This is a genomic window from Streptomyces sp. NPDC104367 (assembly GCF_055583825.1).
Genome location: NZ_JBVJND010000028.1, coordinates 56,882 through 114,087 on the forward strand (window position 1 = coordinate 56,882; position 57,206 = coordinate 114,087).

Sequence of the window (57,206 nt, forward strand, 5' to 3'; positions counted from 1 at the left end):
GACATCACCGACTGGCACGAGGAGCTGAAGCCGTACTACGACCAGGCCCAGCGCATGCTCGGCGTACGGCTCAACCCGACCATGACCCCCTCCGACGTGCACCTGAAGGCGGCGGCGGAGAAGCTCGGCGTCGGCGACTCCTTCCACCTCGCGCCGGTCGGCGTCTTCTTCGGCGACGGCAAGGACGCCGACGGAGACGGAGACGGCGGGGCGAAGGCCGCGCCCGGCGAGCAGGTCGCCGACCCCTACTTCGGCGGCGCGGGCCCGGACCGCAAGGCCTGCACCGAGTGCGGCGAGTGCATGACCGGCTGCCGGCACGGCGCGAAGAACACCCTCAACGAGAACTACCTCCACCTCGCCGAGAAGGCGGGCGCGGAGGTGCACCCGATGACGACGGTCGTCTCCGTCACCGACGACTCGCGGGGCGGCTACGCGGTCGCGACCCTCCCCACCGACGACCGGAAGAAGGGCAAGGGCCGGATCTTCAGGGCCCACCGGGTCGTCGTCGCCGCCGGCACGTACGGCACCCAGACCCTGCTGCACCGCATGAAGGCCGGCGGCCAGCTGCCGTACCTCTCGGACCGGCTGGGCGACCTCACCCGCACCAACTCGGAGGCCCTGGTCGGCGCCCAGACCGACGACCGCCGCTACCGCAAGGCGCACGGCACCCCGAGGGCCGACTTCACCAAGGGCGTCGCGATCACGTCCTCCATCCACCCGGACGAGAACACCCACATCGAGCCGGTCCGCTACGGCAAGGGCTCGAACGCGATGGGCAGCCTGTCCATCCTCCAGGTGCCGTACGCGGAGGGCTCCTCCCGCGTCCTCGGCTGGCTGGCGAACGCGGCCCGCCACCCTCTGCTCGTACTGCGCTCGCTCTCCAGCCGGCGCTGGTCGGAGCGGACCATCATCGGCCTGGTGATGCAGTCGCTGGACAACTCCCTGACGACGTACCTGAAACCGGACGGCGTCGGCAAGGGCCTGCTCACCGCCCGGCAGGGCCACGGCGCGCCCAACCCCAAGCAGATCAAGGCCGCCTCCGAGGCCGCCACCGTGCTCGCCGCCGAGATCAACGGCTTCCCCGGCAGCAACGTCGGCGAGCTGATGGGCACCCCGCTCACCGCGCACTTCCTCGGCGGCTGCCCGATCGGCGGCTCACGCGAGAGCGGCGTCATCGACCCCTACCACCGGCTGTACGGCCACCCCGGGATATCGGTCGTCGACGGTGCCGCCGTCTCCGCGAACCTCGGTGTGAACCCGTCCCTGACCATCACCGCCCAGGCCGAGCGCGCGATGTCGTACTGGCCGAACAAGGGCGAGCCGGACCCGCGTCCCGCGCAGGGGGCGGCCTACGAACGCCTGAAGGCGGTCGAGCCCCGCGACCCGGTCGTCCCGCCGGACGCCTTCGGCGCGCTGCGGCTGCCGTTCCTCGGCGTCCCGGCGGTCCCCCCGAAGAAGTAGCCGCGCAGCGAAGAGGGACCTGTGCCCCCCTCCGAGCCCAGGTCCCTCTTCATCGGTGCGCGGCCACCGTTGGCACGGCGGCCGCGCGACCTTGTCTACGCGTCCGCCGAGGCCTTCCGGCGGCGTACGGCGATCACCGCGCCCGCGCCGGCCACCACGGCGACCCCGCCGACGAGGCCGATGACCGGGAGCGCCGAGCTGGAGCCGGTGTCGGCCAGGTTGCCGGTCGGCAGGTCGGAGACGTCGCCCTGCGGCTTCTTCACCGAGTCCTTGCCGCCGTTGTCGCTCGGGGTGGCCTCGCCCGGGGCGGGGTTGGACGAGCCGGCCTCAAGGACCGTGAAGTCGTACTGGGCCCAGCCCTCGGCGATGCAGTCCTGGCCGTCGACCTGGTCGAGGTAGGCGCCCGAGCCGAAGGAGTAGGCGTCGCCGGCGGGGGCCGCGGCGTCGATGGAGACGCGCAGGTCGATGGACTTGCCGGCGCCCGCCTTGAGCTTCGGCACGTAGAAGAAGTAGTCGCCGGCCCAGTCGTCGCTGCCGATCCGGTCCCAGGAACCGCTGTCGGGGTTCTTGAACTCCAGGTCGACGTGGGGGCTCAGGTACTTCGACTCGTCGAGCTCGTAGTTCTCGATCTCGGCGTAGAAGGCGACGCCTTCGATGTCGGCCTTGGACTCGTTGGTCACGACCAGCTCGAAGTCGTGGAAGCCGTCGCCCGCGACGATCTTGCCGGGCAGGCCCTTGATGTCCGCGGACACCTTGGCCTGGCCGTACTGCTCGTCGAGGTCCTCGCAGTAGGGGACGTCCGGGTCGGACGGGTCCTCGCTGGGCTCGGCCGACTCGGACGGCTCGGCGGACGCGGACGCCGAGGCACTTGCGCTCGCGCTGTCGCCGGGCGACGCGGATGCCGACGCCGACGCGGACTCGCTCGCGCTGTCGCTCGGCGAGGCGGTGGCGGAGTCGTCGTCGGACGGTGAGGCCGCGGCCGTCTCGCTGGGTATCTCGCTCGGCACGCTCTCGGACGCGGTCGGCGTCGCCGACTCCTCCGCGAAGGCGGCCGGTGCGGACAGCAGGGCGAGCGGCGCGATGGCAGCCGTGGCGGCTGCCGCGGCCATGGCGCGGCGAAGCTTCATGAGGACCCCCGTGACTCAGACGCGGTCGATGGATGTGACCGCTGGTTCCGCTGATGTGACCGGTGAATCCTGTGAATGGTTGCCTCCGCATTCACCGGATTCTCATGTGAGGTAGGTCACTTGGTCACTGGGGCGTCCCGCGGCGGGCCCGATCCCGGGGCTGGGCATGGACACAGCGGATTCCAAGGTTATTCTCGCCCCCGTCGAACGGCCGAACGAGAGAGTGTCATGTCTGACAGACGGTCCGAGCGGTCGTCGGGGGACGACCCGTCGTCCTCCTCCATACCCGACGAGGTGTGGGAGCGGTTCATCCACGACAGCGAGCGGGACATCCGCGAGTCCGCCCCGAAGGAGCCCTCGGCCCGGGCCCGCGAGGTGGCCCAGCGGCTCAAGGGGCAGGCGGAACCGGAGGGCTGGCGGACCGGGTCGGCCCGGCGGGAGGCGGACGGCCGGGCCGCGCGGCGCCGCAAGGCGTGGGCGGTCATCGGCGTCCCGCTGGCGATCGCCGCGCTGGTCGTGGCGATGCGGCCGTCGCTGATCCCCGGCGACCCCTTCGGCCCGGGGTCCGGCACGGACACCGCGACCGCGCCCCTCCCCGACGAGACCGCCGCCCCGACCGCCCCGCCCTCCGCGGCCGCCGCCGGCACCCCCACCCTCGCCCACCCGTTCGCCGGTTCCCCGGCGGCCCGCTGGGCCGACGGCGCGGCCGGCATCGTGCTGCCCGAGGCCACCGCGCTCGGCGCGATCCCGAAGGACCGCGTCGAACTGGCGCTCCGGCAGACCAGGAAGCTGCTGGTCGATGCCAACCTCAACCCCCGCGTCGTGGCCGGCGCCCGCCCGGAGGCCGCCCTCTCGGTGCTCGACCCCAAGCAGCCCCGGGTGCTCGACGACCTGGAAACCTCGCTGCGCAGCCCCAGCGTGACCCACGACCCGCTGTTCCTCTTCAGCCGCTTCGACCCGAAGGACGTGAAGCTCGCCGGGGAGGTCATCAAGACGCGCGGCCGGATCACCTTCTCCAAGGGCAAGTTCGAGGGGGTGGCCGTGCAGGCCGACTACACCTTCGTCTACCCGGTCGTCCGCGTCGGCGGCTCCACCGAGGTCACCCGCACCATTGTGCGCCGCGTCATCGAGGTCGAACTCCCCGACCCCGTCCGCTACCAGGTCACCGCCGGCCGGCTGACCCTGCTGCGCTACGACGAGAACGCCGGCAACTCGGGCTGCGGCATCGACGACGGCTATCTGCACCCGCAGTTCCCGTCCCAGGCCCCGACCGGTGCGGCCCCGACCGGTCCGTCGGTCGACCCGTACGACCGCAGCCGCGTGCTCGACGACCGGCCGGAGGGGTGCGGCACGGTGAGCCGCACGTAGGACCGGCACACGGCGAAGGGCCCCGCGGGACGGAGCCGCGGGGCCCTTCTTCCGTCAGCACCGACGTCAGGGCAGCGTCGGTGCCGGGGAGCGGCGCCGGGGGGTTGCGCCGCTGGTCTCTGTGTCCTGTGCCACCCGTCGCGCCCTCGGTCGGCGCCCCGGCGCGCTCGGGGCGTACGGCAGGTCTCGACCTGTGACGGACGGTCGGCACACGGCAATACCGTTGCCTGAACTGGGACTTGGGAGCTGTGAAGGCCTCGGAGGCCTTCCTTGCATCGTGCTGGATGTACGCGGCCTCCGCAACCGTTTGGCCCGGCACTGGTGCATTTTTGCAATTTTCCGCCGGTCGGCCCCGGGCGTCCCCGGAGCCGGCCGTCTCTTGGGTGACCGGGCTGCTGTCCCCTGCCGTCCGGTCACTTGACTGGAGCGAGGTCCCACGGCGCACGGCACGTTCCGTACGCCTCATCGCTCCAGTGAGCCACGCGTGGTTCTTTCGGGCCCGCCCCTGGCTGGCACGGACACCCCACCAACGAAGCGTTCCGGGTGCCGGTCACGCGCCGTACGGGTGAGAAGGGACCGAACTCAGATCCGCACGACTCAGATCCGCACGACTCGGATGCGACGGGCCAGGATGCGACGGGCTCAGACGCGACGGGCTCAGATGCCACGGGCTCAGATGCCACGGACTCAGATGCGGCCGCGGCACAGCTCCAGCAGGGTCATGGCGAGGGTGGTGCCCGGCCTGCCGAGCGCCTCGCTGTAGTGGGTGAGGATCTCCATCTCGCGGGACAGGTTCACGCGGCGGCCGCCGGAGGTGATCCGGGCCTCCTGGACGACGGCGGAGACCGCCATCCGTTCCTGGACCAGACCGATGATCCGGTCGTCCAGCGCGTCGATGCGCTCCCGCGCACCGGCGATCACGTCGGCGGCCTCGGGGGTACGGGCACCGGTCACATCGAGGGCGGTCATGTCGGGGCTCCTCATCTGTCGGGGGAGGCCCCCCGGAGCGACAGGACCCGGGGAAACGCCAGGCGCCCCGGACCTTGTCGGCCCGGGGCGCCTGGGGAAGTCGCTTGTCAGTTGCTCAAGCAGCACGACCATGGCAGCCGGGGGGCCGGTCGCCATAGGTAAAGAGGAAGGTCGGGTGCGTGAGCATGGGGGCGAGTATGCCACAGCCCGGCGGCCGCACGCGGCGAGGTGTCCGACCGCCACCCCGTTAGAATCGGTAACCACAGACCCCCGCCCAGACCGCCGGAAGGCACCCCGTGTCATCAGCGACTCCCGCTGCCGCCACCCCCGACACCGTCCTGGTCGTCGACTTCGGCGCGCAGTACGCCCAGCTCATCGCCCGTCGCGTCCGCGAGGCCCGGGTCTACAGCGAGATCGTGCCCAGCACCATGCCGGTCGCCGAGATGCTCGCCAAGAACCCGGCGGCGATCATCCTCTCCGGCGGCCCCTCGTCCGTGTACGAGGAGGGCGCCCCCCGTCTGGACCGCGCGCTCTTCGAGGCCGGCGTCCCCGTCTTCGGCATGTGCTACGGCTTCCAGCTGATGGCGCAGTCCCTCGGCGGTACCGTCGACAACACCGGTGCCCGCGAGTACGGCCGCACCGACCTGCACGTCTGCAAGCCGGCCTCCACCCTCTTCGAGGGCACCCCGGACGAGCAGCACGTGTGGATGTCGCACGGCGACGCCTGCTCCGCCGCCCCCGAGGGCTTCGCCGTGACCGCGTCCACGGACGTCGTCCCGGTCGCCGCCTTCGAGAACGACGAGAAGAAGCTCTACGGCGTCCAGTACCACCCCGAGGTCATGCACTCCACGCACGGCCAGCAGGTGCTGGAGCACTTCCTGTACCGCGGCGCGGGCCTGAAGCCGACCTGGACCACCGGCAACGTGATCGACGAGCAGGTCGCCGCGATCCGTGAGCTGGTCGGTGACCGGCGGGCGATCTGCGGTCTGTCCGGCGGCGTCGACTCCGCGGTGGCCGCGGCCCTCGTCCAGAAGGCCATCGGCTCCCAGCTGACCTGCGTGTACGTCGACCACGGCCTGATGCGCAAGGGCGAGACCGAGCAGGTCGAGAAGGACTTCGTGGCCGCGACCGGCGTCAAGCTGGTCGTCGTCGACGCGGAGGAGCGGTTCCTGACCGCCCTCAAGGGCGTCTCGGACCCCGAGCAGAAGCGGAAGATCATCGGCCGCGAGTTCATCCGGGTCTTCGAGCAGGCCCAGGCCGAGATCGTCGCCGACGCGGGCCCGGCCGTGGAGTTCCTGGTCCAGGGCACCCTCTACCCGGACGTCGTCGAGTCCGGCGGCGGCACCGGCACCGCGAACATCAAGTCGCACCACAACGTCGGCGGCCTCCCCGAGGACCTGGAGTTCAAGCTCATCGAGCCGCTCCGCAAGCTCTTCAAGGACGAGGTCCGGATGGTCGGCCAGGAACTGGGCCTGCCGGAGGAGATCGTCCAGCGCCAGCCGTTCCCGGGTCCCGGCCTCGGCATCCGGATCGTCGGCGAGGTCGACAAGGAGCGCCTCGACCTGCTCCGCGACGCCGACGCCATCGCCCGCGAGGAGCTGACCGCGGCCGGCCTCGACCGCTCCATCTGGCAGTGCCCGGTGGTCCTGCTCGCGGACGTCCGCAGCGTCGGCGTCCAGGGCGACGGCCGCACCTACGGCCACCCGATCGTGCTGCGCCCGGTCTCCTCCGAGGACGCCATGACGGCCGACTGGTCGCGCCTGCCCTACGACGTCCTCGCGAAGATCTCCACCCGGATCACCAACGAGGTCCGTGACGTCAACCGCGTGGTCCTCGACGTCACCTCGAAGCCCCCGGGCACCATCGAGTGGGAGTAGCCGGCGGCTAGCGGGCCTCAGGTGCGCCGGACCGTGCGCACCGGCCCGCCGGGCCGCCAGGCCTGGACGACCAGATACATGTCGTCCTCGACGCAGGTCCGCACGACCTCCGTCAGCTCGGTCCGGAAGAGGTGGAACGGCCCCTCGGGCGGTTCCACCTCTTTCTCGTACGCCCGCTTCACCGCCGGGTCCGTCACCTCGTACGCCCGGCCGCCGATCCGCACGTCCCCGCCGCCGCTCATCGCGGTGCCGTCCCCGGGATTCGCCTGGAGCGCGAACCGCGGGTCGCGGAGCAGGTCCAGCGCCTTCACCGAGGCCGGCATCATGCCGAGCCAGAGCCCGCCGTCCAGGAATCGGACCTCCAGTCCGGAGGTGCGGGGCGAGCCGTCCGCGCGCAGGGTCGCCAGGACGTGGTGGCGGTGGGCGGCGAACCGCTCCGCGACGATGTGGGCGAGGTCGGGCGCCGCGGCGGCGAAGTCCGCCCAGTCGGCACCGGCTGTTCCGGTCGTACGGGTTGCGCGTGTCATGCGAGCCAGTCTGGTGCCGATACCCGACATCTTCTGTCGTGAATTGCTCGCGCGCGTCATCTTTACAGAACAGCTCTGTTTTCCTGCGCTGACCGGCGGTAACTTCCGCCCGTAACACACACCCAGTGCAGGAGGACCTATGCACGGGCCGACTCCGCCCCTGCCACTGCCCACCGACCAGCTCCGGTTCGCGATGCCGCCGATGCACGACTCGCTCGACGACGAGCGCCGGCACCGCAAGGAGCGGCTCGCGGGTGCGCTGCGGATCTTCGGCCGGACCGGACTCGAGGACGGGGTGTCCGGACACATCACCGCCCGCGACCCCGAATACTCGAACTGTTTCTGGGTCAACCCGTTCGGCATGCCGTTCAAGCACGTCACCGTGAGCGACCTCGTCCTCGCCAACCAGGACGGCCAGGTGATCGAGGGCCGCTACCACGTCAACCAGGCCGCCTTCACCGTCCACGCCCAGGTGCACGCGGCCCGCCCGGACGTCGTCGCCGTCGCCCACTGCCACTCCGTGCACGGCCGCGCCCTGTCCGCCCTCGGCGACCTGCTCGACCCGATCAGCCAGGAGAGCTGCGCCTTCTACGAGGACCACGCCCTCTACGACGCCTACACCGGAGTCGCCGTCGACGCCGAGGAAGGCCGCCGCATCGCGACCGCCCTCGGCTCCCGCAAGGCCCTGGTGCTGCGCAACCACGGGCTGCTGACCGTCGGCGACTCGGTGGACGCGGCCGCCTGGTGGTTCCTGTCCATGGAGAAGTCCGCGCAGGTCCAGCTGGCCGCCAAGGCCGCCGGCCGCCCGCTGCTCATCGACCACAAACTGGCCGTCGCCACCCGCGAACAGCTCGGCGGCGACCTGGTGGCCTGGATCAACTACCAGCCCCTGTGGCAGGACATCAGCCGCAGCGAACCGGACCTGCTGAGCTAGAAGCTCCGCAGCACGGCCGCCTTCGTCATCGCGAACTCCTCGTCCGTGAGCACCCCGTCCCGGTGCAGATCGCCCAACTCCCTCAGCCTGCGCAGCAGTACGTCGTGGTGACCGGCCGACTGACGCGGCACGGCCGCCGACGGCCCGTCCCGGCCGTCCCGGTCGTCCCGGCCGTTCCCGTCGCTCCGGCTCGGGGCGTTGCGGTCCAGGGCGTCGCGTTCCGGGGCCGGCCGGGCCGAGGGATGCGGCAGCCGGGCCGTGACCGCCGCCGCGACCAGCGCCGTCAGCAGGTCGCGGCGGACACTGCCCCACAGGTCGAGCGCGTACGGGTCGCGCTCGGCCGGCAGCTTCGAGAACACCGTCTCCCGGGTCACGAACCGCAGGAAGCCGTCCTCGTGACCGGAGTTGGGCAACCACTCCACCCGCACCAGATCGCCGACGCCGATGATCCGCGGCCCGGTCGCCCGCTTCACCCTGTCCGAGGTGTCGGCCCAGTCGATCCGGACCTGCGTACCGTCGAACGACACCGTGCCGTCCGAGGACCGCACCGACACCGGCACCGGCGGCCCCGGCAGCAGATACGACGTCGCGGGCTCCACCGGGACCTGGTCCAGCAGCAGCGACTGCCGGATCTCCCGCACCACGTACTCGGCCACCCCGGACCGGTCCCCGTCCACCGTCAGCCGGTACGGGTCCGCTCCCTCCGGCAGCCGCCCGCCCGTCGCCTGCAACAGAGGATCCGCGCCCTCCCGCAGCCGCATCCGCAGCCGCCCCCGCCTGCGCTCCGGCTCGTACACCACCCCCGACACCGCCTCCAGGGGTACGGCGATCTCCCCGTACGTCCGCCGGAACAGCGGTACGCAGCGGTGGCGCCCCGGCGTGATCCGGACCGTGCTGCCGTCGAACGCCCAGGTCCCGTCCCGCTGGATGATCTCGGCCATGGGGCAATTCTCGCAGTCCGGTCAACTGGTCGGCCGTACCTTCACTCGCCGTGACCAGCCCGCCGCACGCGGACTGCGTGGCGTAGGGCACAATTCGCTCTCGACACAGGGGAGTTGCACGGCATGATCCGGTCCCGGGCGGGCCGCACACCGTCGTGCCTCGGGCGTGGGGAAGGCAGGCGTCGGGCGTGGCGGTGCAGGAGGCGAGGCAGGGCACCGGTCCGGGTGCCCACGGAGGCGGCTGCGCGTGCGGGGACTGCCCGCACGGGGCGCGCGAGGGGCACCGCCGGGCGGTCGCCGAATTCCTCCTCAAACGCGACGAGTTCGCGGCCGGACACGGAGTGCCCGCGGCGGTGGCCCACTCGGCCTCCGCCTCCCGCCAGTGGGTCTCCGAGGAGCTGACCCAGTCCGCCGAGACCGTCGCCGAACGCGGCCGCGCCGAGGGCGGGGCCTGGCTCTCCCGCCTCTGGCTGCGCACCGCGTGCACCGTCTGGGCCGCCGTCGTGATCATGCTCCTCACCCAGTCCCTCACCGCGATCGGCACGGGCTGGACCAGCGCCCGCACCGCCGGCCTGCTCGCCGCCCTGATCGTGGCCCTGGCCCTCACCACGGCCTCCTGGTTCCACCGCGCCCGCGGGGGCGTGCTCGCCCCCGTGATCGGCGAGGACAACCGCATGTCCACCTCCCGCACCGTCGCCGCCTCCTGGGTCCTCTTCGTCGCCTACGCCGTCCTCGTCCTGGCCGGCCGGCTGGCCGCCGCCTCCTCTCCCGCCGAACGCGACGCCCTCATCTCCGGCCTCGACCTCGCCCGCGGCGCCGGCGCGGTGACCGTCCTCGCCGTGGTCTGCGGCATCGCCGTCCTGGTGCGCCGGGTGGTGGGCCTGCGCATCCTCGGCCAGCGACTGCAGAAGGTGCGCGCCCACCGCCCCCGCGCGGCCGACCTGCTCACCGACGACGCCGGCCGGGGCACCTTCGCCGACATCCAGTACGTCGTCATCAGCGCCGTCGCCCTCGTCTTCGCCGCGGTACGCCTCGCCCGCCGCCCCGACCAGCTCCCCGACCTGCCCTGGGGCCTCGCGACGGTGGTCCTGATCTCCGCCGCGACCTACCTCGCCGGCAAGTACGCCGACGGCGGCCGCCCGGTGATCCTCTCCGTCGTCCGCTCCCGCGAGGCCGGTGACCTCGACGCCCCGATCCGCACCGGCGACGACATCGAGATCCGCGGCACCGGCTTCGTCCCGCCCGGCGCCCAGAGCGCCGACCGCCTCTCCCGGATGGTCGTCCGCATCGGCGCCGTCAACGTCCACGTCCCGCTGGTCCCCGTCATTGGCGGCTTCAGCAACCCCACGGACACCACCCTCACCGTCCCCGTGCCGGCCGACGTGGAACCCGGCTGGGTCGAGGTCCAGGTGGTGACGGCGGCCGGGGTGGCCACCAACCGCTGTGTCGTCGAAGTGACCGACTGAGGGCACCTGCGGGTCCGAGGTCCGGGGGCCGGGAGCTGGGTCGGGGTGCCAGGGCCGGCCGGGGTGCCGGTGAGCGGGCCGGCGGTTGGACCGCCGCCACCGCCGCCTTCACCTCTTCGGGCTCGTGGTCCCTCTCTCCCCGCCCCGCCCCCTCTCCCACCAGCCACGGGCGGCCGGGACCCGCCGAAATTCGGAAAAACCTTCGGGAGAGGGTTGAGCGGGCCCCGGATGTCGTACGTATGGTCTGTTGAGGGGCCCTGAGCACAGCGGCGAGAGGCGGACACTGGCGATGACTCACGGCATTCGTACGGACACGCACTCCTCGTATCTCGACGGTGACCGCGGTCTGCGGGACATCGCCACCCGATACGCCCTCCTTCCCCTGCGGATCTTCCTGGGCGTCACCTTCATCTACGCCGGCCTGGACAAGCTCACCGACAGCGCCTTCCTGAAGTCCGGCGGCTCCGGCTCCATCGGCGACACCATGCGCGCCGTCCGCGACTCCTCCGCCATCCCGGCCCTGGTCGACCTGGCGCTGAAGAACCCCGTCGGCTTCGGCACCGCGATCGCCATCGGCGAACTGGCCGTCGGCCTCGGCACCCTCTTCGGCCTGCTGGCCCGTCTGGCCGCGCTCGGCGGCGCCCTGATCTCGCTCAGCCTCTGGCTGACCGTGAGCTGGTCCTCGTCGCCGTACTACTACGGCAACGACCTCGCCTACCTGATGGCCTGGCTCCCCCTGGTGCTGGCCGGCGCCCCCTACCTCTCCCTGGACGCGATCCTCCGTGCCCGCCGCCGACACCGCTCGGCACGGGCCTCGCTGGGTCTGTAGCCCTTTGGAGTCGTAGCCCTCCGGGGCGGTAGCCCTGAGGGACTGAGGGGCCTCAGGGGCTCTGGGGTTCCGTGGCCCTGGCTCCGCTGCGGATGCGGCGTCGCTTGCGTATCGCACGGGTCAGGGTCGCCGCCACGCCCGCCAGGAAGAGGCCGGCCACCGTCACCGGGATGACCGCGAACCACTCGGTCCGCCACCAGCCGCCCGCGTCACCCGCGTAGGCGATTCCCGCCGCCGTCAGGAAGACGCCCAGGATCAGCCGCCCGGGCTGGAACTCATGCCGCAGCACGGGTCACCTCCACCTGTCCCACGCCGACCCGGAGGTCCAGGTCGAGCGTCCCCGCCTTCTTCGCGCCGCTCACGGGTGTCAGCGTCACGTCCTTGTGCCGGCCCGGCTCCACGTCCACGTCCTTCTTGTCGTCACCGGGCAGCTGGATGTCGCCCACCCCCACGTCGATGCTCATCCGCACGGTCGCGTCCGCCGGCACCAGGATCCTCAGCCGGCCCGCCCCCACCTCGGCCGCCGTCGACACCGTCCGCCCGCCGGCGACCCGCACACGGGTCAGGTCCAGCGTGGCCTCGCCCGTCCCCAGGTCGTACGCCGACCGCACCTGGGCCGCCGTGGCCGGTGCCCAGGCCGCCCGCGTCCAGTGCGTGCCGATGTCGGAGGGCACGGCCGTCGCCCCCGCGAGCAGCGCCGCCGTGACGAGCGCCAGGAACAGCGAGCCCGCCCCCGTACGCCCCAGGAACGAGCTGACCGCCGTGCCCAGGCCGAACACGATCAGCGCGCAGGCCAGCCCGGTCTGGAGGCTGGTGCCCAGCGGGTGCGTGTCCCAGGTCAGGCCCGTGCCCAGGCCGCCCGCCAGCAGGGCGAACAGGAAGATCCAGCCGCCGATCCAGCGCGGCCCCCGCGGCTTCGGGGGCGCGCCGTGCCGCTCGCGTGCGCCCTGGCCGTGGACCCACGGGGTGCCGAGGCGGACGTCGAGTCCCGGCGTGTACCTGCCGCGGGCCGAGTCCGGGCCCCACAGGTAGCCGGTGCCCCCGACATGCGTGCCGTCCTTCACGATCGGGTCGCGCCACCAGGAAGGGAAGGAGACCGACACCGGAGGCGCCTGCGCCTCCGGCGGGGCGTCGGCCACGGCCTGCGCGGCCAGCGGGTCGGGATCGGGGGCGTCGCGCCGACGCGACCAGTACCCGGCGCCCGCCAGCAGCAGGGAGAGGACGACCGCGAACGCCAGCACCTGGCCGTTCTTGATCATCGTCAGCAGCACTCCGCAGCCGACCAGCGCGAACAGCACGGCCGTCAGCGCCTGTCCGTCGACCCGGCCGGTCAGCAGCTTGCGGACCTCGTTCTCCTCCTTGTCCTCGTAGGGCACGAAGAGCCAGGCGAAGCCGTAGAAGAGGAGGCCGATGCCGCCGGTCGCGGCCAGCACGGCCAGGGTGATGCGGAAGATCACCGGGTCCAGGTCGGTGTGGCGGCCGAGTCCCGCGCACACGCCCGCGATCATCTTGTGCCGCCGATCGCGCCGGAATCCGGCCGGCGTCCCGCCGGCCGCGTCCGCTCCGGCGCCGGTCGCACCGGCCCCCGGCGCGGTCGCCCCCGGCCCGGTCGCCCCCGCCGCGGCGGACGCGGCATCCGACGGCCCGGTGCCCGGTGCGGGCCGCGGGCCGGGGCCGGGTCCCGGACCCGTCGCGGCGTGCTCGTGATCAGTCATGAGTCCATGGTGACGGCCGGGCCGCCCCCGCGGCAGTCGGGATGACCCTGGCCGAACCCTGAAATCGGCCCTGAGGCCGGCCCGGGAGGCGTCCGAGCGGAGATGCGCCGGGGTCCGCGGCGGGAAGAAGCGAAGATCAAGCGAAGATCAGGGGAGTCTCGGGGGCCGACCCTGATGCTCCTCAACTCCCGGCGTGTGAACATCGATGGCATGCCGGAAGCCGCAGCAGTGCCCCTCGACGACCCGCGGCCGCCGCGCAAGCTCTACCGCAGCAGCGACGGCCGCTGGCTCGGCGGAGTGGCGCGGGGCCTCGCCGGGCATCTCGGCCTGCCCGTCGTCTGGGTGCGGCTCGTCTTCGTCGGCCTGTTCATGGCCAACGGTCTCGGCGCGCTGCTGTACGCGGCGTTCTGGTTCTTCGTCCCCCTCGGCGTCGGCGGGGTCGGCGGCCAGAAGCCGCCGTCGCTGGTCGCCACCGAGACCTCGGCCGACGGCCGCCGCAGACTCGTCGCCCGCAAGCCGGACCGGGGCCAGATCGTCGCCCTGCTCCTCATGGTCGTCGTGTCCATGGTGTTCGTGGGCAGCGTCAACCTGACCAGCGGTGCCAAGGCCTACCTCGTGCCCACGGTCCTGGTCGCCGCCGGTGTCGCCCTGGTCTGGCGCCAGGCGGACAACGCCCGCCGGGCCCGCTGGGTCGAGGTCGGCAGCCGGCGCCGCACGCTGTCGCTGGTGCGCGCGGGCCTCGGCGTACTGCTCGTCACCGCGGGCGTCTCGGGCGTCTTCGTCATGCAGGGCTCCGCCGCGCACATCGGCGCGGTGCTCCAGGCCGCGCTCGCCGTGGTCGTCGGCATCACCCTGCTCGCCGGCCCGTACCTGGTCCGGATGACCCAGGACCTCTCCGAGGAGCGGCTGATGCGCATCCGCGCCCAGGAGCGCGCCGAGGTCGCCGCCCACGTCCACGATTCCGTGCTGCACACCCTGACCCTGATCCAGCGCAACGCGGAGAACGCGAACGAGGTGCGCCGCCTCGCCCGCGCCCAGGAGCGCGACCTGCGCACCTGGCTCTACAAGCCCGAGGGCACCGGCAAGGACGAGGCCGACGAACCCAGCACCCTCGCCGACGCGGTCCGGCGCAACGCCGCGGAGGTGGAGGACAAGCACGGCGTCCCCATCGAGGTCGTGGTGGTCGGGGACTGCCCGCTCGACGAGGGGACGGGAGCACAGATGCAGGCCGCGCGCGAGGCGATGGTGAACGCCGCCAAGTACGGTGGCGAGGGCGGCGCCGTCCAGGTCTACGCCGAGGTCGAGGGGAAGACGGTCTTCGTGTCCGTGCGCGACCGCGGTCCCGGCTTCGACCTCGATTCGATACCCGCAGACCGGATGGGTGTCAGAGAATCGATCATCGGCCGTATGGAGCGCAACGGCGGCACGGCGCGGCTGCGGTCCGTGCCGGGCGGCGGCACGGAGGTCGAGCTGGAGATGGAGAGGGCGGAGAGGACGTCATGAGCGACGCGACCGAGGCGAACGGACCGGCGGACGGCACGGAGGAGGCCGGGCGCCGGGTGCGTGTGGTCCTCGTCGACGACCACCGGATGTTCCGTACGGGCGTCCAGGCCGAGATCGGCCGGACCGAGCAGACCGGCGTCGAGGTGGTCGGGGAGGCGGCCGACGTCGACCAGGCGGTCACGGTGATCACCGCGACCCGGCCCGAGGTGGTCCTGCTCGACGTGCACCTCCCTGGCGGCGGCGGGGTCGAAGTGCTGCGCCGGTGCGCGCCGTTGATGGGGGACGCCGAGCGGCCGGTGCGCTTCCTCGCGCTGTCCGTGTCGGACGCCGCCGAGGACGTGATCGGCGTGATCCGGGGCGGCGCCCGCGGCTACGTCACCAAGACGATCACCGGCACCGACCTGGTCGACTCGGTCTTCCGGGTCCAGGAGGGCGACGCAGTCTTCTCCCCGCGGCTCGCCGGGTTCGTCCTGGACGCCTTCGCCTCCACCGACGCCCCGCCGGTCGACGAGGACCTCGACCGCCTCACCCAGCGCGAGCGCGAGGTGCTGCGCCTCATCGCCCGCGGTTACGCCTACAAGGAGATCGCCAAGCAGCTGTTCATCTCCGTGAAGACGGTCGAGTCCCATGTGTCGGCGGTCCTGCGGAAGTTGCAGCTGTCCAACCGGCACGAGCTGACCCGCTGGGCGACCGCGCGCCGCCTGGTCTGAGAGGGCTGACAGCCTGCGGGACCTCAAGGCCTCGGGGCTCGGGGGCTCGGGCTTCTCAGGGTTTCGGGCTCTCGGTCTCGGCCTCTGTCTCTCAGGGCTGCTCAGACGATCCGGGTGGCGCCCGCGAACGGCATCTCGTCGACGGGGGCGATCCGCACCGGGGCCGACGGGTTGGGAGCGTGGATCATCTGGCCGTTGCCGATGTAGATGCCCACGTGGCTGATGCCCGAGTAGAAGAACACCAGGTCGCCCGGCTGGAGTTCGGAGCGGGAGACGCGCCGGCCGGCGTTGATCTGGGCGTAGGTGGTGCGGGGGATGGAGACGCCCGCGGAGCGGTAGGCGGCCTGGGCGAGGCCGGAGCAGTCGAAGGCGTCGGGGCCGGTCGCGCCCCAGATGTAGGGACTGCCGAGCTTCGAGTAGGCGTAGGCGACGGCGGCCGCCGCGCGGGAGTCGGAGGCGGCGACGCGGCCCGTGCCGAGGGACGCGCGGCCGTCCGGGGCCGAACGGGAGGCGCGGGAGCCGGGGGCGCCGTCCGCCGTGACGGCCGCCCGCTGCCGCGGCGACAGCCGGGACAGCAGCTGCCGGGCCTCGTCCAGCTTGCCGTTGATGGCGGCCTTCTGCCGTTTCAGCTCGGCCTGCCGGGACCGCAGTGACGTCAGTTCGAGATGGGCCGCGCCGCGCAGTTGCTCGATCTCCCGCAGCTGCCCGCGCACCCGGGCGACCGCACCGGCCTGCCGGTCGCCGGCCCGTTCGGCGAAGGCGGCTCCGTCCAGGTACCGGTCGGGGTCGCTGGAGAGGGCCAGTTGCCAGGCCGGGTCGATACCGCCGTCGCGGTACTGCGCGGCCGCCAGCGCACCGAGCGCGTCCCGGGCGGAGTTGAGCTTCTCCTGCTTGCGGGCGGTCTCGTCCTGCAGCGACCTCAGCCGCCCCTGGGCCGCGTCGGCCTTGTCCTTGGCGCCGTCGTACTTCTGGGTGGCCGTCTCGGCCTCCTGGTACAGCCTGTCCACCTTGGCCTTCACCTGGGCCGGTGTCAGTTGCGGCTCGGCGAGTCCGGTCCCTTCGAAGGCGGTCGCGGTGGCCGCGCCCGCCAGGGCGAGGGTGGCGGCCGTGCGGGCCGTATGACCGCCGAGCGAGCGTTGTCGGGGCTTGCGGTGGGCTGCCACCTGGACCTGTCACGTCCTTTCGTACGGGACCGCCTGGTCGTCAGCACGAACGCCAGGGGGAGCGCACGTACGGCCGCGGGGGAGCGGATCACGCGTCCGGCGGCGGCCCGCACAGGGGGAGCGCGCCGCCGCCGGACTTTCTCGGCGGTGGTGTCCGACTGCCGCCCCTGGCCCGGGCGGCGGTGGGGAGTCGGTCACCTGGGGCAGGACGCTAGGCCCGGTTGTGTCGGCCGGGTAACGCGATGCGCGGTATTGGCGTGACCGGATCGTTATCTGGCGGTATGCGACCGGGATTCCGGGCCGGAGCCGTCGGCTTCAGGGGCGCGATGACCGAAGAGGTGGTTCCGGGGCGGACGGGAGCTACGGGCTGCTATGGGGTGCATATATGCGGCCCCGCGGGGCCGCGCGGCCGCGGGCGCCCAGGGAGGGGGCGGTGCCGGGTTCCACCCGGGACCCTGATTAGGCTCCGCAACCATGGACGTACTCATCCATCTCTTCGTAGGCCTGCACATCATCGGCATCGCCGCGCTCCTCGGCGGCTTCCTCACCCAGATGAAGGCGATGGGCCAGGGCACGGCCCGGTTCGTCCCGGGGATGCTGCACGGCGCGTTCACCATGCTCGCCACCGGCGTGATCCTGGTCGGCCTCAACGAGGCGAACGGCCACCACGTCAACAGCATCAAGATCGGCGTCAAGCTCGCCCTGCTGATCGTGATCCTCGGACTCGTCTACGTGAAACGGGACGACGAGAAGGTCGAGAAGGGCGCCTTCGGCCTGGTCGGCCTGCTGACCGTGGCGAACATCTTCATCGCCGTGCTGTGGACGTGACCCTCAGGGGGCCGTCCTGAGCGCGGCGCGGGCGGCCGCCGTCGCCCCGGCGGCCACCGCCAGCCAGGCCAGCAGCGCGATCCAGACCAGCGCCTCGCCCGGCCACTTCAGCCACGCGCCGCCGACGGCGGCCATGACGGACAGCGTCGCCGCCGCCGTCATCCCCATCGGGAACACGGTCGCCCACCGGCGTACGTCGTAGCCCGGCCGGGGCCAGGCGAGCTCGGCGGCGAGCAGGACGACGTACCAGGCCAGGTCCAGGATCAGCAGCGCCACGGTCACCGTGCGCAGGACGCCCCGGTCGTCGTCGTTCCACAGGTACAGGCGCGCGCTGTCGGCGGCCAGCAGCTTCGCCCCGGCCAGTGCCGAGATCGCGAGCGCGCCGCCCGCGATCCACTGGTCGCCGGGGCCCTGCGCGATCTGCCGCCACTCGAAGCGGGGCACGGCCAGCCCGTACATCGCCAGCCCCAGCCAGAACAGCACCAGCGCCAGGTGCGCGAGCCATGCCGTGGTGAGCGCCGCCGCCAGTACCGCGCCGAGCACGGTGAGCCCCTGTGTGGCCACACAGCCCAGGAACACGGCGCCGGGCATCCGCTCCTTCCAGTGCCGTACGACCATGACGAGCAGCGGTGGCCACAGCACCACCGACAGCGCGAGCAGGGCCTCGGCGAGGGGTTGCAGGCCGAGCAGCGAGAACCGCGTCCCCAGCACCGTCGTCGCGGCCACGGCGGTGAGCGCGCCCGGTGTCTTCGCCTCCGACACCCAGCGACCGCGGTCGAGCGTCAGCCGGGTGACGAAGTCGGCGGCCAGCCCCGCCCACGCCAGACAGGCCAGCACCAGCATGACCACGGACAAGGTCTCCGCCCCCGCCAGATGCAGCCCCACCGACATGATGCCGGTGGCCATCACAGCGGCCCCGGCCGCCGGCGGACGCTGCGCCCACCAGGCGCGACGGGCGGAAATACCAGACATACCGCCGATGCTAGGGAGCCCTGGCCCCCACACGAACAGGCCACGCGCGCGTGCCCCGGAAAACCGCGCGGGCGAGGGATGAGGAGGCGGGGCGCGAGCGGCGAAGGTGCGCGGGGCTCTTGTGGAGCGGGAGCGCGGGGGAGCGGAGGTGGGGCGTGTGCGAGGGCGGCGGGTGCGGGCGGGGCTCTTGGGGCGCGTGCGGGCCGGCGGGCGCGGGCGAGAGGTGGGGGCGGGCGCTGCGGTGGTGTGCCGCGAGGGTGCGCGCCGGGCGCGGAGCGGTCGCTGTGCGCCCTGTGCCCGTGTTCCGCGCTCCCGCGCTCGGCCCCGTGTCCGCGCGGGACGGTGGGCGCGGGGGCCGGAGGCGGGCGCCCGGCGTGTGCTGGAAGTGGGGCGCCGGGCGCGGAGTGGTCGCTGTGCGCTCCGCACCCGTGTTCCGCGCCCCCTCGGCCCCGCGCCTCCCTCAGGCCGGGCGGACCACGCTGTGGATGATTGATTCGCCGCCGTAGTAGATCGACTCCTCGCGGACATAGGCGCCGGGCTTCGGGGCGTGGATCATCATGCCGTTGCCGATGTAGATGCCGACGTGGCTGACGTCGTCGTAGAAGAAGACGAGGTCGCCGGGCTGGGCGTCGGCGAGGGAGACGGTGGTGCCGGCGTCGACCTGGAGGTAGGTGGTGCGCGGGAGGGTGACGCCCGCGGCCTTCCAGGCGGCCTGGGTGAGGCCGGAGCAGTCGTAGGAGCCGGGACCGGTGGCGCCCCAGACGTACGGCTTGCCGATCTGCGCGCGGGCGAAGGCGATCGCCTTGGCGGCCTTCGTGGCGTAGGAGGAACTGCTCGACGTCGAGGTCGAGGACGACGAGGACGACGAGGACGCCGTGTCCTTCTCGGCCGCAGCCTGCTCCTTGGCGAGCTCCGCCGCCTTGCGCGCCGCCTCCTCCTGCTGCTTCTTCTCGATCTCCGCGAGCCGCGCCTTCTCCTCGGCGTTCAGCTGCGACAGCAGCTTCCGCGCGGCGGCCAGCTTCGTCTGGACGGTGGTCTTGGCGGTCTTGAGGTCGTCCTGCGTCTCGGTGAGCGACTGGAGGCTCTCGGTGGCCTCCTGGCGCTTCTTCATGGTCGCGGTCTGCTGGGTGACGTAGTCGTCGACCGCGTCCTTCTGGCGCGAGGTCAGCCGGCTCATCAGCTGGGTCTGGTCGAAGTAGTCCTGCGGACTGTCCGCGAGCAGGAAGGTCGCGGTGTCGGGGGCGCTGGCCCCGGTGCGGTACTGGGCCGCGGCGAACGACCCCAGCTGCTCACGCGCCTTGTTCAGCCGGTCCGTGCGCTTGGCGACGTCGTCGAGGAGCCGGTCGACCTGCTTGCGCTGCTTGCCGGTCTTCTCCTTGGCGGCGTTGTAGTCCTCGGTTGCCGACTCGGCCTGCCGGTAGAGGGCGTTGACCTTCTTCTCCACCTCCTCCAGGCTCGGCTTGCCGTCCTCCGAGGGCGCGGCGTTGGCCGTCTGGGAGAGCAGGGCGACGGAGGTGAGGGCGGCGGTGGCCAGGGCGGGCGTGCGTATGCCTGCTACGCGCGTTCCCGAGGGGCGTGACTTGCGGTGCGACGCCAACGGAGGCGACTCCTTCCATGATCCGCCTACCGAGTTAGCTGTCGGGTTCGGGCGGGTGGTTCGGAAGGGTTGCCCTACGGTCTTCTCCCGGCCGGGAGTTGGGACCGATTCACCCCAAGGTCGGTGTGGGTCCCCGGCTCCGGATGCGCGGCGGCGCGCCGGACTCGGCGGAGGCCGTGCGGCCCGGCGACGTTCGCCGGTGGGTGTCGTACGGCCTGCCCGGCACGCTAGCCAACTCGCGTGGTCCGTGTGAAGGTTGATGTGCGATATGCCCGATACATTTTCGTGACCTTGGTGTTGCGGTTCCCGGTGATGGGTTGATCGGGGATGGTTTGGGGTCGATTGTCCGGAGGGGGTCGGTGGTCCGGGCGTCGAGGCGGGCGGCCCGCGGATGTGAAGGATGCCTGGTCGCCGACCGTGACGGGGTGATTCTGGCGGGTGACGGGGTGGAGTTTCCGGGGTGGGAGCCGGTTGTCAGTGGGGCGCCCTAGACTCGGAGAGCGATGAGCAGCCTCTTTGACGACAGCTTCCTGGCGAGCCTCCAGCCCCCGCGCGGCCACGAGGAGGAACCCCCGCCGCCGCCCGAGGACGAGCACGTACCGGAGCCGATTCCGGACGATCTGTTCGACGGGCAGTTCGACGCGCCCCCGGACCGGGACGCGTACTACCGCGACGGCGCCGCCCGCCCGGCGCTGGACCCGGCCGCGCTCCTGGAGGGGCTGAACGACAACCAGCGGGCGGCCGTCGTGCACGCCGGTTCCCCGCTGCTCATCGTGGCCGGCGCGGGCTCCGGCAAGACGCGCGTGCTCACCCACCGCATCGCCCACCTGCTCGGCGAGCGCCATGTGCACCCCGGCCAGATCCTCGCGATCACCTTCACCAACAAGGCCGCCGGTGAGATGAAGGAGCGCGTCGAGCACCTCGTCGGCCCGCGCGCCAACGCGATGTGGGTGATGACGTTCCACAGCGCGTGCGTGCGGATCCTGCGCAGGGAGAGCAAGAAGCTCGGCTTCACCTCCTCCTTCTCGATCTACGACGCGGCCGACTCCAAGCGGCTCATGGCCCTGGTCTGCCGCGACCTGGACCTCGACCCCAAGCGCTATCCGCCGAAGTCGTTCAGCGCCAAGATCAGCAACCTGAAGAACGAGCTGGTCGACGAGGAGGACTTCGCCGCCCAGGCGAGCGACGGCTTCGAGAAGACCCTCGCCCAGGCCTACGCCCTCTACCAGTCGCGGCTGCGCGAGGCGAACGCCCTCGACTTCGACGACCTGATCATGACGACGGTCAACCTGCTGCGCGCCTTCCCGGACGTCGCGGAGCACTACCGCCGCCGCTTCCGGCACGTCCTGGTCGACGAGTACCAGGACACCAACCACGCCCAGTACGCGCTCGTGCGCGAACTCGTCGGCACCTGCGGGCATCCCGCCGACGTACCGCCGGGCGAGGGCGACCTGCCCCCCGCCGAACTGTGTGTGGTGGGTGACGCCGACCAGTCGATCTACGCCTTCCGGGGCGCGACGATCCGCAACATCCTCCAGTTCGAGGAGGACTACCCGAACGCGACGACGATCCTGCTGGAGCAGAACTACCGCTCCACGCAGACGATCCTGTCCGCCGCCAACGCGGTCATCGAGCGCAACGAGTCCCGCCGCCCCAAGAACCTGTGGACCAACGCGGGCGCGGGCGCGCAGATCACCGGCTACGTCGCCGACACCGAGCACGACGAGGCGCAGTTCGTCGCCGACGAGATAGACCGTCTGACGGACGCGGGCGAGGCCAAGGCGGGCGATGTCGCCGTCTTCTACCGGACCAACGCGCAGTCCCGTGTCTTCGAGGAGATCTTCATCCGCGTCGGCCTGCCCTACAAGGTCGTCGGCGGCGTCCGCTTCTACGAGCGCAAGGAGGTCCGGGACGTCCTCGCCTACCTGAGGGTGCTGGCCAACCCGGAGGACTCGGTCCCGCTGCGCCGCATCCTCAACGTGCCCAAGCGCGGTATCGGCGACCGCGCGGAGGCGATGATCGACGCGCTCTCGCAGCGCGAGAAGATCAGCTTCCCGCAGGCGCTCAAGCGCGTGGACGAGGCCTACGGCATGGCCGCGCGGTCGACGAACGCGGTCAAGCGGTTCAACACGCTGATGGACGACCTGCGCACCATCGTCGAGTCCGGCGCGGGACCCGCGACCGTCCTCGAAGCCGTCCTCGAACGCACCGGCTACCTCGCCGAGCTCCAGGCCTCCACCGACCCGCAGGACGAGACCCGGATCGAGAACCTCCAGGAACTCGCCGCCGTCGCGCTGGAGTTCGAGCAGGAGACGGGTGAGGGCGAGCAGCCCGCCGGGCTCGCCGCCTTCCTGGAGCGGGTGGCCCTGGTCGCCGACTCCGACCAGATCCCCGACGACGACGAGAACGGCGACGGCGTCATCACCCTGATGACCCTGCACACCGCCAAGGGCCTCGAGTTCCCGGTGGTCTTCCTGACCGGCATGGAGGACGGCGTCTTCCCGCACATGCGCGCCCTCGGCCAGACCAAGGAGCTGGAGGAGGAGCGGCGTCTCGCGTACGTCGGCATCACGCGCGCGCGGGAGCGGCTGTACCTCACGCGCTCGACGATGCGCAGCGCCTGGGGCCAGCCGTCGTACAACCCGCCCTCGCGCTTCCTGGAGGAGATCCCGGGCACGTATCTGGAGTGGAAGCGGACCGGGGCGATGGCGCCGGTGTCCTCCGGGCCCGCGTCGGGCGTGGCGGCCTCGCTCTCCTCGGCCCGCTCGCGCTCCTCGGCGTCGGGCGCGTCCGGCTTCGCCACCCGGCGGACCGCGGAGAAGCCGGTGGTCTCGCTGGCCGTCGGCGACCGCGTCACCCACGACCAGTTCGGCCTGGGCACGGTCGTCGGGGTGAAGGGCACGGGCGCGAACGCGGAGGCGACGGTCGACTTCGGCGACACCAAGCCGAAGCGGCTGCTGCTGCGGTACGCGCCGGTCGAGAAGCTGTAGGGAGAGAGCCGAGGCACCGGGCCCCGCCGCGGCGGGGCCGCCGGTCACGGCCGGCCGGGTCGCGTCAGGTCGGGTCGAGTCCGTGGCTGCGCAGCCACGGCAGCGGGTCTATGGCGGAGCCGCCGGCCGGCCGTACCTCGAAGTGCAGGTGCGGTCCGGTGGAGTTGCCGGAGTTGCCCGAGTAGGCGATCGCGTCGCCGGCCTTCACGGTCGTACCGGCGGCGACGCGGTACGACGAGAGGTGGCAGTACCACGTCTCCGTGCCGTCCTTCGCCGTCACGATCATCATGTTGCCGTAGGCGCTGTTCCACTTGGTGGAGACGACGCCGTCGGTCGCGGCCATCACCGTCGTGCCGTACGAGACCGGGAAGTCGATGCCCGTGTGGACGGACATCCAGTTGACGCCGGCCTGGCCGAAGTAGGCGCTCAGCCCCTTCTGCGCGACCGGCAGGGCGTACTTGGGGCGCAGCCGCTCCTTGCGGGCCGCCTCCGCCGCCGCCTTCTTCTTCTCGGTCTCCTGCTGCGTCTTGAGGTCGATGCGTTCCTGGGTGCGGCTGGCCCGGTCGGCGAAGTCGTCGGCGCCCGCCGAGAGCGTCTTCAGCTGCGCGTCCAGCTTGCTGTTGGCGACGGACGGCTTCACCGACTGCGCGTCGGAGGCGGTGGCGGTGGTCTCCTTGCCGTCGTCGCCGAAGGTGCCGACGGAGGCGACCGCGATCCCGGCCACGCCCATCACGCACGCGGACGGCACGGCGATGGTCAGCAGCGCGGAGCGCTTGGGAGGCGTACGGCGCCGGGAACGAGCCGCCGCGCGGGAGCCGGAGCGGGTCGCCGGGGCCGGACCGGCCGGGGCTACCTCCTCCTGGTCGTCCAGCAGTGGCGTTACTGCGGGTAGCTCACCGGTGGCCGTCAACTCGCCGTCACCCGCGGAAGCCTCGTCGTACGGCGTCCCGTCGTAGGCCGCCTCGCCGTAGGTCCCGTCGTCGTAGGCCGCCTCGCCGTACGCCGTGTCCTCGTACGAGGCGCTCTCGTGCGTCGCGTCCCCGTACGACGTGTCCCCGTACGGCGTCTCCTCGTACGGCGTCTCCTCGTAGGCGGCCTGTTCGGGCTGCTCGGCCGGGGGCGTCGCCGGGGTGCCGTCGGAGTTCCACTGCGTGGCGTCGTACGCGCCGGTGTCGAAGGCCTGGGTGCCCCACTCCCACTGCTGGGTCGCGCCTGCCATGGCGGACTGGTCGGGCTGGAGCCAGGCGTTGGCGTCCCAGTGGCCGCTGGTGTCCGTGGTCGTCGCCTGCGGCGGGACCGTCCAGGAGGTGCTGTCGTAGGCACCGGAGTCGTAGGCGGCCTGAGCGGCGTGGGCGGCGTGCTGCTGGGCCGCGTACGGGTCGTAGTCCGGCGTCTGGCCGCCGGCGGTCTGCCACTGCGTGGTGTCGTACGCGCCGGTGGGCTGGGCCTCGCCCGGGAGGTTGCCGAAGAGCGGATCGCTGTGGAAGGCGGCGGCGGTGTGGTCGCCGTATGCGGTGAAGTCGCCGTACTGGGCTTCCTGTGTGCCGTACGGCGCGTAGTGCGCCTGGCCGGCGTCGGAAGCCGGAGCCGGGGTGGTCATGGTCCCCGACGGGTGACGGTCGTTCACCAACTTCTCTTTCGCCTCGACAACAGGGGCTGCCAGAGCAGTGCGGCGACTGTACCCGGCGGTATGAGGGCGCGACAATCTTCGGCAGGTTTCGCGGTTTCGGGAAACGGGCATTCGGCCGTGTTTCGGGGGACGACGGGCGCGGGTTTGGCCTTGTGTTCGATGAGTGTTCGAGATTGGACCGGGGCGGGCGCCCTCGATTCGGTTGCGCCGGACGGCCGTTGCCCGCCCGATCCGGCCCGAATGCCCCGGTCATCCGGTTCGTTCCCGCGCCCGGCCCGGGCCCGCCCGCGAGTCCGCCCTCGCGCCCGCCGTCGTGTACCCGGAGCGCCCTCGGCGTGCGCCGGGCGCTCCGGTCACGCCACCGTCAGTCCGCCGGCCGTCCGTTCCTCGGGGACGGTCTCGTCCAGCGCCTGCCGTATGCCGGTCGCGATCGCCGGGTGCACGGGCAGGGCGAGGTGCCCGATGCCCGTCACGCGCACGTTCGTGGCCATCAGGTCCGGGTGGTCGATACGGGCCGTCTCGACCGGCTCCATCACCGAGTCGAGGTCGCTCCAGAAGCTGACGAACCGGGTGCCGCAGCCGGGCGCGGGCCGGGTCAGCTCCTCGATCACCTCCGAACCGGGGCGCATCTGGCGCACGATCGGATGCGCGTCGGCGAGCGGCACGACCCGGGTCCCGGAGTGCGGGGTGCCGAGCGTCACCAGGGTGCGGACCCGCAGGTCGCCGCCGAGGCGCTGGACGTAGTAGCGGGCGATCAGGCCGCCGAGGCTGTGCCCCACGATGTCGACCCGGTGGCTGCCGGTGCGCTCGCAGATCTCCTCTATGTGGCGGCCGAGCAGCTCGGCCGCGGTACGGATGTCGCAGGTCAGCGGCGAGTAGTTGAGCGACTCGACGCGCTGGCCGCCATGCTGGGCGAGGGCGCGGCGCAGCAGGACGAAGACCGAGCGGTTGTCGATGAAGCCGTGCAGCAGGACGACCGGCGGAGCCGCGCGGACCGGCAGCCGGGCCGTGCCGTCACCCGGGACGGGCGGGGAGGGCGGGGCGGGGGAGCGGCGCTCCGGGGTGAGGCCGGTCGGGTAGAGCAGCAGATGTCCGGCCAGGACGGCCGCTTCCAGGGCGGTCGACTTCAGCAGGGCCAGCGACAGGTCGGTGAGTCTGCCCGGCAGGAGGCGGCGGCAGAGCGGGAGAAGGGGCTCCAGTATCCCGGTGACCTTCATCGGCCGACCTCCTGTCGGCACGCGCAGGACGCCTCTGTCCCCCGTGTGCGCTCATGGGCGGCCGAGCGGAGGCGGCGCGGGCAGCGCGACGGGCCGCGTCGCGTGCCCCTGGTGCCCCCGCGGAGCACGCTGCGGCTCCCCGACGTGTCCCACTGTGTGTGATTTCCCCCTCGGTAACCTCCGCGAAACTGCCGGTTGAGCGATGCTGGAGATAACGTTCGTTCACTTGGGACGGGTAGCGGAACGCGCCGAATGTGCGGTACTTCTCGGTACGGACTGATATGTGAGCGTTCGCTTCGTGGTCATGGAGGCAGTGATGGGTGTGACAGCCGGTCCGATCCGCGTGGTGGTGGCCAAGCCGGGGCTCGACGGCCACGACCGCGGGGCCAAGGTCATCGCGCGGGCGCTGCGCGACGCCGGCATGGAGGTGATCTACACCGGGCTCCACCAGACGCCGGAGCAGATCGTCGACACGGCCATCCAGGAGGACGCCGACGCGATCGGCCTCTCCATCCTGTCCGGCGCCCACAACACCCTCTTCGCCGCGGTCATCGACCTGCTCAGGCAGCGCGAGGCCGAGGACATCCTCGTCTTCGGCGGCGGCATCATCCCCGAGGACGACATCGCCCCCCTCAAGGAGAAGGGCGTCGCCGCGATCTTCACCCCGGGCGCGACCACGACGTCGATCGTGGAGTGGGTACGGGAGAACGTCCGGCAGCCGACGCAGGCCTAGGCGGCGGGGGGCGCCGCCGAGCGGTCGTCCGCCAGCTCCGAGAGCATCGCCGCTCTCAGTCCCAGTGTCGTCACCAGGCGCTGGAACGCCTCCGCCCAGTAGCCTCCGGCGCCGGGCGACGCGTCCTCGCGTTCGTCGGGGGTCGCCAGCAGGCCGTCCAGCCGGGATGCCTCCGCCGGGTCCAGGCAGCGCTCGGCCAGACCCATCACGCCGCTGAAGCTCCAGGGGTAACTGCCCGCGTCCCGGGCGATGTCGAGGGCGTCCACCACCGCGCGGCCGAGCGGCGCGGACCACGGCACGGCGCAGACGCCGAGCAGCTGGAACGCCTCGGACAGGCCGTGCGCCGCGATGAAGCCGGCCACCCAGCCGGCCCGCTCGGCCCCCGCCAGCGTGCCCAGCAGCTTGGCCCGCTCGGCCAGGGACACCGCCCCCGGACCGGCCGCCTCCGGTGCCGCCGGCACCCCGAGCAGCGCTCTCGCCCACTCGGCGTCCCGCTGCCGTACCGCCGCCCGGCACCAGGCCGCGTGCAGTTCGCCCTGCCAGCCGTCCGCCACCGGCATCGCCACGATCTCCCCGGCGCTCCGGCCGCCGAGCCGCGCCGGCCAGGTGTCCAGCGGCGTGGCCTCCACCAACTGCCCGAGCCACCAGGACCGTTCGCCACGGCCCGTGGGCGGCTTGGCCACCACCCCGTCGCGCTCCATCCCCGCGTCGCACTCCGGCGGCGCCTCCACCGCGATCGCCGGTCGGTCCCCGGTGCGGTCGAGGGCCACGCACGCCCCGGCACGCACCGCCATCCGCCCGGCCAGCGCCGAACCCGGCAGCGCGGACAGCAACTCCGCCGCCGTCGTCCGCACGTTGCGGCTCCGGTCCGACAGCGCCTGCTCCAGGAACGGCTCGTCCCCGGCGGCCAGTCCCGTGCGCAGCGAGTCGAGGAACATCAGCCGGTCCTCGGCGCGCTCCGTCGCCCAGGTCCCGGCCAGCAACTCGCGTGCCTCCTCCGGAGCCCGGGCCCGCACCGCCGCCAGCAGGGCGACCCGCTCCGCGAACAGTCCCTCCTGCCACAACCGCCCCGTCCCGTCGGTGTCCTGCGGGCCGGGCAGCACGGTGCCGCCGCCCGGGGCCGCGCGCAGGGCGAACCGCCAGTCCTGGTTGAGCCGGGCCAGCCACAGCGCGCGCGGTCCGGCGAAGGCCAGCGCGGCCGGCCGCAGGTCGGTGCGGCCCCGGGCCGCGTCGAGCAGCGCGGGCAGCGTCTGCGGGGGAGCGGCGAAACCGCGCGCGTTGGCCGCCGCGAGCCACTGCGGCAGCAGCTCCACCAGGTCGGGCGAGCTGCCCCGGCGGCCGCCGCCGGTGCCCGGACGGTCGGACAGCAGCATCGCCAGCCTGCGAGCCGCCGCGGCCGGCAGCGCGGGGCGCGGGTCCTCGGGGGCCGGTTCGGGGCGCTGTGCGGCCCGCGCGGCCCGCAGTCCGGCCCGTCGTCGCACGGTCGCCACGGCCGCCTCGTCCAGCAGGGCCACCGGAGCCTCACGGCCGGTCCCGGCGGCCGCGGGCGGCCGCCGGTCCGTGCCCAGCAGGGCCGTGGTGACGAGATCCTCCCAAGCGGTGGTCACGGGGTTCCCTCTCTCTGAAGTGGTCCGGGTCGGGTCAGCACAGCGGCACCGCCTCGCCCGCCCCCTCCGGCCAGGCGGTCAGCGGGGTGAAGCCCTGGTGGCCGCATTCGCCGAAGACGGTGACCGGGGCGCCGCCGGAGAGCGCCACCAGCCGCCACAGACCCGGCCGGGAGCGGGCGACGGGGGACAGCGGCAGCGCCGACTCGCCCTCGGCGTCGGCCAGTTGCCACGAGCCGCCGTCCGGGACGGGCACGACCCGGTCCAGGGTCACCGGCACGGAGTCCAGCCACGGGTCCTCGCGCAGCGCCTCCCCGTAGCGGGCGGCCGCCCGTGCCGCGGTCGCACCGGGCGGGCGCGTCCCGAGCGGCGCGGGCGCGGCGAACCGCTCGCCCAGCGCCGCTCGGTGCCGGCCCGCCCCGGCGTAGGCGGACAGCTCGGCCTCCAGGGCGAGGCCGACCGGCAGCGCCAGCTCGGGGGCGCGGCCGGCCGCCCCGTAGGAGAGGAGCAGCGCCGTACGGCCCGAGTCGGTGCCGTGCAGCCAGATCCGGCGGGTCGTCAGCTTCACGTCCACCGTGTCGTACTGGGCGAGGACCAGCCAGCGGTCCCGCACCGGCGGACCGTCCGCGGCGGCGGGCAGGCCGATGCGGGAGCGGACCGTGGCCGCGAGGTCCTCCGGGAGCCGGTCGCGGCGCAGCCAGCCCTGGACGAGCAGGTGCAGCAGCGCGCACTCCTCCAGCAGCCGCACCGGCCAGCCGGGCCCGGAGGCGGGTACGGCGCCCAGCTCCCGGACCCGGGCCGCCAGGCCGGGGGCCTGGGCGTCGACCATGCGGGCCGCCGTCTCCTCCCACAGCCCGTACCCCGCCTGCTCGGCCGCGGCCAGGCCGCCGCGCAGCAGGTCGGACAGGCGCTGCTCCAGCTCCGTGGCGCCCGCCGTGACCCGCTCGGCCCGCTTCTCCGCCCGGCGCCGGGCCGCCTCGGGATCAGCGGCGGCCGCGGCACCCCCGCCGCCCGCCGGACGCCTGTCCTCGGCCCGCTTGCGCCGCCCGCCGATCCACTGCTCCGCCCAGTCCGGCGGCTGCTCCACCGTCGGCACCGCGTCGTCCCCGCCCGCCCAGAGCAGGAGCAGTCCGAGGGCGTGCTTGCACGGGAACTTCCGGCTCGGACAACTGCACTTGTACGCGGGCCCGGCCGGGTCCGCGACGTCCACGATCGTCTGGTACGGCTTGCTGCCGCTGCCCTTGCACAGGCCCCATACCGTCCCCTCCTCGCAACTCCCCGCCCCGGACCACGGCCCGGCCGCCCCGAGTCTGCTTCCCGCCTTGCGTGACGCGACGTCAGGAGCCAGTGCCAGCACCTGGTCCGCACTCCAGCGCACCCCCTGCTGAGTCATGTCATCGAAGGTAGATCCCGCCACTGACAATCGCCCCGGCGAGCACGTATGCGCAGGTCACAGCGATTGTCAGTGGCGTGGTGCACGGTGGACACCAGATCCGAACCGGCCGAGCTGGAGGGGGCCTCAGCCATGACTGTGTCCGCGGAAGCGACCGATCCGACGACCGATCCGACGAGCACCGAGAGCGTGCTGCGACCGCACGCCGAGCACGCCTTCGCCGCCGAACTCACGGCGCTGGCCGCCCAGGACGACCGGCCCCGCCCGGCCCGCTGGAAGATGTCGCCGTGGGCGGTGGCCACCTACCTCCTCGGCGGCACCCTGCCGGACGGCACGGTGATCACGCCGAAGTACGTCGGCCCGCGCCGCATCGTCGAGGTCGCCGTCACCACCCTCGCGACCGACCGCGCCCTGCTCCTGCTCGGCGTGCCCGGCACCGCCAAGACCTGGGTCTCCGAGCACCTGGCCGCCGCCGTCAGCGGCGACTCCACCCTGCTCGTGCAGGGCACCGCCGGCACCCCGGAGGAGGCGATCCGCTACGGCTGGAACTACGCGCAGCTGCTGGCCAACGGCCCGAGCCGGGACGCCCTCGTGCCCAGCCCGGTCATGCGGGCCATGGCCGAGGGCATGACGGCCAGGGTCGAGGAGCTGACCCGGATCCCCGCCGACGTCCAGGACACGCTGATCACGATCCTGTCCGAGAAGACCCTGCCGATCCCGGAACTCGGCCAGGAGGTGCAGGCGGTCCGCGGCTTCAACCTGATCGCCACCGCCAACGACCGCGACCGGGGCGTCAACGACCTCTCCAGCGCCCTGCGCCGCCGCTTCAACACCGTCGTGCTGCCGCTGCCGGAGAGCCCCGACGCCGAGGTCGACATCGTCGCCCGCCGCGTCGACCAGCTCGGCCGCTCCCTCCAACTGCCCGCCGCGCCCGACGGCATCGACGAGATCCGCCGTGTCGTGACCGTCTTCCGCGAACTGCGCGACGGCATCACCGCCGACGGCCGCACCAAGCTGAAGTCGCCCAGCGGCACGCTCTCCACGGCCGAGGCCATCTCCGTCGTCACCAACGGCCTCGCGCTGGCCGCCCACTTCGGGGACGGTGTGCTGCGCGCCGGTGACGTCGCGGCCGGCATCCTCGGCGCGGTCGTCCGCGACCCGGCCGCCGACCGGGTCATCTGGCAGGAGTACCTGGAGACGGTCGTCCGCGAGCGGGACGGCTGGAAGGACTTCTACCGCGCCTGCCGCGAGGTGAGCGCATGACCGACTCCGGCCGGCCGTGGTCCGGGCCGCTGCTCCTGGGCGTGCGGCACCACGGGCCGGGTTCCGCGCGGGCGGTGCGCGCCGCCCTGGAGACCGCCCGGCCGAAGGCCGTGCTCATCGAGGGGCCGCCCGAGGCCGACGCGCTGATCCCGCTGGCCGCGGACCCGGAGATGCGTCCGCCGGTCGCGCTCCTCGCCCACGCCGTCGACGAGCCCGGCCGCTCGGCGTTCTGGCCGCTGGCCGATTTCAGCCCCGAGTGGGTGGCCGTCCGCTGGGCCCTGGAGCACGAGGTCCCGGCCCGCTTCATCGACCTGCCCGCCACCCACACGCTGGCGTGGCGGACGGAAGAGGAAGCAGAAGGGGAAGGGGAAGGGGGAGAAGGGGCGGAAGGAGAAATAGGGGGGGAAGGGGGAGAAGGGGAAGCGGCCGGGCTGCGGGTGCGGGTGGATCCGCTGGCCGACCTCGCCGAGGCCGCCGGTTACGACGACCCCGAGCGCTGGTGGGAGGACGTGGTCGAGCACCGGGGCGGGGCCTCGGAGCGGGACGTGTTCGCGCCGTTCGCCGCGGTGGAGGAGGCGATGGGTGCGCTCCGGGAGACGTACGGACCCGGCGGGCGCGACCGGGACCTCGTGCGGGAGGCGTACATGCGGCTCCGGCTGCGGGCGGCCCAGCGGGAGTTCGGGACGGAGGTCGCGGTGGTCTGCGGGGCCTGGCACGTGCCGGCGCTGCGCGCGAGGAGCACCGTCGGGGCCGACAAGGAGCTGCTGAAGGGGCTGCCCAAGGTCAGGACCGACATGACCTGGGTGCCGTGGACCAACCGGCGGCTGGCCCGCGCGAGCGGATACGGCGCCGGGATCGACTCGCCGGGCTGGTACGGGCATCTGTTCCGGGCCCCGGACCGGCCGGTCGAGCGGTGGCTCACCAAGGTGGCCGGCCTGCTGCGCGAGGAGGACCGGATCGTCTCCTCGGCCCATGTCATCGAGGCGGTGCGGCTGGCCGAGACCCTCGCGGTGATGCGCGGCCGTCCGCTGCCCGGCCTCGGCGAGACGACCGACGCGGTACGGGCGGTGCTGTGCGAGGGCTCGGACGTCCCGCTGGCGCTGGTGCGGGACCGGCTCGTCGTCGGGGACGTGCTCGGGGAGGTGCCGGAGGCGGCGCCCGCCGTGCCGTTGCAGAGGGACCTGGCCCGGGAGCAGCGTCGGCTCCGGCTCAAGCCGGAGGCGCTGGAGCGAACGCTGGAGCTCGACCTGCGCAAGGACACCGACGCCGGGCGTAGCAGGCTGCTGCACCGGCTGCGGCTGCTCGGCATCGGCTGGGGCGAGGCCACCGAGTCGCGGGGGAGCACGGGCACCTTCCGGGAGACCTGGCGGCTGCGTTGGGAGCCGGAGCTGTCGGTGCGGGTGGCGGAGGCGGGGGTGTGGGGGACCACCGTGGAGGGCGCGGCGACCGCCAGGGCCGAGAGCGACGCGGTGGGTGCGACCGCCCTCGCCGAGGTCACCGCGCTGGCCGAGCACTGCCTGCTCGCCGGGCTGCCGGACGCGCTGGGCGTGGTGATGCGGGCGCTCGCCGACCGGGCCGCGCTGGACACGGACGTCGGCCATCTGGCCCAGGCGCTCCCGGCCCTGGTCCGCTCTCTGCGCTACGGCGATGTCCGGGGCACCGACACGGCGGCGCTCGCGGAGGTGGCCGCGGGTCTCGCCGAGCGGGTCTTCGTCGGCCTCCCGCCGGCCTGCGCCGCCCTCGACGCGGACGCGGCCGAGGAGATGCGGGGCCACGTGGACGCGGTGCACACGGCGGTGGGCCTGCTCGGCGAGACGGGGAACGGGACGGTGGGTGGGACGACCCGCGGGCCGGAGGGTGGGACGACAGGCGGGACGGAGGGCGGGACGGCGGCCGACACCGCGACGGGAGCCGCCAAGGAGGCCACGGAGGGAGGCGCGAACGGGGGCGCGGGCGGAAGCACGAGCGGAGGCGCGAAGGGGGGTGCGGACGGAGGCGCGGGCAGAGACGCGAACGGGGACGCGGAGGAAGGCGCGGGCGGTGGCGCGAAGGGAAGTGTGGAGGGGGCCGGTTTCGGCCAGGGTGCCCTGCGTCGCCGGTGGCGGGCCGTGCTGCGCACCCTTTCCGGGCGCGACACCGTGCCCGGTGTGCTGCGCGGCCGGGCCGTGCGGATCCTGCTGGACGAGGGGGAGCTGGGCCCGGAGGAGGCGGCACGGCTGATGGGGCTGGTGCTCTCACCGGGGACCCCGCCCGCGGACGCGGCCGCCTGGATCGAGGGGTTCGTCGGGGGGAGCGGCGGGGGCGGGATGCTGCTCGTGCACGACGAGCGGCTGCTCGGCCTGGTCGACACCTGGCTCACGGGGGTGCCGGCGGACGCGTTCACGGACGTACTGCCGCTGCTGCGGCGGACGTTCTCGGCGTACGAGCCGGGGGTGCGCCGGACACTCGGCGAGCTGGTGCGCCGGGGGCCGGGGGAGCTGCCCCGGGGGCAGGGGCGGACGGCCACCGCGATACCGGGGTTCGGCACCGCACCGGACACCGGGCGCGCCGACGCCGTACTGCCCCTGCTGCGGCTGCTGTTGGGCCTCGACGAGGCGACGGCCGCGCCGCAGGACGGGACGGCGGGCGGGGCGTTACCGGACAACGGCCTTGTGGGAGCGGGGAGATGACCATGGACGACGTGACGGAAACCGTCGGCTGCGCGGGCGGCGCGGGCGGCGCGGGCGGTGACGCCGCGCGGGAGCGGCTGCGGCGGTGGCGGCTGGTGCTCGGGGGCGAGGCCGCCGACGGCACCGGATGCCGGCTCGTGGGCCGGGACGCGGAGATGGACGGCACCCTGGCCGCGCTGTACGGGAAGGGGGACAGGCCGCAGTCGGGGCGGGAGCGTTCGGCGGGGCTCGGCGCGTCCGCGCCGTCCGTGGCGCGCTGGCTCGGGGACATCCGGACCTACTTCCCGTCCTCCGTCGTCCAGGTCATGCAGCGCGACGCCATCGACCGGCTCGGGCTCGCCGCGCTGCTCCTCGAACCGGAGATGCTGGAGGCGGTGGAGGCCGACGTGCACCTGGTCGGCACGCTGCTCTCGCTGAACAAGGCGATGCCGGAGACCACGAAGGAGACGGCACGGGCGGTCGTGCGCAAGGTCGTCGAGGACCTGGAGAAGCGGCTGGCCACGCGCACCCGGGCCACCCTCACCGGCGCCCTGGACCGCAGCGCGCGCGTCAGCCGGCCGCGCCACCACGACATCGACTGGAACCGCACCGTCGCGGCCAACCTCAAGCACTATCTGCCCGAGTACCGGACGATCGTGCCGGAGCGGCTCATCGGGTACGGGCGGGCCTCGCGGTCGGTGAAGAAGGAAGTGGTGCTCTGCATCGACCAGTCCGGGTCGATGGCGGCCTCGGTCGTCTACGCCTCGGTGTTCGGGGCGGTGCTGGCGTCCATGCGGTCGATCGACACCCGGCTCGTCGCCTTCGACACGGCGGTCGTCGACCTCACCGACCAGCTCGACGACCCGGTGGACGTGCTGTTCGGCACCCAGCTCGGCGGCGGCACGGACATCAACCGGGCGCTGGCGTACTGCCAGTCGCAGATCACCCGGCCCACCGAGACCGTCGTCGTCCTCATCAGCGACCTCTACGAGGGCGGGATACGCAACGAGATGCTGAAGCGGGTGGCGGCGATGAAGGCGTCGGGGGTGCAGTTCGTGGCGCTGCTCGCGCTGTCCGACGAGGGGGCGCCGGCGTACGACAGGGAGCACGCGGCCGCGCTCGCGGCGCTGGGCGCACCGGCGTTCGCGTGCACGCCCGACCTCTTCCCCGAGGTGATGGCGGCGGCGATCGAGAAACGGCCGATTCCGGTGCCCGAGAGCGTGTGAACCGGCCGGATCCGGCGGGCGACTTGTCGACTCGGTGAGGTGGGGTCCGGGCGTCAAAAAGGACATGGATACCCATCGGTAACGGAGGGCTTGCGCTACCTCCGCGGTCCCGTGCAAGGATCGGCGTCTCCGCGGCCTCCGCGCCGCCGGTTTCCCTCTGCTCTGTTCCGCCGCACGGGAGGACCCTCCCCGCCTTGACCTCGCCAGCAGTTCTGCCCGGTGCCGCCGTGCGCGTGATGCGTACGGCGGCGGGCCGGCGTGCGCTGCAACTGGCGCTGCTGGTCGGCGGACTGCTCGCGCTCGGTCTCCTGTGCGGGGAGCGGGCGCAGGCGGCCGACGCGGTGACCTCGACGCCGTCCCCGACGGTCGTGGCGCGGTCGGTCGTGGCACGGGGGACGACCCCGCTGCGGGACGTCCTGACGCCGCGCCCGGCGAAGCGGAAGCCCGCCGCCGAGGCCGCGCCGGCTCCGGCCGGGGCCGCGCCCGTGACGGCCGCGCCGGTGGTCGACGAGGTGCTCGACGCCGGCAAGGTCCGCGAGGTCCGTGAGGTGCACGACGTCGTCCGGTCCGTCACGGAGACGGTGACCTCGACCGTGACCCGGTCGCTCGGGGACACCGTGCGCGAGGTGTCGGAGCTGCCGGCGACGCTGCCCGCCCTGCCCACCACGCCGGTGGTGCAGGTGCCCGAGCTGCCCGTCGTCGCCCCGCTGCCGGGCGAGCTGTTCCCGGCGCCGGTCACCTCTGCGCCGAGCCCCGCCCGGCCGCGGACACCGGGCACGGTCACGCACGACACCGGGCAGCAGCGGAAGTCCGGTACCCGCACGCAGGCGTCGGCCGTCGGCGCCGGGGCGTACGGACCGACGGTCACCGTGGTGGCCCTCGCCCCGGACCGGACGGCGCGGGACGGCGGCCACCGTGCCGCGCGTGCCGTGGACGCCCCGGCCCACCCCGCGCCCACCGGTGACCCGGACGGCGCGCTGGGCAAGTCGGCGATGGACGGCACCGCCTCCCGGCACGGCGACGCGTACGCCGTGACCCTCGACGACCGGGCGCCGCTGCGGCTCGCGCCCGCGGCCGGCGCGCGCGGCGACGCGGCCGGGACCCGGGACCGGTACCGGGACATCCCGGTCTTCCCCGGCTAGGACCGGCGGCCCCCTTCCCCGCCCCAGACCTGTCGCGCGGGGGCGGAACAGGTCTGCCCGTCCGTCCGGACCCCCTGCGGATCCCCTTCCCCCGGATCCCCTCCGAACCTTCCGGACGGCTCCTCCCCAGCCGCGCTTCCGGCACCACCGGAAGCCCTCCCGGCTCCGCGTCCGCGTCCCGGACCCGCCGGAGCCCCGAAGGATCTGACGCACGCATGAACAAGAACATCCGCCGCTCCATCGTCATAGCCGCCGGAGTGACCGGCGCGTGGGCGCTCGGCTCGGCCGCGGCCAGCGCCGATGAACTGCCCGCCGCGTCCGTCGCCGCGCCGGAGGCCACCACCGGCGGTCTCACCGACACGGTCGACGGGCTGGTGTCCGCGACCGTCGAGGCCACCGGCACCGTGACCTCGGCGGTCACGGACACGACGGCGAAGGCGACGAGCACCGTGCAGGACACCCAACAGGCCGCCGCGGACCCGACCGCCGCCACCAAGGTCCGCACCAAGGTCCGCGGTGCCGAGGCCATCAACGGCGCCCGTGCGGCCCGCGCGGCGAAGGCGGCTGCGGCTGCGACGGCGGCGAAGGACGGGGGCCGGATCCCCGCCCAGGCCGACACCCGGACCGACGCCCAGGTCGGGGCCGCGCACCGCACCGCCGCCGAGACAGCCCGTACCGCCGCCGACACCGCCGCGACCGTCAGGGACACCACCTCCCCGGCCGGCCCCCAGGACGACATCGACTACCTCTTCGGCCCGCTCGCCTCCTTCGCCCCGGAGGTCGAGCAGGCGCTGGCCGCCGTCCGGACGAAGCTCCTGGCGGCCCAGGCCGCCGCCCGTGTCCGGGCGCGGGGCGTCGAGGGGGCCGTGCGCACCCAGGTGCGGCGCACGGCGGCCGGCGCGGGCCGTACCGCAGGTGCCGTGTCCACTCCCGTGTCCACCACGGCGAGCCGGACGACGACCGCCGCCGACGCCACCGTGGCCGCCGTTCCCGCGCACGTCACCGGCGCTGCCGACGGGGTCGGCGCGGTGCGGTCCCTGCCCGGGACGGTCACGCCGGTCGTCACCGGCACGAGTGCCGCCGCGGTCCCACCGGTCGCCGCCGAAGCCGTGCACGGGGTGCTGCCGGTGGCCGGATCGACGGTCGGTGACGTTCACGGCGCCGTCACCGCAGTGGTCGCCGGTGCGGTGCCGATCGCCGAGGGCGCGGTCGACGGGGTAGGGAGCACGGCCGACGGTGCCGTCGCCGCGGTCCCGCCGGTCGCCGCCCACGCGGCCACCGACGTCCAGGACACCGCCACGACAGCGGTGACCGGCGTCCACGGCAGCGCCACGACAGCGGTGACCGGCGTCCACGGCACCGCCACCGAAGCCGTGGCCCATGTCCACGGCACCGCTACGACAGCCGTGGCCGGCGTTCACGGTGGTGTCGGTGGTGTCGGTGGGGTCGTGGGGCCGGCTGTCGGGGCGGTGTCGGCGTATGGCACCGGGCTGGTCGGGGAGGTCACCCGGGACGCGGCCGGTGCCGTGCTGCCGCCCGTGGCGGCGACCGCCGTGCACGGGGTCGTGCCGGTCGGCGGACAGGCTGTCGTGGACGTCGAGGCGCTGGTGTCCGGCGCCGTGGGTGACGCCCGGCCGGTCGTCGGCGTCGTGCCGCCGCTCGCCCACGGGGTGACCGGACACGCGGCCACCTACGCGGAGGACCTGGCCGGACCGGTCCTCGACGGCACCGAGGCGCTGGCGTACGGCGTGGCGGGCGACGTACGGCCGGTCACGGCGGCCGCCGTGCCGCTCGTGCGGGACGCGACCGGCACCCCGCTGGCCGCGCACGCCGTCGCCGGGGCCCGGCAGGTCGCCGGCTCCGTGACCCCGGAGTACGTCCACGGCCCGCGGGCCGCCCGGACCCGCTCCGTCTGACTCCGCCGGGCGGCCGCGCCCGGACGTCCGAACGCCGTCGGACCGTCCGGGCCGGAGCCCCGCGGATCCGGCCGGTGATCCCCATGGGACGGTGATCGCCGGCCGAGCCTCCAGGGCCGTTCCTTAAGGCCGGCCCAGGGGCCCTGAGGTCTCACCGGGCCAACCCCAGCCCGGTGAGACCTCGCACTTCGTTCCGAAGACACTTCAAGGCGCTCCAAGGCGCTCCAAGGCGCTTCAAGCCACGTCAACGCACTCCAAGGCAGGCGAAGGCGGCACGGCGTGCCAGGAAACTGCTGGATACCCGGCATCATGTGACAGGTATCACCGCTCAGGTGTGACCCTCGATTTAGGGACCCCCAGCAAGCGGCGATAACCTGCGAGACGGACATGCCGCGCGCTCGGACACCGTGTGCGCTTCCCCTGTGACCCATGCGGACGTCACGTTGCCCTTCGCGGCACGCCCACGCATCCAACGAACCGCGAGATCACTGATAGGGACGGAAGCGCGTGGACCTGTTCGAGTACCAGGCGAGGGACCTCTTCGCCAAGCACGATGTACCGGTGCTGGCCGGTGAAGTCATCGACACGCCTGAGGCGGCGCGCGAGATCACCGAGCGGCTCGGCGGCAAGTCCGTCGTCAAGGCGCAGGTGAAGGTCGGTGGTCGTGGCAAGGCCGGTGGCGTCAAGCTGGCCGCCTCCGCGGACGAGGCCGTCGCCCGTGCGACGGACATCCTCGGCATGGACATCAAGGGCCACACGGTCCACAAGGTGATGATCGCCGAGACCGCCCCGGAGATCCTCGAGGAGTACTACGTCTCCTTCCTCCTCGACCGTGCGAACCGCACCTTCCTCTCCATCGCCTCCGTCGAGGGCGGCATGGAGATCGAGGAGGTCGCGGCCACCCGCCCCGAGGCCGTCGCCAAGACCCCGATCGACGCGATCGACGGTGTGGACCTGGCCAAGGCCAAGGAGATCGTCGCCGCCGCGAAGTTCCCGGCCGAGGTCGCCGACAAGGTCGCCGACGTCCTGGTCACGCTGTGGGACACCTTCATCAAGGAGGACGCCCTCCTCGTCGAGGTCAACCCGCTCGCGAAGGTCGCCTCCGGTGACGTCATCGCCCTCGACGGCAAGGTGTCGCTGGACGACAACGCCGAGTTCCGCCACGCGGACTGGGAGGAGCTCCACGACAAGGCCGCGGCCAACCCGCTGGAGGCCGCCGCCAAGGAGAAGAACCTCAACTACGTCAAGCTCGACGGCGAGGTCGGCATCATCGGCAACGGCGCGGGTCTCGTCATGAGCACCCTCGACGTCGTCGCGTACGCCGGTGAGAACCACGGTGGCGTCAAGCCCGCCAACTTCCTGGACATCGGCGGTGGCGCCTCCGCCCAGGTCATGGCGAACGGCCTGGAGATCATCCTGGGCGACCCCGACGTCAAGTCGGTCTTCGTGAACGTCTTCGGCGGCATCACCGCCTGCGACGAGGTCGCCAATGGCATCGTGCAGGCGCTGAAGCTGCTGGAGGACCGCGGCGAGAACGTCTCGAAGCCGCTCGTCGTCCGCCTCGACGGCAACAACGCCGAGCTCGGCCGACAGATCCTCACGGACGCCAACCACCCGCTGGTGCAGCGCGTCGACACCATGGACGGCGCGGCCGACAAGGCCGCCGAGCTGGCCCACGCCGCCAAGTAAGCACTCAGGACGAGGACACAACACACCATGGCTATCTGGCTCAACAAGGACAGCAAGGTCATCGTCCAGGGCATGACCGGCGCCACGGGCATGAAGCACACCAAGCTCATGCTGGGCGACGGCACCAACGTCGTGGGCGGCGTCAACCCGCGCAAGGCGGGGCAGACCGTGGACTTCGACGGCACCGAGGTACCGGTATTCGGTACGGTCGCCGAGGCCATCGAGAAGACCGGCGCCAACGTCTCCGTCATCTTCGTGCCGGAGAAGTTCACCAAGGACGCGGTCGTCGAGGCCATCGACGCCGAGATCCCGGTCGCCGTCGTGATCACCGAGGGCATCGCCGTGCACGACTCGGCGGCGTTCTGGGCGTACGCGGGCAAGAAGGGCAACAAGACCCGCATCATCGGCCCGAACTGTCCCGGCATCATCACCCCGGGCCAGTCGAACGTCGGCATCATCCCGGGCGACATCACCAAGCCGGGCCGCATCGGCCTGGTCTCGAAGTCCGGCACGCTGACGTACCAGATGATGTACGAGCTGCGTGACATCGGCTTCTCGACCGCCGTCGGCATCGGTGGCGACCCGATCATCGGCACCACGCACATCGACGCGCTCGCCGCGTTCGAGGCCGACCCCGACACCGACCTGATCGTCATGATCGGTGAGATCGGCGGCGACGCCGAGGAGCGTGCCGCGGACTTCATCGCGAAGAACGTGACCAAGCCGGTCGTCGGCTATGTCGCGGGCTTCACCGCGCCCGAGGGCAAGACCATGGGCCACGCCGGCGCCATCGTCTCCGGTTCGTCCGGCACCGCCCAGGCGAAGAAGGAGGCCCTGGAGGCCGCGGGCGTCAAGGTCGGCAAGACCCCGACCGAGACGGCGAAGCTGGCCCGCGAGATCCTCGCCGGCTGAGTCGACAGAGCCGGCTGGGTCTAAGGAGCCAGCTGAGTCGACAGAGCCGGCTGAGTCGACAGAGCCGGCTGAGCGACCGCTCGACCTGACGCCGGTAGGCCCGCCCCCCGAGGGGGACGGGCCTACCGGCGTCTCGCTCGCCCGCGCTCGCGGGGTGCCGCCGCGCCCACCCGTGCCGCCCCGGCGGCACGACCGCCCGTGGCCACGTGCGCTATCGCGCCACCGGTACCAGTCTCTCCGGTCCGTTCTCGGCCTCCCTGCGCAGCTTCAGCCGAAGCGCCCGCTCCCCGGCGGACAGCGGACCCAGCCCCACCTCCGCGGGCACCCCGCTGATCGCCTGCGCGGGCCTGATCGGGGCCTCGTAGTGGGTCGGCGCCGTCCGCAGCGTGAGGGTCGTCGCCGCGACGATCGCCGCCGTGAAGGCGAGCGCGGACCGGGTCCAGAACCGCGTCCGGCGTTCGGCGAACGTCCGTACGGACGGCGGCTGGGCCGCCCGCAGCCGCTCCGCCGAGGCCAGTTCGGCCAGTCGGCGGTTGAGCGCGGCGGGGTCGGCCAGTTCCGGCACCCGCTCCGCGACCAGCCACCGCGCACGGGTCAGCCGGTTGGCCGCCGCCGGTGTGCTCGCCTCCGTCTCCGCCGCCGTCTCCGGCAGGTCGAGGCCGATGCCGTCGTACAGCAGGAGCGTGCGGCGGTACGACGGCGGCAGCTTGAGCAGGGCGTCCAGCAGGGCGCGGCCGGCCGCGTCGGCCGGCGGGGGCTCGGGGTGGCGGTAGCGCGGGCGGAACCGGTGCCAGGGGGAGAGCGCGCACTCGTGCGCCACCGCCCTCACCCAGCCGGCCGGGTCCCGGTCGCGGGCCACCTGCGGCCAGCTCTGCCAGGCGAGTTGGAAGGCCCGCTCGACCGCCTCCCGCGCCAGCTCCCGGCGCCCGGTGAGCAGGTAGGTCTGCCGTACCAGGGCCGGGGCGCAGAACGCGTAGAGCGCGTCGAAGGCCTGAGTGGGAGTCAGGGCCGGGGACGGTACGGCCTCGTCGGTCTGGGCAGGGCTCCCCGTCATCGGGCGCACCTCCCTACGAAAAAGCACATAAACGTATATTGAGCGACACTTCGGTGGTTCGCCTGTTACGACGGAATGGCGCGTGTCGTTGGGAGCATGGCGGGCGTGATTCGGATGACCGCCCGTCGACTGCTGCCGCCGTCCCGCCGACCGTCGCTCTCGCCCCTGCTCGGCCGGGTGCGGGACCGCTCCCCGGGGCTCGCCGCGAGCCTGGTGGCCGGCGCGCTCGCGGCCGGGCTCGGACTGGGCGCGTTCGCCGTGGTGGCGATCGTGCTGTGGGTCAGCTCGCCCTACCCCGACAGCGGACCGGGCGGCGCGCTGCACGTCGCGGCGGCGCTGTGGCTGCTCGCGCACGGTGTCGAACTGGTCCGCCACCAGACGCTGTCCGGGACGCCGGCGCCGGTCGGGGTCACCCCGCTGCTGCTGCTCGGGCCGCCGGTGCTGCTGCTCTACCGGGGCGCGCGCGACGCGGTGGACGCGCCCGACGGCGACGACGCCGACGCGCCGCCGCCGGTCCGGGCCCGTACGGCGTGGGCCGGGGTCGTCGTCGGCTACCTCGCGGTCGGCGGCTGCGCCGCGCTGTACGCCTCCGGCGGTGAGCTGCGGCCCGGATGGGGCTGGGTGGCGGTGTGCCTGCCGCTGCTCGCGACGGGCGCGGCGGGCGCGGGGGTGTGGACGGCGTACGGCCGTCCGCGCGAGCCGGTGCTGAACCTGGCGGCGAGGGCGCCGAGGACGCTGCGGCGGCTGCTGCTCGGGCGGGACACCCGGGTGCGGTGGGGTACGGCCCTGCGCGCCTGTCTGGCCGCGACGGCCGTGCTCATCGGCGGCGGCACCCTGCTGCTGGCGGTGTCGCTGGTGGGGCACGGCGACCGGGCGAGGGCGTCGTTCCTGCTGCTGACGGAGGGGTGGACGGGGCGGTTCGCGGTGCTGCTGCTGTGCGTCTGCCTGATCCCGAACGCGGCGGTGTGGGCGGCGTCCTACGCCGTCGGGCCGGGCTTCGCGCTCGGCGCGGGGCACACCGTGAACCCCCTGGCCGCGAACCCGGCGCCGCTGCTGCCGCCGTTCCCGCTGCTGGCGGCGGTGCCGGACGACGGGCCCGGTACGCCGGTGGACTGGCTGGCCGGGGCGGTGCCGGTGGCGGCCGGGGTGACGGTGGCCTGGTTCGTGGTGGGACGGGCGGCGAAACGGCGGTGGACGGCCGGCCGGACGGCCGGGGTGGTGGCGCTGGCGGCGCTGCTGTGCGGACTGCTGCTCGCGGTGCTGGCCGAACTGGCCGGCGGCCCGCTGGGCGTCGGCGCGCTCACCCGGTTCGGCCCGGTCTGGTGGCAGACGGGGGCCGCCGCCACGGCATGGCTCCTGGTGACGGCCACGCCGGTGTCCCTCGCCCTGTGGGCCTGGCGCGCCCGCCCTCACCGCACCCCGGCGCCCGCGCCCGCTCAGCCGGAGCCGGTCCCGGTCCCGGCGCCCGTGCCGGCCCCGGCTCCGATGTCCGCACCCGCGCCGGAGGCCGACGACCGCTACGAGGCGCTCCCCACCGAGAACTGGCCGTGACGCAACCGGGTACGTTCCCGGCGGACCCGGGGACGGAGCCGCCCCGTCAGCTGTCGGTGGAGCTCAGCAGGGGGCGCAGTTCCTTGGGGAGCAGGTGGTCGCAGGACTGCTTCGCCTCGTTGGTGAGGGCGTCCGTGACACAGGTGTAGTAGTCGCGGTAGACCATCTGGACCGTGAAGGACGCGGCGACCAGGGCCAGCGCGAGGGACGCCGTGACCAGGCCGCTGATGGCCGCCGTCGTCTGGGGCCGGCCGCCGGCGGCCGCCTCCTCAGGGTTGCGCGGCTTGGCGCGGAGCGCGCTGATGCCCCAGTGGAGGGCCAGCGCGCCCAGCAGCAGCGCCACGTACGGCCAGCCGAACAGCGCGAAGAGGAAGGCCCACATACCGCACAGCAGCGCGTACCGCGCCCGGCGCTGCGCCGGGTCGGTCGGGTCCCAGCGCATCCCCGGGTCACCGGGACCGCCCGGGCCGCCCTGGCCGCCGCCCGGTCCGCCCTCGGGACGCCGGCCGAAGCCGCCGGACTCCCGGCCGGGCTGCCGGTCGCTCCACTGGTTGCCCCACGGCGAGGGCCGCTCGTCGTCACCGGCGGGCCGGCGCGGCCGCCACGGACTGTCCGGTGTGCCCTCCGGCGGCGGCGCGAACGGGTTGTCGTCCTGCTGGTCGCCCTTCGGCCGGTCCGAGGGCGCGTCCGGCGCCGAGGCCGGCCGCTCCCGCAGCAGCACGGCGGAACGCGTCCCTCCCTGCACCGACTGCGGGGGGAGCATGCGAAGTCCCAGACTGCGGTCCGGCATCAAGTGAGCGTCTTCCCCTAGTTCGACTACGGCTGGTGGCCACGGCTGATGAAATCGGCCGATCGGCACGGCGGCCGAAACGGCTGGTTACCCCATGAACGCGTCGTATCCCCGACGCGTTCCCGCACCGGTCCCTCCCAGACGCTACCTTCCGGCCACGCCCCCGTCCCGTGGGGGCCGTCCGGTGTGCCGGTATCGTTGCTGACGGTCGGCCGCTTCGTAGACTTCCCCGTATCCCGGGGCGCGAAGCACTCGTACGAATGTACAAACACCGTGCGGGACCGGCCGCCGTACCGACGCTCCCCCGAGAAAGGGCCCCGCCGTGGCCGCCAAGCCCGTGGCCAAGCGCCTCGTCGTGCTGGTCTCCGGATCCGGCACCAACCTCCAGGCGCTCCTCGACGCGATCGCCGAGACCGGCGTCGAGGCCTACGGCGCCGAGATCGTCGCGGTCGGCGCCGACCGCGAGGGCATCGAGGGGCTCGCGCGTGCCGAGCGCGCCGGGCTGCCCACGTTCGTGACCAGGGTGAAGGACTTCGGGAGCCGCGAGGAGTGGGACCGGGCGCTGGCCGAGGCCGTCGCCGCCCACGAGCCCGACCTCGTGATCTCCGCAGGGTTCATGAAGATCGTCGGCAAGGAGTTCCTGGCGCGGTTCGGGGGGCGGACCGTCAACACGCATCCCGCGCTGCTGCCCAGCTTCCCGGGGGCCCACGGGGTGCGCGACGCGCTCGCGTACGGCGCCAAGGTCACCGGCTGCACCGTCCACTTCGTCGACGACGGCGTCGACACCGGACCGATCATCGCCCAGGGCGTGGTGGAGGTCCGGGACGAGGACGACGAGAGCGCTCTGCACGAGCGCATCAAGGAAGTCGAGCGAAGGCTGCTCGTCGAGGTCGTGGGGCGGATCGCTCGCAACGGCCATCGCATTGAGGGACGAAAGGTAGTTATCCAGTGACCGCCGAGAGCACTGTCACGGCCGAGAGCGGCAGGCGGGCCATCCGCCGCGCGCTCGTCAGCGTCTATGACAAGACCGGGCTCGAAGAGCTCGCCCGTGGACTGCACGAGGCCGGTGTCGCGCTCGTCTCCACCGGCTCCACCGCCTCCCGTATCGCCGCCGCCGGCGTCCCCGTCACCAAGGTCGAGGAGCTCACCGGCTTCCCGGAGTGCCTGGACGGCCGGGTCAAGACCCTGCACCCGAAGGTCCACGCCGGCATCCTCGCCGACCTGCGCCTGGAGGACCACCAGCGGCAGCTGGCCGACCTCGGCGTCGAGCCGTTCGACCTGGTCGTCGTCAACCTCTACCCGTTCCGCGAGACCGTCGCCTCCGGTGCCTCGCCCGACGAGTGCGTCGAGCAGATCGACATCGGCGGCCCCTCGATGGTCCGCGCCGCCGCCAAGAACCACCCCTCGGTCGCCGTCGTCACCAGCCCCGCCCGCTACGCCGACGTCCTCCAGGCCGTCACCGGGGGCGGCTTCGACCTGACCACCCGCAAGCGGCTCGCCGCCGAGGCCTTCCAGCACACCGCGTCCTACGACGTGGCGGTGGCCTCCTGGTTCGCCTCGGAGTACGCCCCGGTCGACGAGTCGCGGTTCCCGGACTTCCTCGGTGCCACCTGGGAGCGCGAGAACACCCTGCGCTACGGCGAGAACCCGCACCAGCCCGCCGCGCTCTACGTCGACCCGAGCGGCGGCGGCCTCGCCAGGGCCGAGCAGCTGCACGGCAAGGAGATGTCGTACAACAACTACACGGACACGGACGCCGCGCGCCGTGCCGCGTACGACCACGGCGAGCCCTGCGTCGCGATCATCAAGCACGCCAACCCGTGCGGCATCGCGGTCGGCGCGGACGTCGCCGAGGCGCACCGCAAGGCGCACGCCTGCGACCCGCTGTCCGCGTTCGGCGGGGTCATCGCCGTCAACCGGCCGGTGAGCCGGGAGCTGGCCGAGCAGGTCGCCGAGATCTTCACCGAGGTCATCGTCGCGCCCGACTACGAGGAGGGCGCGCTCGAAGCCCTCGCCAGGAAGAAGAACATCCGGGTGCTGAAGGCGCCGGGCGCCCCGGCGAACCCGGTCGAGGTCAAGCCCGTCGACGGCGGTGTGCTGCTCCAGGTCACCGACCGCCTCCAGGCCGACGGCGACGACCCGGCCAACTGGACCCTCGCCACCGGTGAGGCGCTCGCCCCGGCGGAACTCGCCGAGCTGGCGTTCGCCTGGAAGGCCTGCCGGGCCGTGAAGTCCAACGCCATCCTGCTCGCCAAGGACGGCGCCTCGGTCGGCGTCGGCATGGGCCAGGTCAACCGCGTCGACTCCGCGAAGCTCGCGGTCGAGCGGGCCGGCGAGGAGCGGGCGCGCGGCTCCTACGCCGCCTCCGACGCCTTCTTCCCCTTCCCGGACGGCCTGGAGATCCTGACCGCGGTCGGCGTCAGGGCCGTGGTGCAGCCCGGCGGTTCGGTCCGCGACGAACTCGTCGTCGAGGCCGCGCGGAAGGCGGGCGTCACCATGTACTTCACCGGGACGCGTCACTTCTTCCACTGAGCCCCGTGTCCGCCCGGCCGGCGGATGTGTGAGTGCAAACGCCAGGGCCGTGTCCCCCGCAGCGGGGGACACGGCCCTGGGAGTGGGCGGGACCGCTCAGTTGCTGCGGATCACGATCGTGCCGCAGACCTTGTCGGCGAACGTCTGGCGCTTGGCGTCCCACGCCGGCCACAGCCAGCCCAGGTAGCAGGCGAAGCTGTCCAGGGCGTGCGCGATACGGCGGACGAAGGCCATGCCGACGCCGATCGGCTGGCCGGTGGCCTCCTTCACCAGGCGGATGCCCAGCGCCTTCTTGCCGACCGTCTGGCCGGTGCGGCCCTCCTGGACCAGCTGCCAGATCGCCAGGGCGATGAGGGCCAGGACGCCGACGACCAGCAGCGCCTTCACCTTGGCGCCCACCAGCACGAGGATGTACGGCACCAGGAAGACCAGGCCGTCGACGATCGTGCCCAGGAAGCGCTGGCCCCAGTTCGCGTACGGAGGCGTCGCGCCGTAGCCCTGCGGGGGGTAGCCGTAACCGGGCTGCTGGGGGTAGCCGTAACCCTGCTGCGGCGCGCCGTAACCCTGCTGCGGCGGCACGCCCTGCGGGGCCTGCTGGTAGCCGGGCTGCTGCGGGTAGCCGTAGTTGGGCTGGCCCTGCTGCGGGTTCTGCGGCTGCTGACCGTAGGGGTTGTTGGGCGAGCCGAAACTCATGTCCGTTTTCCTCCGTTTGACCTGCGGGGACGACGCGGACAAGCACGGAGGTACGTCACGACTTGAGCGGTTTGCCCCCCACCGGACCGCGATACTGCGCCGCTCATCGTTCTGTACAGGGAAGTTGTTGTCCAGTCCGATTAGCGATGTGTTGTGCAAGTGCAACATCATCGATCATGACCGCACACCCGATTGGAACCAGGACACCGGCATCCGGGAGGATGGAGCCATGACCGCCCAGATTCTCGATGGCAAGGCCACCGCAGCAGCGATCAAGTCCGATCTGACCGCCCGCGTGGCGGCCCTGAAGGAGAAGGGCGTCACGCCCGGCCTCGGCACGATCCTCGTCGGGGAGGACCCCGGCAGCCAGAAGTACGTCGCCGGCAAGCACCGCGACTGCGCCCAGGTGGGCATCGCCTCCATCCAGCGCGAACTCCCCGCCACCGCGACCCAGGAGGAGATCGAGGCGCTCGTCCGCGAACTCAACGACGATCCCGCCTGCACCGGCTACATCGTCCAGCTGCCGCTGCCCAAGGGCATCGACGAGAACCGCATCCTGGAACTGATGGACCCGGCCAAGGACGCGGACGGCCTGCACCCGATGAACCTCGGCCGCCTCGTCCTCAACGAGCCCGCGCCGCTGCCCTGCACCCCCAACGGCGTGCTGACCCTGCTGCGCCGCCACGGCGTCGGGATCAAGGGCGCCGAGGTCGTGGTCGTCGGCCGCGGGGTGACCATCGGCCGCCCGATGCCGCTGCTGCTCACCCGGCGCAGCGAGAACGCGACCGTCACCCAGTGCCACACCGGCACCCGTGACCTGTCGGCGCACCTCAGGCGCGCGGACATCATCGTCGCCGCCGCCGGCGTGCCGCACCTGATCCGTCCCGAGGACGTCAAGCCGGGCGCGGCCGTCCTCGACGTCGGTGTCTCCCGCAACGCCGAGGGCAAGATCGTCGGGGATGTGCACCCCGGGGTCGCCGAGGTCGCCGCGTGGATCTCCCCGAACCCCGGCGGTGTCGGTCCGATGACCCGGGCGCAGCTGCTCGTCAACGTGGTCGAGGCGGCGGAGCGCAGTGTCGGCTGACGGGCGTCGGGTGACCCGGCGCTTCCCGTTGTTCACCCGGGACACGGCACGCCCCGAGGGGGGCGGCAGGGCCGCGTCGGGGGACATGCCGGCGCCGGCCCGGCAGTGGCCGATGCTGGTCGTGCTGGCGACCGTCGGGGTGGGGCTGCTGCTGACCTCGCTCGACCAGTTCCGGGTCGGCGCGCTGCTGGTCGGCGCCGCGCTGCTGGTCGGCGCGGTGATGCGGTGGACACTGCCGAGCGTGGGCATGCTCGCCGTCCGCTCCCGGTTCACGGACATCGCGACGTACGGGGTGCTGGGGCTGGTGATCGTGCTGCTGGCGCTGATGGCACAGCCGAAGCCCTGGCTGGTGATCCCGTACCTGAAGGACACGCTGCATTTCACGATGAAGAGCTGACGCGAGACCGGGCCCCCGCGGCGCCGGGCGTGGCCCGCACCTCCCCCGGTGGGTGCGGGCCTGCTTCCCCCGGGTTCGAAGGTAGGCAACCGGCGGCCCCGGGGAATCCCACTCCCGGTTGAATCGGCTACAACTTCCGCGGTACTCCCGGTGATTGACTCGCCGTCCTGGACACCGGCGTTACGCTGCGGCGATGCGCCTCCGCAACCCGCCCCCACTCGCCGTCGACACGCTGATCGCGTGCATGACGGTCGTGATGGCCGTGTTGCTGGGGCGGGAGTCGCCCACCCAGGGCTGGCCGGCGCTGGACGCGCGGGCGTACACGCTGGTCGCGCTGGCGCATCTGCCCGTCGCGTTGCGGGGACGCCGGCCCGTCGGGGTGTTCCTGTTCGCGCAGTGCGCCGCGACCGTCTACGTCGGCCTCGGCTACTGGCCCGTGGTGTGCACCGTCGGCCCCATGCTGGCGCTCTACACGGTCGCCTCGCTGCGGCCGGTGCGGGTCGCCGTCGCCTGCGCCGCCTGCCTGGCCGGGATGTGGCTGTACGGCGGGATCATCACGGACAACTCCTCGATGGCCTCCGTCGTCATGCAGGCGCTGCTCTACTGCTCGGTGCTGATCTGGTTCGGGCACCTCGCCCAGCGCTCCGGCGAACTCACCCGGCGGCTGCGGGCCGAGCAGGCCGAGCGGGCCCGGCGGGCGGTCGTCGAGGAACGCGGCCGCATAGCGCGGGAGTTGCACGACGTCGTCGCCCACCACATGTCGGTGATCTCGGTGCAGGCCGGGCTCGCCCGCTTCGTCTTCGAGTCGAACCCCAAGAAGGCGCGCGACGCGCTCGGCACGATAGCCGACACCAGCGGGGAGGCCCTGGAGGAGCTGCGGCGCATGCTCCAGGTGCTCAGGGACGAGGACCCGGGCGCCGCCGAACGGTCCCCGATCCCCACCCTGGAGCGGCTGGCCGAACTCGTCGAGCGGGTGCGCAGCGGGGGACTGTCCGTCGACTTCACGGTCGAGGGCGAGCCCCGGCCGCTGCCGCCCGGCGTCGAACTCTGCGCCTACCGCGTCGTCCAGGAGGCGCTCACCAACGTCCTCAAGCACGCCGGGCGCGCGCACGCGCGCGTGCTGCTCCGGTACGGGCCGCACGAGCTGAGCGTGGCCGTCCACGACGACGGGGAGGGGGTGATTCCGGACAGAGTGCGCACCGGCGCCGGTCACGGCTTGATTGGCATGCGCGAGCGGGCCAAGCTCTACGGCGGGACGATCAGCGTCGGCCCGCGCCCCGAGGGCGGCTACGCGGTCGAGCTGGCCCTGCCCACCTCGGCCACACTCGCACGGCGGGGGGACGACCGTACCGGATGATCAGAGTGCTCGTGGTCGACGACCAGTTCCTCATCCGCGCCGGACTGGTGGGCCTGCTGGAGGCCGCTGCCGGGTTCGAGGTGGTCGCGGAGGCCGGGGACGGCACGGAGGCGGTCAGACTGGCCGCCGAGACCGGCCCCGACGTGGTCCTCATGGACATCCGGATGCCCGGCCTCAACGGCATAGAGGCCACCGAGCGGATCCTCGCCCAGGCCGCCGGGCCCGCCCCCCGCGTGCTGGTGCTGACCACCTTCGACCTCGACGAGTACGTGTACGGCGCGCTGCGCGCCGGCGCCTCCGGGTTCCTGCTCAAGGACTCCGGCCCCGAACGGCTGCTGGCCGCCGTCACCGCGGTGGCCGGCGGCGACTCCCTGTTCGCGCCCAGTGTCACCCGGCGCCTGGTGGAGTCCTTCGCCCGCCGGCGCGGCGACGACGGCCTCGGCACCGGCCCGCCGCCCGACCTGGAGGTGCTGACCTCCCGCGAGGTCGAGGTCCTCAAGCTCACCGCGCGCGGGCTGTCGAACCTGGAGATCGCCGACCGCCTCTACATCAGCGAGGCCACGGTGAAGACCCACCTCAACCGCACCATGACCAAGCTCGACCTGGGCAGCCGGGCACAGGCGGTGGTGGTCGCGTACGAGACGGGTCTGGTGAAGCCGGGCGGCTCGGCGCCCTAGCCGTGCGGGCGGCCCGTCCCCTCCCCCGAGCAGGACGGACCGCCGTCGGGGACCAGCCTTCCCGCCGGGCCGGACCTGTTCAACGGCTGTCAGCCGCCTGTGGCACAGCGGTGACGGTTCCGCCATGGACCCCCCGTACGGCCGCCACCTGCGGGAACCGCCGGACCGCCCACCGTCGTCACCCGCTCTGAACTGGCAACGAACTGGCAACGGGCAACGCCGTGGAGGTGCGTGATGGGCGGCTGGCAGCCGCTGCCGGAGGGGCTCCCGCCCGAGGTGCGGCACTTCGTGGAGCAGCTGCGGCTCCTCAAGGACGGCACCGGCCTCAGCCTGGTCGCGCTGGGCGCCCGCACCGCGTACAGCAAGTCCTCCTGGCAGCGCTACCTCAACGCCGCGCAGCCGCCGCCGCGGCAGGCCGTCGTGGCGCTGTGCCGGGTCGCCGGCCTGGCCGGCGCGGACGCCGAACGGCACGCCGTGCGCTGGGAACTGGCCGTCCAGGCCTGGCCGCGTCCCGCGAACGTGCCGGAACGGCCGCCGGGCACCGAGGAGTACGAGGACGACCCGACCCTGCCGTGGTGGGACCGCCCCGCGGAGGAACCGGCCCCGCGCCCGCACGGGCCGCTGCTGCTCTGCGCGGTCCTGCTGCTGCTCGTACTGCTCCTGGTGGCGGTCGGCGGTGCCGTGCTCCTCGGGTGAGCCGGGCACCCCGTGCACCGTGAGGTCACGGCCCGGTGACCGGTGTGCCGATGTGTTGACAAGTTCGCGGATATCTCTCGAAGCCGATCCACAACCGGGCTAACGTGTCCAATCGGGACGAGCCGAGGGCGCATTGGACCGCGTCGGGGCCGACGTGCGACGGTGCACCGCGCACAGGGGGAACGCGGGCGAGCCACGGCACCGAACCGGGGGAAAGAGGGGGAGGCAATGCCTCGTTGGAAGGCCCTGCCGGATGAACTGGATCCGCAGGTCAAGGAGTTCGCGACGCAGCTGCGGCGGCTCGTGGACCGCAGCGGGCTCGGCATCGCGGCGCTGTCCGACCGCACCGGCTACAGCAGGACGTCCTGGGAGCGGTACCTCGGCGGGCGCCTGCTGGCGCCGAAGGGCGCGATCGTCGCGCTCGCGGAGGTCACCGGTACCGATCCCGTCCACCTCACCACCATGTGGGAGCTGGCCGAACGGGCCTGGAGCCGTTCGGAGATGCGCCACGACACCACGATGGAGGCGATCCGGATAGCCCAGGCGCGGGCCGCGCTCGGGGAGTTCGGGGCACCCCAGGCCCCCACCGCCTCCCGGCCCACCGCCTCCCGGCCCGCCGCCCCGTCCGCCGCCCCGTCCCCGACCGCGTCCAGGTCCCGGTCCGCCGCCGCGGCCGGCGGCGGCAGACCACCGCGCCGGACGGGCGGTGCCGTCGCGGTGCCGGGCGTCGCGGGCCCGGCCGGTGTCTCGCCCACCATCCCGCCGCAGCCCACCGCGCCCGACGCCGACCGCCGGGAGCGAAGCGGCGCCCGCCGGCCGGCCGGGCCCGCCGCGGCCCCGGCACCGGCCGCCTCCGGCGGCGGCAGGCGGCGGCTGACCATGTTCCTCGCGGGGGCCGTCGGCGCGGCCGTCGTCGTCGCCGGGGTCCTGTACGCCTCCGGCGGCGACGACGCCGGGCCGAAGAACCGGGGCGGCGCGTCCGCCTCCCCCTCCGTCTCCGCCGGCACCGAGCTGCCCGCCGGGGTGAAGTGCGCGGGCGCCGGCTGCACCGGCAAGGACGCGGAGGCCATGGGGTGCAGCGGCGACCTCGTCACCACCGCCAGTACCGTCGCGGTCGGCGCGACCACCCTGGAGGTCCGCTACAGCAGGACCTGCGGCGCCGCGTGGGGCCGGATCACCGGCGCCGCCCGCGGCGACTCGGTCCGGGTCACCGCCGGTACCGCCACGGAGACCGACGCCATCACGGACGCGGGCGACACGATCGCCTACACGCCGATGGTGGCGGTGAAGGACGCGACGGAGGCGAAGGCCTGCGCGACGCTGGCCTCCGGGCAGCGGGGGTGCACCGCCTAGGCGTCGTCCGGTCCCGCCGGGAAAGTCGCGGCGCCCGGGAATGGCGGAGCCGATCCCGGGAACGCGGAACGTACCCCCACGGGAGTCCGGTCACCGGCACCCCCGAGCGGCGGCCGCCCGTCACCCCTCTCCCGGACGGGCGGTCGCCGCTTCCCGTGGCGGCGCGTTTGTGGGGTGAGCCACACCCACCCCTCCCCATCCGGCATCCGGAATGCGCGATAGCCTGACCGGTGGATCTCTTGATACCAAGAGATCGATCATTTGTACGTCCGCACCCCAGGGCACCCAGGGCGAGGACGCCCACCGCCAGCTGTCATACGGAGAACGCCATGACCCGCACTCCCGTGAACGTCACCGTCACCGGCGCGGCCGGCCAGATCGGTTACGCCCTGCTCTTCCGCATCGCCTCCGGCCAGCTGCTCGGCGCGGACGTGCCGGTCCGGCTCCGCCTCCTGGAGATCACCCCGGCCCTCAAGGCCGCCGAGGGCACCGCGATGGAGCTCGACGACTGCGCCTTCCCGCTGCTCCAGGGCATCGACATCAGCGACGACCCGAACGTCGCCTTCGACGGCGCCAACGTGGCCCTGCTCGTCGGCGCCCGCCCCCGCACCAAGGGCATGGAGCGCGGTGACCTCCTGGAGGCCAACGGCGGCATCTTCAAGCCGCAGGGCAAGGCCATCAACGACAACGCCGCGGACGACATCAAGGTCCTGGTCGTCGGCAACCCGGCCAACACGAACGCGCTGATCGCGCAGGCCGCCGCCCCGGACGTACCGGCCGAGCGGTTCACCGCGATGACCCGCCTCGACCACAACCGCGCGCTGACCCAGCTCGCGAAGAAGACGGGCTCGACGGTCGCCGACATCAAGCGCCTGACCATCTGGGGCAACCACTCCGCCACCCAGTACCCCGACATCTTCCACGCCACGGTCGCCGGCAAGAACGCCGCCGAGGTCGTCAGCGACGAGAAGTGGCTGGCCGAGGAGTTCATCCCGACCGTCGCCAAGCGCGGCGCGGCCATCATCGAGGCCCGTGGCGCGTCCTCCGCCGCCTCGGCCGCCAACGCCGCCATCGACCACGTCCACACCTGGGTCAACGGCACCGCCGACGGCGACTGGACCTCCATGGGCATCCCCTCGGACGGCTCCTACGGCGTCCCGGAGGGCCTGATCTCCTCCTTCCCGGTCACCACCAGGGGCGGCAAGTACGAGATCGTCCAGGGCCTGGAGATCAGCGACTTCTCCCGCGCCCGCATCGACGCCTCGGTGCAGGAGCTGGCGGAGGAGCGCGACGCGGTCCGCGCCCTCGGCCTCATCTGAGCCGCCCCGCGCCCCACGGGCCCCGCTCCGGTTTCGTCCGGAGCGGGGCCCGTTCCCGTTCCGCCCCGGCCACCCCGTTCCGCCCCGGCCGCCGGGGCGCGGTGCCTACTCCATGCCCTTGCGACCGGGTGTCCAGAACGGCTTGGTGAGAACCGCCCGCCGGTCCCACCCCGCCTCCTGGACCAGCACTCCGCGCACCGCCTGCACGGCCCGCGCCTCCCCGGCGACGTACGCGATCCCGCCGGGCGCGGGGGCGAGCGCGCGTACCGCGTCCGGCAGCGAACTCTCGCCCCGCAGCACCCAGTCGAGGCTCTCCGCGTGCGCGAGGGGCAGCCGGTCGGCCGCCGTCCCCGTCTCCACGCAGCCGGAGACCGCCGCGTCCCCGGGCAGCGCCGCGAGCATCGCGCCGAAGGCGACCGAGGCCGTCTCGTCGCCGACGAAGACGTGGTGGGCGGCCTCGGGGCGCAGCGTGAACGTGCCCTCGGGCCGGCGCAGCCGCACCTGATCGCCCGGGCCGACGGTGCGGCCCCACCGGGCGCCGGGCCCGTCCCCGGAGTGGTCCAGTACGCACAGCTCGACGACGCCGGACGGGTCGTAGCGCCAGACCGAGTACGTGCGCAGGGTCAGGCCGGCGACCAGGACCCGCACCTGCCGGCCGGGGCGGACGTCGAGGCCGGCGAGCTGGTCGCCGTCGATGCGCAGCCTGCGCATGCGGGCGGTGATCGGCTCCGCCTCGGTGACGGTGCCGCGCAGGGTCATCAGATCGAGGACGGGGTTCAGGAGTGCAGGCATGGGTGGATCCTCAACGTGCCGTGGTGTATGGGGAGTTGGGGTCAGTCGCGGTGTGGACGCGATAGTACGCGTTCCGGGGCGGACGCGATAGTGCGCGTTCGGGCGCGGCCGCCGTAGCCCGCGACCACGAGCGCCGTCGCGGCCAGCACCAGCAGCGCGATCGTGCGCAGCGCCGGGCCCATGCCGGTGCCGAGGCCGGAGTGGGCGGACAGGACCGAGCCGGTGACCGCCACGCCGAGGGCCGCGCCGGTCTCGCGGGCCGTGGTGCCCAGGCCGGAACCGAGACCCGCCTGGTGGGGCGGGAGCGAGGTGACCACGCCGAGGGTGAGGGCGGGCATGGACAGGCCGGTGCCGGCGGAGATCACCAGGAGCCAGCAGACGTACGCCCAGTACGGGGTGGCCGCGTCGACCGTGGAGACGCCGAGCAGGCCGAGGCCGATCAGCGCGAGACCGGTGCCGACGACCGGGCGCGGGTGCCCCGACCAGCGGGCGGCGAGCTTCGGGACCAGCGCCATGCCGATCGCCAGCGGCATGATCGCGACGCCGGTGACGGCGGCGTCGTAGCCCTTCACGTCCTGCAGGTACTGCGAGTTGACGAAGAACAGCGAGAAGAGGCCGAAGAAGCCGACCGCGGTGCCGAGGGCCGCCGAGCGCAGCCGGGCGGAGGCGAAGACCCGGGGGTCGAAGAGGGGGCGGGGCGAGCGCAGGGCGTGACGGGCGAAGCCGGCGGTCAGCGCGCCGCCCGCCGCGAAGGAGCCGAGGACGGGCGCCGACGTCCAGCCGTACGTCCGGCCCTCGATGATGCCGAACAGGACCGCGACCAGGCCCGCCGTGAGGAGCAGGGTGCCGAGCGGGTCGAGGTTGCTGCTCGGGGAGCGCTCGGTGCGCGGGGTGGTGACGGCGACGGCGAGGGCGAGAAGGGCCGCCAGCGGCACCATCGCGGCGAACAGGGCCCGCCAGGACAGGAACTGGCCGACCAGGCCGCCGCCGAGGTTGCCGGCCGCGCCGCCCAGGCCGATCGCCAGGGTCCAGGAGGCGAGGGCGCGGGCGCGGTGCTCGGGGGCGGCCAGCTGGACCAGGATCGACAGGGTGGCCGGGGTGATCAGGGCCGCCCCGGCGCCGGACAGGCCCCGGCCCGCGATCAGCACGGCGGGGTCCGGCGCGAGCGCGCTGGTGGCCGCGCCCGCCGCGAACAGGGCGAGCCCGGCCAGCAGCGCGCCCTTGCGGCCGTGGTGGTCGCCGACGGCGCCGGCCGGGATGAGCAGACCGGCGAAGGCGATGACATACGCGTCGACCGTCCACAGGATCTCGCTGTGCGAGGGGTGCAGGGACGACGAACCCAGTTGCGGTATCAGGAGATTGACGGCCGCGACCATGCTCTGCGCGACCAGGACGCAGGCGCACAGGGCGAACAGGGTGGGGCGTTTCAGGGCGTGCGAGGACACGGCTCCTCCCGGGAGCTGGTGGTTGGTGGGGGCTGCCCCGCCACCGTAGGCTCGACCCTGACCTGCTTTCCAGTGCAACCTTCGCAAGGAGCAATTGCGTATGACGCAATCCGCCGACTCCGGCAGCATCGACCTGAATCTGCTGGTCGCGCTGGACGTGCTCCTGGAGGAGCAGAGCGTCCAGGGAGCGGCCCGGCGGCTGCATCTGTCCGAACCGGCGATGAGCCGCACCCTCGGCCGGATCCGCAAGGCACTCGGCGACCCGGTGCTGGTGCGCGCCGGGCGGGCGATGGTCCCCACCCCGCGCGCGCTGGCCGTGCGGGCCGAGGTGAGCGCGGTGGTGGAGCGGGCGCGGGCGGTCTTCGCGCCCGGCCGGGACGCCGACCTGCGGAGCGTCGAGCGGACGTTCACGATCATCGGTCACGACGCGATCGCCGGCCCGCTCGGCGCGCCCCTGTTCGCGCAGGCCGCCGAGGAGGCGCCGGGCATCCGCGTCCGCTTCCTCGCCGAGAGCCACGTCGACGCGCCGTTCCTGCGCCAGGGCACCGCCGACCTGGAGATCGGGGTGATCGACACCTCCGCGCCCGAGGTGCACACGGAGTACCTGAACGAGGACCGCATGCTCGGGGTCGTACGCCCCGGGCACCCGCTCCTCGACGGGGAGCTGACACCCGAGCGGTTCGCGGCCGGGGGCGGCCACCTGCTCGTCTCGCGGCGCGGCAAACTGCACGGCCCGGTGGACGACGCCCTCGCCGAACTCGGCCTGTCCCGAAGGGTGGTGGGCAGCGTCGGCACCTTCCCGGCCTCGCTCTTCGTGCTCCGCGACTCCGACCTGATCGGCCTGATCAGCTCCTGGACCGTCCCGATGGCCACCGCGCTCGGCCTGGTCACCTTCCGGGTGCCGCTCGAACTCCCGCCGCTGCGCCTCGGCCTCGCCTGGCACCCCCGCCACGACGCCGACCCGGCCCACGCCTGGCTGCGCCGCTGCGTACGGGAGCTGATGACCGGCGGCGCGGCCGCCGGGTAACCGGACCGGGTGGCCGGACCGGGTGGCCGGACCGGCGGCGGTCACCGCGAATTCCAGATCGCGAATTCCGTATCCCCGGTCACGGCCCT

General features: G+C 73.4%; 47 protein-coding genes and 1 riboswitch (1 of these 48 cut by a window edge). Of the genes, 29 read left to right on the plus strand and 18 right to left on the minus strand.

The window, feature by feature from the left end; all coding sequences use genetic code 11:
* Positions 1-1,461, plus strand: the 3' portion of a protein-coding gene (locus ACZ619_RS33515) for a GMC family oxidoreductase N-terminal domain-containing protein (RefSeq protein WP_469607026.1). 330 nt of this gene lie to the left of the window's left edge; the window shows 1,461 of its 1,791 coding nt (coding positions 331-1,791); its start codon lies off the left edge, out of view; it ends in the stop codon at positions 1,459-1,461.
* A 95-nt stretch (positions 1,462-1,556) separates the two neighbouring features.
* On the opposite strand, the gene ACZ619_RS33520 is transcribed toward ACZ619_RS33515, so the two are convergent.
* Positions 1,557-2,588, minus strand: a complete 1,032-nt coding sequence (locus tag ACZ619_RS33520; RefSeq protein WP_469607029.1) for an LPXTG cell wall anchor domain-containing protein — start codon at positions 2,586-2,588, stop codon at positions 1,557-1,559.
* 228 nt (positions 2,589-2,816) lie between these two features.
* Between ACZ619_RS33520 and ACZ619_RS33525 the strand changes: the two genes are divergently transcribed.
* On the plus strand, positions 2,817-3,956 hold the full coding sequence (locus ACZ619_RS33525) for a hypothetical protein (RefSeq protein ID WP_469607031.1): 1,140 nt from the start codon (positions 2,817-2,819) through the stop codon (positions 3,954-3,956).
* 687 nt (positions 3,957-4,643) lie between these two features.
* On the opposite strand, the gene ACZ619_RS33530 is transcribed toward ACZ619_RS33525, so the two are convergent.
* The gene (locus ACZ619_RS33530) at positions 4,644-4,925 is read right to left on the minus strand and encodes a chorismate mutase (protein ID WP_469607034.1); all 282 of its coding nucleotides are present in this window, start codon (positions 4,923-4,925) and stop codon (positions 4,644-4,646) included.
* 296 nt (positions 4,926-5,221) lie between these two features.
* Here ACZ619_RS33530 and guaA point away from each other — a divergent pair, with 296 nt between their 5' ends.
* Positions 5,222-6,802 carry a glutamine-hydrolyzing GMP synthase gene (gene guaA, locus ACZ619_RS33535; protein ID WP_469607036.1) on the plus strand — a complete coding sequence of 527 codons (1,581 nt, stop codon included), beginning with the start codon at positions 5,222-5,224 and terminating at the stop codon, positions 6,800-6,802.
* Between the two features lie 17 nt (positions 6,803-6,819).
* On the opposite strand, the gene ACZ619_RS33540 is transcribed toward guaA, so the two are convergent.
* The gene (locus ACZ619_RS33540; protein WP_469607039.1) at positions 6,820-7,329 is read right to left on the minus strand and encodes a pyridoxamine 5'-phosphate oxidase family protein; all 510 of its coding nucleotides are present in this window, start codon (positions 7,327-7,329) and stop codon (positions 6,820-6,822) included.
* Between the two features lie 139 nt (positions 7,330-7,468).
* Between ACZ619_RS33540 and ACZ619_RS33545 the strand changes: the two genes are divergently transcribed.
* Positions 7,469-8,263: a class II aldolase/adducin family protein gene (locus tag ACZ619_RS33545; protein WP_469607041.1), complete on the plus strand. Its 795-nt coding sequence runs from the start codon at positions 7,469-7,471 to the stop codon at positions 8,261-8,263.
* On the opposite strand, the gene ACZ619_RS33550 is transcribed toward ACZ619_RS33545, so the two are convergent.
* On the minus strand, positions 8,260-9,204 hold the full coding sequence (locus ACZ619_RS33550) for a DUF4429 domain-containing protein (RefSeq protein ID WP_469607044.1): 945 nt from the start codon (positions 9,202-9,204) through the stop codon (positions 8,260-8,262). The genes ACZ619_RS33545 and ACZ619_RS33550 overlap by 4 nt on opposite strands.
* Positions 9,205-9,392: 188 nt before the next feature.
* On the opposite strand from ACZ619_RS33550, the gene ACZ619_RS33555 reads away from it, so the two are divergent.
* Both ACZ619_RS33555 and ACZ619_RS33560 read left to right on the plus strand, forming a co-directional pair.
* A complete protein-coding gene (locus ACZ619_RS33555; RefSeq protein WP_469607046.1) occupies positions 9,393-10,670 on the plus strand; it encodes a hypothetical protein in 1,278 nt (425 codons plus the stop codon).
* A gap of 289 nt (positions 10,671-10,959) precedes the next feature.
* Positions 10,960-11,499, plus strand: a complete 540-nt coding sequence (locus ACZ619_RS33560) for a DoxX family protein (RefSeq protein WP_469607049.1) — start codon at positions 10,960-10,962, stop codon at positions 11,497-11,499.
* Between the two features lie 52 nt (positions 11,500-11,551).
* On the opposite strand, the gene ACZ619_RS33565 is transcribed toward ACZ619_RS33560, so the two are convergent.
* Together ACZ619_RS33565 and ACZ619_RS33570 are read right to left on the minus strand one after the other, a co-directional pair.
* Positions 11,552-11,788 (minus strand): hypothetical protein, encoded by a 237-nt coding sequence (locus ACZ619_RS33565; protein ID WP_469607051.1) that lies wholly within the window; start codon positions 11,786-11,788, stop codon positions 11,552-11,554.
* Positions 11,775-13,214, minus strand: coding sequence for a PspC domain-containing protein (locus ACZ619_RS33570; protein ID WP_469607055.1), 1,440 nt, complete (start codon positions 13,212-13,214; stop codon positions 11,775-11,777). Before ACZ619_RS33570 ends, ACZ619_RS33565 begins: the two co-directional genes overlap by 14 nt.
* A gap of 210 nt (positions 13,215-13,424) precedes the next feature.
* Between ACZ619_RS33570 and ACZ619_RS33575 the strand changes: the two genes are divergently transcribed.
* Together ACZ619_RS33575 and ACZ619_RS33580 are read left to right on the plus strand one after the other, a co-directional pair.
* Entirely contained in the window at positions 13,425-14,717 is a 1,293-nt protein-coding gene (locus ACZ619_RS33575; RefSeq protein WP_469607059.1) for an ATP-binding protein, read from the plus strand.
* The gene (locus tag ACZ619_RS33580) at positions 14,714-15,427 is read left to right on the plus strand and encodes a LuxR C-terminal-related transcriptional regulator (RefSeq protein WP_469607061.1); all 714 of its coding nucleotides are present in this window, start codon (positions 14,714-14,716) and stop codon (positions 15,425-15,427) included. Before ACZ619_RS33575 ends, ACZ619_RS33580 begins: the two co-directional genes overlap by 4 nt.
* Before the next feature lie 101 nt (positions 15,428-15,528).
* Here the strand turns inward: ACZ619_RS33580 and ACZ619_RS33585 are convergent, their stop codons facing one another.
* Positions 15,529-16,590, minus strand: a complete 1,062-nt coding sequence (locus ACZ619_RS33585) for a C40 family peptidase (RefSeq protein ID WP_469607065.1) — start codon at positions 16,588-16,590, stop codon at positions 15,529-15,531.
* A gap of 474 nt (positions 16,591-17,064) precedes the next feature.
* Here ACZ619_RS33585 and ACZ619_RS33590 point away from each other — a divergent pair, with 474 nt between their 5' ends.
* Positions 17,065-17,418, plus strand: coding sequence for a hypothetical protein (locus ACZ619_RS33590; RefSeq protein ID WP_469607068.1), 354 nt, complete (start codon positions 17,065-17,067; stop codon positions 17,416-17,418).
* 3 nt (positions 17,419-17,421) lie between these two features.
* Here the strand turns inward: ACZ619_RS33590 and ACZ619_RS33595 are convergent, their stop codons facing one another.
* A complete protein-coding gene (locus ACZ619_RS33595; RefSeq protein ID WP_469607071.1) occupies positions 17,422-18,390 on the minus strand; it encodes a tellurite resistance/C4-dicarboxylate transporter family protein in 969 nt (322 codons plus the stop codon).
* Between the two features lie 460 nt (positions 18,391-18,850).
* Positions 18,851-19,987 carry a C40 family peptidase gene (locus ACZ619_RS33600; RefSeq protein WP_469607076.1) on the minus strand — a complete coding sequence of 379 codons (1,137 nt, stop codon included), beginning with the start codon at positions 19,985-19,987 and terminating at the stop codon, positions 18,851-18,853.
* Positions 19,988-19,995: 8 nt separating this feature from the next.
* Positions 19,996-20,167: riboswitch (cyclic di-AMP (ydaO/yuaA leader) on the minus strand.
* A 323-nt stretch (positions 20,168-20,490) separates the two neighbouring features.
* Here ACZ619_RS33600 and pcrA point away from each other — a divergent pair.
* Positions 20,491-22,977 (plus strand): DNA helicase PcrA, encoded by a 2,487-nt coding sequence (gene pcrA, locus ACZ619_RS33605; protein ID WP_469607079.1) that lies wholly within the window; start codon positions 20,491-20,493, stop codon positions 22,975-22,977.
* Positions 22,978-23,041: 64 nt separating this feature from the next.
* On the opposite strand, the gene ACZ619_RS33610 is transcribed toward pcrA, so the two are convergent.
* Together ACZ619_RS33610 and ACZ619_RS33615 are read right to left on the minus strand one after the other, a co-directional pair.
* The gene (locus ACZ619_RS33610; protein WP_469607084.1) at positions 23,042-24,604 is read right to left on the minus strand and encodes a M23 family metallopeptidase; all 1,563 of its coding nucleotides are present in this window, start codon (positions 24,602-24,604) and stop codon (positions 23,042-23,044) included.
* Between the two features lie 356 nt (positions 24,605-24,960).
* Entirely contained in the window at positions 24,961-25,824 is an 864-nt protein-coding gene (locus ACZ619_RS33615; RefSeq protein ID WP_469607087.1) for an esterase/lipase family protein, read from the minus strand.
* 316 nt (positions 25,825-26,140) lie between these two features.
* Between ACZ619_RS33615 and ACZ619_RS33620 the strand changes: the two genes are divergently transcribed.
* Complete coding sequence (locus tag ACZ619_RS33620) at positions 26,141-26,557, plus strand: cobalamin B12-binding domain-containing protein (RefSeq protein WP_469607091.1); 417 nt, start codon at positions 26,141-26,143, stop codon at positions 26,555-26,557.
* On the opposite strand, the gene ACZ619_RS33625 is transcribed toward ACZ619_RS33620, so the two are convergent.
* Together ACZ619_RS33625 and ACZ619_RS33630 are read right to left on the minus strand one after the other, a co-directional pair.
* Complete coding sequence (locus ACZ619_RS33625; RefSeq protein WP_469607093.1) at positions 26,554-28,164, minus strand: DUF5691 domain-containing protein; 1,611 nt, start codon at positions 28,162-28,164, stop codon at positions 26,554-26,556. The genes ACZ619_RS33620 and ACZ619_RS33625 overlap by 4 nt on opposite strands.
* Positions 28,165-28,198: 34 nt before the next feature.
* Positions 28,199-29,554: an SWIM zinc finger family protein gene (locus tag ACZ619_RS33630; RefSeq protein ID WP_469607096.1), complete on the minus strand. Its 1,356-nt coding sequence runs from the start codon at positions 29,552-29,554 to the stop codon at positions 28,199-28,201.
* A 132-nt stretch (positions 29,555-29,686) separates the two neighbouring features.
* Here ACZ619_RS33630 and ACZ619_RS33635 point away from each other — a divergent pair, with 132 nt between their 5' ends.
* The 7 genes from ACZ619_RS33635 (at position 29,687) to sucD (ending at position 40,350) form a co-directional block, all read left to right on the plus strand.
* The gene (locus ACZ619_RS33635) at positions 29,687-30,817 is read left to right on the plus strand and encodes an ATP-binding protein (RefSeq protein WP_469607099.1); all 1,131 of its coding nucleotides are present in this window, start codon (positions 29,687-29,689) and stop codon (positions 30,815-30,817) included.
* Entirely contained in the window at positions 30,814-33,486 is a 2,673-nt protein-coding gene (locus tag ACZ619_RS33640; RefSeq protein WP_469607101.1) for a DUF5682 family protein, read from the plus strand. The genes ACZ619_RS33635 and ACZ619_RS33640 overlap by 4 nt, the downstream gene beginning before the upstream one ends.
* Positions 33,487-33,488: 2 nt before the next feature.
* On the plus strand, positions 33,489-34,691 hold the full coding sequence (locus tag ACZ619_RS33645) for a VWA domain-containing protein (protein ID WP_469607104.1): 1,203 nt from the start codon (positions 33,489-33,491) through the stop codon (positions 34,689-34,691).
* 194 nt (positions 34,692-34,885) lie between these two features.
* Positions 34,886-35,833, plus strand: coding sequence for a hypothetical protein (locus tag ACZ619_RS33650; RefSeq protein WP_469607107.1), 948 nt, complete (start codon positions 34,886-34,888; stop codon positions 35,831-35,833).
* A 215-nt stretch (positions 35,834-36,048) separates the two neighbouring features.
* Positions 36,049-37,749 (plus strand): hypothetical protein, encoded by a 1,701-nt coding sequence (locus ACZ619_RS33655; RefSeq protein WP_469607112.1) that lies wholly within the window; start codon positions 36,049-36,051, stop codon positions 37,747-37,749.
* A gap of 507 nt (positions 37,750-38,256) precedes the next feature.
* Complete coding sequence (gene sucC, locus ACZ619_RS33660) at positions 38,257-39,438, plus strand: ADP-forming succinate--CoA ligase subunit beta (protein WP_469607116.1); 1,182 nt, start codon at positions 38,257-38,259, stop codon at positions 39,436-39,438.
* A 27-nt stretch (positions 39,439-39,465) separates the two neighbouring features.
* Entirely contained in the window at positions 39,466-40,350 is an 885-nt protein-coding gene (gene sucD / locus ACZ619_RS33665) for a succinate--CoA ligase subunit alpha (RefSeq protein ID WP_469607121.1), read from the plus strand.
* Between the two features lie 211 nt (positions 40,351-40,561).
* Here sucD and ACZ619_RS33670 read toward each other — a convergent pair whose 3' ends face one another.
* Positions 40,562-41,404, minus strand: a complete 843-nt coding sequence (locus ACZ619_RS33670) for an RNA polymerase sigma factor (RefSeq protein WP_469607125.1) — start codon at positions 41,402-41,404, stop codon at positions 40,562-40,564.
* A gap of 96 nt (positions 41,405-41,500) precedes the next feature.
* Between ACZ619_RS33670 and ACZ619_RS33675 the strand changes: the two genes are divergently transcribed.
* The gene (locus ACZ619_RS33675) at positions 41,501-42,955 is read left to right on the plus strand and encodes a cell division protein PerM (protein WP_469607130.1); all 1,455 of its coding nucleotides are present in this window, start codon (positions 41,501-41,503) and stop codon (positions 42,953-42,955) included.
* 46 nt (positions 42,956-43,001) lie between these two features.
* Here ACZ619_RS33675 and ACZ619_RS33680 read toward each other — a convergent pair whose 3' ends face one another.
* Positions 43,002-43,745 carry a hypothetical protein gene (locus ACZ619_RS33680; protein WP_469607132.1) on the minus strand — a complete coding sequence of 248 codons (744 nt, stop codon included), beginning with the start codon at positions 43,743-43,745 and terminating at the stop codon, positions 43,002-43,004.
* A gap of 322 nt (positions 43,746-44,067) precedes the next feature.
* Here ACZ619_RS33680 and purN point away from each other — a divergent pair, with 322 nt between their 5' ends.
* On the plus strand, positions 44,068-44,697 hold the full coding sequence (gene purN, locus ACZ619_RS33685; RefSeq protein WP_469607135.1) for a phosphoribosylglycinamide formyltransferase: 630 nt from the start codon (positions 44,068-44,070) through the stop codon (positions 44,695-44,697).
* Positions 44,694-46,277 carry a bifunctional phosphoribosylaminoimidazolecarboxamide formyltransferase/IMP cyclohydrolase gene (gene purH / locus ACZ619_RS33690; protein ID WP_469607138.1) on the plus strand — a complete coding sequence of 528 codons (1,584 nt, stop codon included), beginning with the start codon at positions 44,694-44,696 and terminating at the stop codon, positions 46,275-46,277. Before purN ends, purH begins: the two co-directional genes overlap by 4 nt.
* 96 nt (positions 46,278-46,373) lie before the next feature.
* On the opposite strand, the gene ACZ619_RS33695 is transcribed toward purH, so the two are convergent.
* Positions 46,374-46,970, minus strand: coding sequence for an RDD family protein (locus ACZ619_RS33695; RefSeq protein ID WP_469607140.1), 597 nt, complete (start codon positions 46,968-46,970; stop codon positions 46,374-46,376).
* A 229-nt stretch (positions 46,971-47,199) separates the two neighbouring features.
* On the opposite strand from ACZ619_RS33695, the gene ACZ619_RS33700 reads away from it, so the two are divergent.
* The 7 genes from ACZ619_RS33700 (at position 47,200) to ACZ619_RS33730 (ending at position 53,853) form a co-directional block, all read left to right on the plus strand.
* Positions 47,200-48,054 carry a bifunctional methylenetetrahydrofolate dehydrogenase/methenyltetrahydrofolate cyclohydrolase gene (locus tag ACZ619_RS33700; RefSeq protein WP_469607142.1) on the plus strand — a complete coding sequence of 285 codons (855 nt, stop codon included), beginning with the start codon at positions 47,200-47,202 and terminating at the stop codon, positions 48,052-48,054.
* Entirely contained in the window at positions 48,044-48,451 is a 408-nt protein-coding gene (locus ACZ619_RS33705; RefSeq protein ID WP_469607144.1) for a DUF3017 domain-containing protein, read from the plus strand. The genes ACZ619_RS33700 and ACZ619_RS33705 overlap by 11 nt, the downstream gene beginning before the upstream one ends.
* Before the next feature lie 193 nt (positions 48,452-48,644).
* Entirely contained in the window at positions 48,645-49,808 is a 1,164-nt protein-coding gene (locus ACZ619_RS33710; RefSeq protein ID WP_469607147.1) for a sensor histidine kinase, read from the plus strand.
* A complete protein-coding gene (locus ACZ619_RS33715) occupies positions 49,805-50,485 on the plus strand; it encodes a response regulator (RefSeq protein WP_469607149.1) in 681 nt (226 codons plus the stop codon). Before ACZ619_RS33710 ends, ACZ619_RS33715 begins: the two co-directional genes overlap by 4 nt.
* A gap of 234 nt (positions 50,486-50,719) precedes the next feature.
* Complete coding sequence (locus ACZ619_RS33720; protein WP_469607151.1) at positions 50,720-51,181, plus strand: helix-turn-helix domain-containing protein; 462 nt, start codon at positions 50,720-50,722, stop codon at positions 51,179-51,181.
* 228 nt (positions 51,182-51,409) lie between these two features.
* Complete coding sequence (locus ACZ619_RS33725) at positions 51,410-52,534, plus strand: helix-turn-helix domain-containing protein (RefSeq protein ID WP_469607153.1); 1,125 nt, start codon at positions 51,410-51,412, stop codon at positions 52,532-52,534.
* 329 nt (positions 52,535-52,863) lie between these two features.
* Positions 52,864-53,853 carry a malate dehydrogenase gene (locus tag ACZ619_RS33730; protein ID WP_469607155.1) on the plus strand — a complete coding sequence of 330 codons (990 nt, stop codon included), beginning with the start codon at positions 52,864-52,866 and terminating at the stop codon, positions 53,851-53,853.
* A gap of 105 nt (positions 53,854-53,958) precedes the next feature.
* Here ACZ619_RS33730 and ACZ619_RS33735 read toward each other — a convergent pair whose 3' ends face one another.
* Positions 53,959-54,645: a siderophore-interacting protein gene (locus ACZ619_RS33735; RefSeq protein ID WP_469607158.1), complete on the minus strand. Its 687-nt coding sequence runs from the start codon at positions 54,643-54,645 to the stop codon at positions 53,959-53,961.
* Between the two features lie 41 nt (positions 54,646-54,686).
* A complete protein-coding gene (locus ACZ619_RS33740; RefSeq protein WP_469607160.1) occupies positions 54,687-56,090 on the minus strand; it encodes an MFS transporter in 1,404 nt (467 codons plus the stop codon).
* Positions 56,091-56,190: 100 nt separating this feature from the next.
* Here ACZ619_RS33740 and ACZ619_RS33745 point away from each other — a divergent pair, with 100 nt between their 5' ends.
* A complete protein-coding gene (locus ACZ619_RS33745) occupies positions 56,191-57,117 on the plus strand; it encodes a LysR family transcriptional regulator (RefSeq protein WP_469607162.1) in 927 nt (308 codons plus the stop codon).
* Positions 57,118-57,206: the final 89 nt, after the last annotated feature.

Bases quoted from the DNA above. Each gene is read 5' to 3' on its own strand.
- ACZ619_RS33520 (WP_469607029.1), bottom strand. From the start codon at position 2,588: ATGAAGCTTCGCCGCGCCATGGCCGCGGCAGCCGCCACGGCTGCCATC.
- ACZ619_RS33525 (WP_469607031.1), top strand. From the start codon at position 2,817: ATGTCTGACAGACGGTCCGAGCGGTCGTCGGGGGACGACCCGTCGTCC.
- ACZ619_RS33530 (WP_469607034.1), bottom strand. From the start codon at position 4,925: ATGACCGCCCTCGATGTGACCGGTGCCCGTACCCCCGAGGCCGCCGAC.
- ACZ619_RS33540 (WP_469607039.1), bottom strand. From the start codon at position 7,329: ATGACACGCGCAACCCGTACGACCGGAACAGCCGGTGCCGACTGGGCG.
- ACZ619_RS33545 (WP_469607041.1), top strand. From the start codon at position 7,469: ATGCACGGGCCGACTCCGCCCCTGCCACTGCCCACCGACCAGCTCCGG.
- ACZ619_RS33550 (WP_469607044.1), bottom strand. From the start codon at position 9,204: ATGGCCGAGATCATCCAGCGGGACGGGACCTGGGCGTTCGACGGCAGC.
- ACZ619_RS33560 (WP_469607049.1), top strand. From the start codon at position 10,960: ATGACTCACGGCATTCGTACGGACACGCACTCCTCGTATCTCGACGGT.
- ACZ619_RS33570 (WP_469607055.1), bottom strand. From the start codon at position 13,214: ATGACTGATCACGAGCACGCCGCGACGGGTCCGGGACCCGGCCCCGGC.
- ACZ619_RS33575 (WP_469607059.1), top strand. From the start codon at position 13,425: ATGCCGGAAGCCGCAGCAGTGCCCCTCGACGACCCGCGGCCGCCGCGC.
- ACZ619_RS33580 (WP_469607061.1), top strand. From the start codon at position 14,714: ATGAGCGACGCGACCGAGGCGAACGGACCGGCGGACGGCACGGAGGAG.
- ACZ619_RS33590 (WP_469607068.1), top strand. From the start codon at position 17,065: ATGGACGTACTCATCCATCTCTTCGTAGGCCTGCACATCATCGGCATC.
- ACZ619_RS33595 (WP_469607071.1), bottom strand. From the start codon at position 18,390: ATGTCTGGTATTTCCGCCCGTCGCGCCTGGTGGGCGCAGCGTCCGCCG.
- pcrA (WP_469607079.1), top strand. From the start codon at position 20,491: ATGAGCAGCCTCTTTGACGACAGCTTCCTGGCGAGCCTCCAGCCCCCG.
- ACZ619_RS33615 (WP_469607087.1), bottom strand. From the start codon at position 25,824: ATGAAGGTCACCGGGATACTGGAGCCCCTTCTCCCGCTCTGCCGCCGC.
- ACZ619_RS33620 (WP_469607091.1), top strand. From the start codon at position 26,141: ATGGGTGTGACAGCCGGTCCGATCCGCGTGGTGGTGGCCAAGCCGGGG.
- ACZ619_RS33630 (WP_469607096.1), bottom strand. From the start codon at position 29,554: ATGACTCAGCAGGGGGTGCGCTGGAGTGCGGACCAGGTGCTGGCACTG.
- ACZ619_RS33635 (WP_469607099.1), top strand. From the start codon at position 29,687: ATGACTGTGTCCGCGGAAGCGACCGATCCGACGACCGATCCGACGAGC.
- ACZ619_RS33640 (WP_469607101.1), top strand. From the start codon at position 30,814: ATGACCGACTCCGGCCGGCCGTGGTCCGGGCCGCTGCTCCTGGGCGTG.
- ACZ619_RS33645 (WP_469607104.1), top strand. From the start codon at position 33,489: ATGGACGACGTGACGGAAACCGTCGGCTGCGCGGGCGGCGCGGGCGGC.
- ACZ619_RS33655 (WP_469607112.1), top strand. From the start codon at position 36,049: ATGAACAAGAACATCCGCCGCTCCATCGTCATAGCCGCCGGAGTGACC.
- sucD (WP_469607121.1), top strand. From the start codon at position 39,466: ATGGCTATCTGGCTCAACAAGGACAGCAAGGTCATCGTCCAGGGCATG.
- ACZ619_RS33670 (WP_469607125.1), bottom strand. From the start codon at position 41,404: ATGACGGGGAGCCCTGCCCAGACCGACGAGGCCGTACCGTCCCCGGCC.
- ACZ619_RS33675 (WP_469607130.1), top strand. From the start codon at position 41,501: ATGGCGGGCGTGATTCGGATGACCGCCCGTCGACTGCTGCCGCCGTCC.
- ACZ619_RS33680 (WP_469607132.1), bottom strand. From the start codon at position 43,745: ATGCCGGACCGCAGTCTGGGACTTCGCATGCTCCCCCCGCAGTCGGTG.
- ACZ619_RS33695 (WP_469607140.1), bottom strand. From the start codon at position 46,970: ATGAGTTTCGGCTCGCCCAACAACCCCTACGGTCAGCAGCCGCAGAAC.
- ACZ619_RS33700 (WP_469607142.1), top strand. From the start codon at position 47,200: ATGACCGCCCAGATTCTCGATGGCAAGGCCACCGCAGCAGCGATCAAG.
- ACZ619_RS33710 (WP_469607147.1), top strand. From the start codon at position 48,645: ATGCGCCTCCGCAACCCGCCCCCACTCGCCGTCGACACGCTGATCGCG.
- ACZ619_RS33715 (WP_469607149.1), top strand. From the start codon at position 49,805: ATGATCAGAGTGCTCGTGGTCGACGACCAGTTCCTCATCCGCGCCGGA.
- ACZ619_RS33720 (WP_469607151.1), top strand. From the start codon at position 50,720: ATGGGCGGCTGGCAGCCGCTGCCGGAGGGGCTCCCGCCCGAGGTGCGG.
- ACZ619_RS33725 (WP_469607153.1), top strand. From the start codon at position 51,410: ATGCCTCGTTGGAAGGCCCTGCCGGATGAACTGGATCCGCAGGTCAAG.
- ACZ619_RS33730 (WP_469607155.1), top strand. From the start codon at position 52,864: ATGACCCGCACTCCCGTGAACGTCACCGTCACCGGCGCGGCCGGCCAG.
- ACZ619_RS33735 (WP_469607158.1), bottom strand. From the start codon at position 54,645: ATGCCTGCACTCCTGAACCCCGTCCTCGATCTGATGACCCTGCGCGGC.
- ACZ619_RS33745 (WP_469607162.1), top strand. From the start codon at position 56,191: ATGACGCAATCCGCCGACTCCGGCAGCATCGACCTGAATCTGCTGGTC.